General features: G+C 61.3%; 50 protein-coding genes and 2 pseudogenes (1 of these 52 cut by a window edge). 29 read left to right on the top strand and 23 right to left on the bottom strand.

Going from position 1 to position 57,442, the window contains the following annotated elements; translation table 11 throughout:
- The 3 genes from uca to NJC38_RS16135 form a co-directional block, all read right to left on the bottom strand.
- On the bottom strand, positions 1–1,672 hold the 5' portion of the coding sequence (gene uca, locus NJC38_RS16145; protein ID WP_253115728.1) for an urea carboxylase. It extends 1,958 nt beyond the left edge of the window; only the first 1,672 of its 3,630 coding nucleotides appear in the window; it begins with the start codon at positions 1,670–1,672; its stop codon lies off the left edge, out of view.
- 10 nt (positions 1,673–1,682) lie between these two features.
- Positions 1,683–3,494, bottom strand: a complete 1,812-nt coding sequence (atzF, locus tag NJC38_RS16140; RefSeq protein WP_253115726.1) for an allophanate hydrolase — start codon at positions 3,492–3,494, stop codon at positions 1,683–1,685.
- Between the two features lie 283 nt (positions 3,495–3,777).
- Entirely contained in the window at positions 3,778–4,698 is a 921-nt protein-coding gene (locus tag NJC38_RS16135; protein ID WP_253115724.1) for a LysR family transcriptional regulator, read from the bottom strand.
- A gap of 150 nt (positions 4,699–4,848) precedes the next feature.
- On the opposite strand from NJC38_RS16135, the gene NJC38_RS16130 reads away from it, so the two are divergent.
- The 3 genes and pseudogenes from NJC38_RS16130 (at position 4,849) to NJC38_RS16120 (ending at position 6,583) form a co-directional block, all read left to right on the top strand.
- Positions 4,849–5,598, top strand: coding sequence for a 3-oxoacyl-ACP reductase family protein (locus NJC38_RS16130; RefSeq protein WP_253115722.1), 750 nt, complete (start codon positions 4,849–4,851; stop codon positions 5,596–5,598).
- A 76-nt stretch (positions 5,599–5,674) separates the two neighbouring features.
- Positions 5,675–6,160: pseudogene (locus NJC38_RS16125) on the top strand (GrpB family protein); the annotation flags it as partial.
- Positions 6,152–6,583, top strand: a complete 432-nt coding sequence (locus tag NJC38_RS16120) for an NUDIX domain-containing protein (protein WP_253115879.1) — start codon at positions 6,152–6,154, stop codon at positions 6,581–6,583. The pseudogene NJC38_RS16125 and the gene NJC38_RS16120, both read left to right, overlap by 9 nt.
- A 16-nt stretch (positions 6,584–6,599) precedes the next feature.
- On the opposite strand, the gene dapA is transcribed toward NJC38_RS16120, so the two are convergent.
- Both dapA and NJC38_RS16110 read right to left on the bottom strand, forming a co-directional pair.
- Positions 6,600–7,478, bottom strand: coding sequence for a 4-hydroxy-tetrahydrodipicolinate synthase (dapA, locus tag NJC38_RS16115; RefSeq protein WP_253115719.1), 879 nt, complete (start codon positions 7,476–7,478; stop codon positions 6,600–6,602).
- Positions 7,479–7,780: 302 nt separating this feature from the next.
- Positions 7,781–8,698: a LysR family transcriptional regulator gene (locus NJC38_RS16110; RefSeq protein ID WP_253115718.1), complete on the bottom strand. Its 918-nt coding sequence runs from the start codon at positions 8,696–8,698 to the stop codon at positions 7,781–7,783.
- A 125-nt stretch (positions 8,699–8,823) separates the two neighbouring features.
- Here NJC38_RS16110 and NJC38_RS16105 point away from each other — a divergent pair, with 125 nt between their 5' ends.
- Entirely contained in the window at positions 8,824–9,234 is a 411-nt protein-coding gene (locus tag NJC38_RS16105) for a RidA family protein (protein WP_253115715.1), read from the top strand.
- A gap of 276 nt (positions 9,235–9,510) precedes the next feature.
- Positions 9,511–11,658 carry a TonB-dependent siderophore receptor gene (locus NJC38_RS16100; protein WP_253115713.1) on the top strand — a complete coding sequence of 716 codons (2,148 nt, stop codon included), beginning with the start codon at positions 9,511–9,513 and terminating at the stop codon, positions 11,656–11,658.
- Positions 11,659–11,936: 278 nt separating this feature from the next.
- Here NJC38_RS16100 and NJC38_RS16095 read toward each other — a convergent pair whose 3' ends face one another.
- Positions 11,937–13,370 (bottom strand): cytosine permease, encoded by a 1,434-nt coding sequence (locus NJC38_RS16095; RefSeq protein ID WP_253115711.1) that lies wholly within the window; start codon positions 13,368–13,370, stop codon positions 11,937–11,939.
- A 661-nt stretch (positions 13,371–14,031) separates the two neighbouring features.
- Here NJC38_RS16095 and NJC38_RS16090 point away from each other — a divergent pair.
- The 5 genes and pseudogenes from NJC38_RS16090 (at position 14,032) to NJC38_RS16070 (ending at position 17,515) form a co-directional block, all read left to right on the top strand.
- Complete coding sequence (locus NJC38_RS16090; protein ID WP_045491844.1) at positions 14,032–14,517, top strand: flavin reductase family protein; 486 nt, start codon at positions 14,032–14,034, stop codon at positions 14,515–14,517.
- Between the two features lie 90 nt (positions 14,518–14,607).
- Entirely contained in the window at positions 14,608–15,645 is a 1,038-nt protein-coding gene (locus NJC38_RS16085) for an LLM class flavin-dependent oxidoreductase (protein WP_253115709.1), read from the top strand.
- A gap of 252 nt (positions 15,646–15,897) precedes the next feature.
- On the top strand, positions 15,898–16,410 hold the full coding sequence (locus NJC38_RS16080; RefSeq protein WP_253115707.1) for a sigma-70 family RNA polymerase sigma factor: 513 nt from the start codon (positions 15,898–15,900) through the stop codon (positions 16,408–16,410).
- Positions 16,407–16,973, top strand: a pseudogene (locus tag NJC38_RS29055) (FecR domain-containing protein); the annotation flags it as partial. The gene NJC38_RS16080 and the pseudogene NJC38_RS29055, both read left to right, overlap by 4 nt.
- A 104-nt stretch (positions 16,974–17,077) precedes the next feature.
- Positions 17,078–17,515, top strand: coding sequence for a TonB-dependent receptor (locus NJC38_RS16070; RefSeq protein WP_366856063.1), 438 nt, complete (start codon positions 17,078–17,080; stop codon positions 17,513–17,515).
- Positions 17,516–17,525: 10 nt separating this feature from the next.
- Here the strand turns inward: NJC38_RS16070 and NJC38_RS16065 are convergent, their stop codons facing one another.
- Positions 17,526–17,717, bottom strand: a complete 192-nt coding sequence (locus NJC38_RS16065; RefSeq protein WP_253115705.1) for a hypothetical protein — start codon at positions 17,715–17,717, stop codon at positions 17,526–17,528.
- A gap of 175 nt (positions 17,718–17,892) precedes the next feature.
- Between NJC38_RS16065 and NJC38_RS16060 the strand changes: the two genes are divergently transcribed.
- From NJC38_RS16060 to NJC38_RS16045, 4 genes are all read left to right on the top strand, one after another.
- A complete protein-coding gene (locus NJC38_RS16060) occupies positions 17,893–18,147 on the top strand; it encodes a type II toxin-antitoxin system RelE/ParE family toxin (RefSeq protein WP_253115703.1) in 255 nt (84 codons plus the stop codon).
- Positions 18,131–18,457 (top strand): helix-turn-helix transcriptional regulator, encoded by a 327-nt coding sequence (locus tag NJC38_RS16055; protein WP_253115701.1) that lies wholly within the window; start codon positions 18,131–18,133, stop codon positions 18,455–18,457. Before NJC38_RS16060 ends, NJC38_RS16055 begins: the two co-directional genes overlap by 17 nt.
- A 308-nt stretch (positions 18,458–18,765) precedes the next feature.
- Positions 18,766–18,966, top strand: a complete 201-nt coding sequence (locus NJC38_RS16050) for a type II toxin-antitoxin system VapB family antitoxin (RefSeq protein WP_045494840.1) — start codon at positions 18,766–18,768, stop codon at positions 18,964–18,966.
- Entirely contained in the window at positions 18,963–19,334 is a 372-nt protein-coding gene (locus NJC38_RS16045; protein ID WP_257106712.1) for a PIN domain-containing protein, read from the top strand. Before NJC38_RS16050 ends, NJC38_RS16045 begins: the two co-directional genes overlap by 4 nt.
- A gap of 156 nt (positions 19,335–19,490) precedes the next feature.
- Here NJC38_RS16045 and NJC38_RS16040 read toward each other — a convergent pair whose 3' ends face one another.
- The 5 genes from NJC38_RS16040 to glnT all read right to left on the bottom strand — a co-directional run bounded on the left by NJC38_RS16040 (position 19,491) and on the right by glnT (position 25,378).
- Positions 19,491–20,816 (bottom strand): ammonium transporter, encoded by a 1,326-nt coding sequence (locus NJC38_RS16040; RefSeq protein WP_253115699.1) that lies wholly within the window; start codon positions 20,814–20,816, stop codon positions 19,491–19,493.
- Between the two features lie 141 nt (positions 20,817–20,957).
- On the bottom strand, positions 20,958–22,295 hold the full coding sequence (locus tag NJC38_RS16035; RefSeq protein ID WP_045491848.1) for an FMN-binding glutamate synthase family protein: 1,338 nt from the start codon (positions 22,293–22,295) through the stop codon (positions 20,958–20,960).
- Between the two features lie 15 nt (positions 22,296–22,310).
- Entirely contained in the window at positions 22,311–22,994 is a 684-nt protein-coding gene (locus NJC38_RS16030; RefSeq protein WP_253115697.1) for a protein glxC, read from the bottom strand.
- Between the two features lie 12 nt (positions 22,995–23,006).
- A complete protein-coding gene (locus NJC38_RS16025; protein WP_253115695.1) occupies positions 23,007–23,912 on the bottom strand; it encodes a glutamine amidotransferase family protein in 906 nt (301 codons plus the stop codon).
- Positions 23,913–24,043: 131 nt separating this feature from the next.
- Entirely contained in the window at positions 24,044–25,378 is a 1,335-nt protein-coding gene (glnT, locus tag NJC38_RS16020) for a type III glutamate--ammonia ligase (RefSeq protein ID WP_253115693.1), read from the bottom strand.
- A 282-nt stretch (positions 25,379–25,660) separates the two neighbouring features.
- Between glnT and NJC38_RS16015 the strand changes: the two genes are divergently transcribed.
- The 11 genes from NJC38_RS16015 to NJC38_RS15965 all read left to right on the top strand — a co-directional run bounded on the left by NJC38_RS16015 (position 25,661) and on the right by NJC38_RS15965 (position 41,561).
- Positions 25,661–26,260, top strand: a complete 600-nt coding sequence (locus NJC38_RS16015; protein ID WP_045491856.1) for an XRE family transcriptional regulator — start codon at positions 25,661–25,663, stop codon at positions 26,258–26,260.
- 579 nt (positions 26,261–26,839) lie between these two features.
- Entirely contained in the window at positions 26,840–27,706 is an 867-nt protein-coding gene (gene purU, locus NJC38_RS16010; RefSeq protein WP_045491858.1) for a formyltetrahydrofolate deformylase, read from the top strand.
- Positions 27,703–28,599, top strand: a complete 897-nt coding sequence (gene folD, locus NJC38_RS16005) for a bifunctional methylenetetrahydrofolate dehydrogenase/methenyltetrahydrofolate cyclohydrolase FolD (RefSeq protein WP_253115691.1) — start codon at positions 27,703–27,705, stop codon at positions 28,597–28,599. Before purU ends, folD begins: the two co-directional genes overlap by 4 nt.
- Positions 28,590–29,831, top strand: a complete 1,242-nt coding sequence (locus NJC38_RS16000; RefSeq protein WP_253115689.1) for an FAD-dependent oxidoreductase — start codon at positions 28,590–28,592, stop codon at positions 29,829–29,831. The genes folD and NJC38_RS16000 overlap by 10 nt, the downstream gene beginning before the upstream one ends.
- Positions 29,832–29,845: 14 nt before the next feature.
- On the top strand, positions 29,846–30,148 hold the full coding sequence (locus NJC38_RS15995) for a sarcosine oxidase subunit delta (RefSeq protein ID WP_253115687.1): 303 nt from the start codon (positions 29,846–29,848) through the stop codon (positions 30,146–30,148).
- Positions 30,145–33,051, top strand: coding sequence for a 2Fe-2S iron-sulfur cluster-binding protein (locus NJC38_RS15990; RefSeq protein ID WP_253115685.1), 2,907 nt, complete (start codon positions 30,145–30,147; stop codon positions 33,049–33,051). The genes NJC38_RS15995 and NJC38_RS15990 overlap by 4 nt, the downstream gene beginning before the upstream one ends.
- Positions 33,052–33,053: 2 nt before the next feature.
- Positions 33,054–33,629, top strand: coding sequence for a sarcosine oxidase (locus NJC38_RS15985; protein ID WP_253115683.1), 576 nt, complete (start codon positions 33,054–33,056; stop codon positions 33,627–33,629).
- Positions 33,630–33,735: 106 nt separating this feature from the next.
- On the top strand, positions 33,736–34,524 hold the full coding sequence (locus NJC38_RS15980) for an IclR family transcriptional regulator (protein WP_253115681.1): 789 nt from the start codon (positions 33,736–33,738) through the stop codon (positions 34,522–34,524).
- 151 nt (positions 34,525–34,675) lie between these two features.
- Positions 34,676–36,622 carry a methyl-accepting chemotaxis protein gene (locus NJC38_RS15975; RefSeq protein ID WP_253115679.1) on the top strand — a complete coding sequence of 649 codons (1,947 nt, stop codon included), beginning with the start codon at positions 34,676–34,678 and terminating at the stop codon, positions 36,620–36,622.
- A 276-nt stretch (positions 36,623–36,898) separates the two neighbouring features.
- Entirely contained in the window at positions 36,899–38,845 is a 1,947-nt protein-coding gene (locus NJC38_RS15970) for a methyl-accepting chemotaxis protein (RefSeq protein ID WP_253115677.1), read from the top strand.
- A 247-nt stretch (positions 38,846–39,092) separates the two neighbouring features.
- Positions 39,093–41,561, top strand: a complete 2,469-nt coding sequence (locus NJC38_RS15965; protein WP_253115675.1) for an EAL domain-containing protein — start codon at positions 39,093–39,095, stop codon at positions 41,559–41,561.
- 437 nt (positions 41,562–41,998) lie between these two features.
- On the opposite strand, the gene NJC38_RS15960 is transcribed toward NJC38_RS15965, so the two are convergent.
- The 9 genes from NJC38_RS15960 to NJC38_RS15920 all read right to left on the bottom strand — a co-directional run bounded on the left by NJC38_RS15960 (position 41,999) and on the right by NJC38_RS15920 (position 51,440).
- Complete coding sequence (locus NJC38_RS15960) at positions 41,999–42,220, bottom strand: hypothetical protein (protein ID WP_253115673.1); 222 nt, start codon at positions 42,218–42,220, stop codon at positions 41,999–42,001.
- Positions 42,221–42,256: 36 nt separating this feature from the next.
- On the bottom strand, positions 42,257–43,534 hold the full coding sequence (locus tag NJC38_RS15955; RefSeq protein WP_253115670.1) for an OprD family porin: 1,278 nt from the start codon (positions 43,532–43,534) through the stop codon (positions 42,257–42,259).
- Between the two features lie 79 nt (positions 43,535–43,613).
- A complete protein-coding gene (locus tag NJC38_RS15950) occupies positions 43,614–44,816 on the bottom strand; it encodes a benzoate/H(+) symporter BenE family transporter (RefSeq protein ID WP_253115668.1) in 1,203 nt (400 codons plus the stop codon).
- Between the two features lie 82 nt (positions 44,817–44,898).
- Positions 44,899–46,239 (bottom strand): MFS transporter, encoded by a 1,341-nt coding sequence (locus tag NJC38_RS15945; RefSeq protein WP_253115666.1) that lies wholly within the window; start codon positions 46,237–46,239, stop codon positions 44,899–44,901.
- 120 nt (positions 46,240–46,359) lie between these two features.
- Positions 46,360–47,130 carry a 1,6-dihydroxycyclohexa-2,4-diene-1-carboxylate dehydrogenase gene (locus NJC38_RS15940; protein ID WP_253115664.1) on the bottom strand — a complete coding sequence of 257 codons (771 nt, stop codon included), beginning with the start codon at positions 47,128–47,130 and terminating at the stop codon, positions 46,360–46,362.
- Positions 47,131–47,145: 15 nt separating this feature from the next.
- Positions 47,146–48,156 (bottom strand): benzoate 1,2-dioxygenase electron transfer component BenC, encoded by a 1,011-nt coding sequence (benC, locus tag NJC38_RS15935; protein WP_045491886.1) that lies wholly within the window; start codon positions 48,154–48,156, stop codon positions 47,146–47,148.
- Positions 48,157–48,202: 46 nt separating this feature from the next.
- Positions 48,203–48,691: a benzoate 1,2-dioxygenase small subunit gene (benB, locus tag NJC38_RS15930; RefSeq protein ID WP_045491888.1), complete on the bottom strand. Its 489-nt coding sequence runs from the start codon at positions 48,689–48,691 to the stop codon at positions 48,203–48,205.
- Positions 48,691–50,046 (bottom strand): benzoate 1,2-dioxygenase large subunit, encoded by a 1,356-nt coding sequence (gene benA / locus NJC38_RS15925; RefSeq protein ID WP_045494852.1) that lies wholly within the window; start codon positions 50,044–50,046, stop codon positions 48,691–48,693. Before benA ends, benB begins: the two co-directional genes overlap by 1 nt.
- 434 nt (positions 50,047–50,480) lie before the next feature.
- Complete coding sequence (locus tag NJC38_RS15920) at positions 50,481–51,440, bottom strand: AraC family transcriptional regulator (protein WP_045491891.1); 960 nt, start codon at positions 51,438–51,440, stop codon at positions 50,481–50,483.
- A 278-nt stretch (positions 51,441–51,718) separates the two neighbouring features.
- Between NJC38_RS15920 and NJC38_RS15915 the strand changes: the two genes are divergently transcribed.
- Positions 51,719–52,114, top strand: coding sequence for a hypothetical protein (locus tag NJC38_RS15915; RefSeq protein ID WP_253115662.1), 396 nt, complete (start codon positions 51,719–51,721; stop codon positions 52,112–52,114).
- Positions 52,115–52,132: 18 nt separating this feature from the next.
- On the opposite strand, the gene NJC38_RS15910 is transcribed toward NJC38_RS15915, so the two are convergent.
- Entirely contained in the window at positions 52,133–52,459 is a 327-nt protein-coding gene (locus NJC38_RS15910; RefSeq protein ID WP_045491896.1) for a hypothetical protein, read from the bottom strand.
- 148 nt (positions 52,460–52,607) lie between these two features.
- On the opposite strand from NJC38_RS15910, the gene NJC38_RS15905 reads away from it, so the two are divergent.
- From NJC38_RS15905 to NJC38_RS15895, 3 genes are all read left to right on the top strand, one after another.
- On the top strand, positions 52,608–53,123 hold the full coding sequence (locus tag NJC38_RS15905; protein ID WP_253115872.1) for a sigma-70 family RNA polymerase sigma factor: 516 nt from the start codon (positions 52,608–52,610) through the stop codon (positions 53,121–53,123).
- Positions 53,123–54,073, top strand: a complete 951-nt coding sequence (locus tag NJC38_RS15900) for a FecR domain-containing protein (RefSeq protein WP_253115661.1) — start codon at positions 53,123–53,125, stop codon at positions 54,071–54,073. Before NJC38_RS15905 ends, NJC38_RS15900 begins: the two co-directional genes overlap by 1 nt.
- 90 nt (positions 54,074–54,163) lie before the next feature.
- Positions 54,164–56,575 (top strand): TonB-dependent receptor, encoded by a 2,412-nt coding sequence (locus NJC38_RS15895; protein ID WP_253115659.1) that lies wholly within the window; start codon positions 54,164–54,166, stop codon positions 56,573–56,575.
- Positions 56,576–56,838: 263 nt separating this feature from the next.
- On the opposite strand, the gene NJC38_RS15890 is transcribed toward NJC38_RS15895, so the two are convergent.
- Positions 56,839–57,442 (bottom strand): transposase (locus NJC38_RS15890; protein ID WP_253115657.1); only part of this gene is annotated, 604 nt, incomplete at its 5' end.

Genomic DNA, 57,442 nt, shown 5'->3' with positions numbered 1-57,442 from the left:
GGCAACCCGATTGCGCACGCCCAAGCTTGAGCACCTGGCCGGCCTGTACGGAAACCGGCTGCCAGTAGGCGACCAGCTCGCCGTCCAGCGTCGCCGGGCAATCGGCACCGGTCAGGGCGATCAGGGCTGCGCTGTGAAAGCGCAAGGTCGGCCCTTGCAGAGTGAACTCCAGCGCCGCGGCACTGACATGGTTGCCGACAATCCGGTTGGCCAGGCGAAACGCCTGATCGTCCATGGGCCCTGACGGCGGCACGCCAATGTCCCAGTAGCCCAGCCGCCCTGGATAGTCCTGAACACTGGAATAGGTGCCCGGCTCCAGCACTTCAATGACACTGGCCTTGAAAGTGAAATCGTCGAGCAGCCGGGTCCAGACATCACCACGGGCAAACCGCGGGTCGGCCACCACCTGGCGCAGATAGTCGAGGTTGCTGGCAATGCCGTGCAGCCGGGTCGCGGCCAGTGCAGCTTGCATCCGCGCCATGGCATCGGCGCGGTCCTCGCCCCTGACGATCAGCTTGGCAATCATCGGGTCATAGAACGCCGACACTTCACTGCCGGTGCTGACCCAGCCATCGACCCGCACATCGTCCGGAAAGTACACGTCGGTCAATACACCGGGGCTCGGCTGAAAGTTCTTCAGCGGGTCTTCGGCGTACAGCCGCACTTCAATGGCTGCGCCTTGCGGGGCGCGTCGCAGCGCTGCCCAATCCAGCGGGCTGCCGGCGGCGACTTGCAGCATGCATTCGATCAGGTCAAGGCCGGTGACCATCTCGGTGATCGGGTGCTCGACCTGCAGGCGGGTGTTGACCTCCAGAAAGTAGAAATCGTCCCGCGCAGGGTCATAAATGAACTCTACGGTGCCGGCACTGCGATAAGCCACTGACTGCCCCAGTTGCACGGCGGCGGCATGCAGGCGCTCGCGGGTGGCCTGGGGCAAGTTGGGCGCGGGGGTCTCTTCCACCACTTTCTGGTTGCGCCGTTGCAGCGAGCAATCGCGCTCGCCGAGGGCCACCACCTGCCCCTGACCATCACCAAAAATCTGCACTTCGACATGCCGGGCCTTATCGACGAAGCGCTCAAGGAACACCCCAGCATCACTGAAAAACTGCTCGCCCATGCGTTTGACGCTGTCATAGGCGCTGCGCAGCGCTGGCTCATCAGCACAGCGAGTCAGGCCAATACCACCGCCGCCGGCAGTGGTCTTGAGCATTACCGGGTAACCGATCTGCTCCGCCGCCTGCACCGCCTGCTGCAGGCTGTCGAGCAGACCGGTGCCGGGGGCCATCGGCACCTGGGCTTGGCCGGCCAGCTCACGGGCACGGTGCTTGAGGCCAAACTCACGGATCTGGCCGGCGGTCGGGCCGACAAAGGCAATCCCGGCCTGCTCGCAGGCGTCAGCAAACTCGGCACTCTCAGACAGAAAACCGTAACCCGGATAGATCGCCTGGGCACCGGTTTGCTTGGCGGCGGCGAGAATCTTGTCGATACGCAGGTAGCTGTCGGCAGGTTTGTCGCCGCCCAAGGCAATCGCCACATCGGCGTCGCGCACATGCGCCGCATTGCGGTCGGCATCGGCGTACACCGCCACGCTCTTGATGCCCAGACGCTTGAGGGTGCGGATGGCACGTACAGCGATTTCGCCACGGTTGGCGATCAATACGGTATTGAACATGACAGGCGCCTCAGACGTTGGGGGTGGGTGTGCTGTTGCGGCTGGCAATGAATGCCCGCCATCCGCCGAGTTCGGTAATGTCGGTAGCGCTGTGCAGCGCCAGCGGTTCGCAGATGAAGCCCTTGACCCAACGGCCATCAGCCAGTTGCAGGTTGCCAATGCCCAGCGGCGGCGGAATTTCGGCGACGAACTCGCCAAAGCGCGCCAGCGGGATGTCCCACAGCTCAACGATGATCGACGCCCCCTGCTCGGCCCGCGCCAGCCCAGGCTTGGGCGGCACGGTGCCGGGCAACGCATACAGCCGGTAATCGCTGGCGGTCAGGGTCTGCTCGACCAGCACCGCGTTGCGCTGGGTGAGCTGGAAGTTCAGCGGCATGCCGGTCAGGTGCGCACCGACCACTGCCAGACGCACACAGCCCGGCGCTTGCAGGGCTGGTGCAGGCGCAGGCTTCGCAGCGCCAGTGGCGCCCAAGGTAAGGTCTTGGGCCTGCTGCCAGCGCTTGCCCAGGCTGACCAGCGCCAGGTCGTGCCAGGCCGGCGCCAGCAAGGTGATACCGGCCGGCAAGCCGTCATCGCGCAGCCCGGCAGGCAGGGCCAGCGCCGAGAGGTCGGCCAGGTTGGTGAAGTTGGTGTAGGTGCCGAACTGGCTGTTGAACAGCACCGGCTCTTCGGCCATCTCGGCGATCCGGCGGATGGTCGGCGCGGTCGGAACCACCAGCGCATCGAAGCCGGCCAGGCTGTCATTGATCTGCCGCGACAGCTCGGCGCGCAGGTACTCAGCCTTGTAGGCGTCGCAGGCACTGTAGCGTTTGCCGCCCTCGACAATACCGCGTACCACCGGGTCGATTGCCGCAGGATCCACGCCTTCAACCGCGACGGTTCGCTCAGCCACCCAAGGGCCCAGATACAACTGCTCGGCCAACCGGCTAAATGGGCTGAAGTCGATTTCGCTGATTTCGGCGCCCAGCTGGCGCAGGCCGTCCAGCGCTTGCTGAAACTGCATCCTGCTCTGCTCGTCGCTAAAGAACTCCAGGGTTGCCGGGACTGCCAGCTTGGGCCTGGCGCCGATTGCGACGGGCGCGCTGTTGGGGTTGTGCCGGCTGTAAGGGTCGGCGGCGTCATAACCGCTGGCCAGTTTGAGCACGGTTTCGGCGTCATCGACGGTCAGGGCAAAGATCGAAATGCAGTCGACAGTGCGGCAAGCCGGCACCAAACCGGTGTTGGGCAGCAGGCCCTTGGTCGGTTTGAGACCGACAATGTTATTGAAGCCCGCCGGCACCCGACCAGAACCTGCGGTGTCGGTCCCCAGCGAAAACGCCACCAGGCCACGGGCAACCACGCTGGCAGAGCCCGAGCTCGAACCACCGCTGACGTAGTCCGGATCAAAACTGTTGGGCACCGCGCCATAGGGCGAACGGGTGCCGACCAGACCGGTGGCAAACTGATCCAGATTGGTCTTGCCCATCAACACCGCACCGGCAGCGCGCAACCGCGCCACAACCGTGGCATCGGTTTGCGCAGCATAGGCAAACTCTGGGCACGCGGCGGTGGTCGGCCAACCGGCCGCATCGATGTTGTCCTTGATGGCGAACGGCACGCCGTACAACGGCAGCGCACTACGATCCCCACCCGCGGCCTCCAGCCGGGCCTGCAACTGATCGAGTTGCGCATCGAGCTGTTCGGCACTGACCCGGCTGATCCACGCCGTGTCGTCTTCACTCAAGCGGTTGCGCAGCTCATGCAGCAAGGCGCCGGGTTGCAGAGCGTCGCGATAGGCCTGTTGCCAATCAGCCAAGGTGTAAAGCGCAGAAGCCTGGGACATATGCTGAGATTCCATCTTGTATCCAAGTTGGGATCTGTATTGCAACGCTAATGCCAGTTCTTATAAACGCTTTAATTTCATGAACTTATCTTTATAGAAAGGGGATTTTTGGAGTTTCTGCACGGACCAGTCGCACGCTTATTGCGCAGCCTGCCTGCTCGTGGTGCAGCGGCCTTGTAGTTAACCTGCGGGAGCTAGCTGAGCTGCCGCTCAAGCGCTTGCTCTGTGGCACTCCTTCCCCACCCTGAACGGCGGGGCTTGTCGCGCCCCGATGGTCACGGCCTCAAACGGCGCTGAACCGCTGCGCCAGCCCCTGCGCCTTGAACCGCTCCAGCAGAAAATCGACGAACGCGCGGGTCTTGCCCGGCAACAGTTTGTGCTCGGCGTAGTACAGGGAAATATTGCCATCGTCGACATACCAGTCTGGCAGTACCCGTACCAGACGCTGACGTTCCAGGTACGGCAAGGCAAACGGCAGGCTCACCAGCGCGATGCCAAGGCCCTGCTCGGCGGCGGCGCAGGCGGCTTCGGAATCGCTCAGGGTCATGCGCGGCTTCAGGCGTAGCGGGCATTGCTCCTGATCGCGGTGAGTCAGCGGCCAACTGCGTACCCGGCCAGTCTGTGGCGAGCGAATCAGGATGCCGGCGGCGTTTTCAAGATCATCCGGGTGTTCGACCGGGTTCTGGCGCAGATACTCCGGGGCGGCGACCAGGATGCGATGCGCCGGCCCCAGCTTGCGCGCCACCACACCAGGCGGCAGTTCGAAGCCACCACCGATGGCGGCATCGAAGCCCTGGCCGATCAGGTCGACCTGACGGTTATCGAAATGCCAATCCGCGACGATCGCCGGGTACTGCTGCAAAAACTCACCCAGCAGCGGCAGCACATAAAGCCGCCCAAACATCAGGCCCATGCTCACTTTGAGCGTACCGGCGGGCTGGCCTTCGGCGCTGGCCAGGTTGGCCACGGCATTCTGGATCACACCAAAACTGCCACCGACCTCATCAAGAAAGCGTCGCCCTGCTTCGGTCAGGGTCAGTCGGCGGGTGCTGCGCAGAAACAGCCGCACGCCCAGCCGCGCTTCCAGCCCAGCGACATTTTTGCCCACCGCGGCGGAAGTGAGCCCCAGCCGCCGCGCGGCCTCGGCGAAACTGCCGGCTTCGGCACTCCGGATAAAGCTCTCGATGCTGCCAAAGGTTTCCATGGCCGATCCTTGCAGAAGACAAACACGGCCTGATCATAAACTTCTGGTTTACTCAGAGCATGCGATTAATGGTCTACCGGGCTGGTAATTCACCCGCAATACTTGACTCACTGCGGGGCGCATCGCCCTGACCCTTTCAGGAGAACAACCATGACTCATTGCCCTTCAATCGCCGGCAAAGTCGCTCTGGTTCAAGGCGGCTCACGCGGCATCGGCGCAGCCATCGTCAAACGCCTCGCCGCCGAGGGCGCCAGCGTCGCCTTCACCTACGTCAGCTCGGCCAGCAAAGCCCAGGCGCTGGAGGACGAAATCATTGCCGCTGGCGGCAAAGCGCTAGCCATCCAGGCTGACAGCGCCGACGCCGAAGCGGTGATTGAGGCGGTCGCACAAACAGCAGAAGCCTTTGGCCGGATCGACATTCTGGTCAACAACGCAGGTGTACTGGCTTTGGGTTCGGTCGAAGAGCTGCCGCTGGCCGACTTCGACCGCACCCTGGCGATCAACGTACGCAGCGTGTTTGTCGCCAGCCAGGCGGCGCTGCAACATATGGGCACTGGCGGGCGAATCATCAATATTGGCAGCACCAATGCCGAGCGCGTGCCCTTCGCAGGGGGGGCCACCTACGCCATGAGCAAGTCGGCGCTTATCGGTCTGGTCAAAGGCATGGCCCGTGATCTGGGGTCACGGGGCATCACCGTCAATAACGTACAACCCGGCCCGGTGGACACCGACATGAACCCCGCCAACGGTGAAATGGCGCCAGGCCTGCTGGGCCTGATGGCACTGGACCGCTACGGCAGCGCCGAAGAGATCGCCGGGTTTGTCGCCTACCTGGCCGGGCCGGAAGCGGGCTATATCACCGGTGCCAACCTGACCATTGATGGTGGCTTTGCGGCCTGAAACAGAGGTGCGCCATGCGCGCTGAGCCGTTACTATCGCGCCCGCTTCTTATGGGCCGCCGATACAAGGACGCAGCATGGCACTCACCAGCACCATTACTCCCTACGACGATCGCTGGCCAGCGCTGTTTAAGGCAACCCTTGAACAGATTGCGGCAGCCTTCGGTACTGAGCATGTTGCCACCCACCATGTGGGCAGCACCGCCGTCGAAGGGCTGGCTGCCAAGCCGGAAATCGACGTACTGATCGAAGTCCGTGAACACTGTAACGAAGCTCAGCGTGATGCCGTGTTGGCCGGGCTCGGCTATGTACGCGGCAGCGACCTTACACCGGGGCATCATTTTTATCGGCGCAATGTCGACGGTGTGCGCACTCACAAATTACACATCTGCGTAACCGGTCATCCGCAGATTGAACGGGTGCTGCGGTTTCGCGACCTGTTGCGTGCGGACGCGGTACTGCGCCAGCGTTATCAAGCGCTCAAGCTCGAACTCGAAGCGAGTAACACGGCCGGTATGGGCGAATACCTGGCCGGCAAGGCGCCGTTCATTGAGATGCTATTGGACAAGCCGGGCAAGGCTTGCCCGGTGCTGTTGCGGCGCAACGGCGAACAAGTGCAGATCCTTGCTTTCCGGCACCCGCTGGCCGGCTACCAACTGGTGAAAGGCAGTATTGAACCTGATGAGTCAGCAGCCCAGGCGGCCGTGCGCGAACTCGCGGAAGAATCGGGGCTTACCGGCGCCCGGATCAAATGCGATCTGGGCGTCTGGTCTTGCGGCTTTGGTGGGCAACTGTGGTCTTTGCAGTGCTGCGAAGCTGCCGGGCCAGTGCCGGAGCACTGGCGCTTTTCCACCGCAGACGATGGCGGCCGGGTTTTTGAGTTTTTCTGGCAACCGCTGGCGCAGGATCTGCCTGAGCCCTGCCACCCGGTGTACCAGCGAGCCCTGCAACAGATCAGGAGCAGGACCGCTGCCCTGCCCGACTGAAGCTGTTTGACCGGTTTTATATCCGCGGCTTGAGATCCAGTTGCGCCAGCACATCAGCCAGACGCTCCCGCGTCGCCACTGAACAGCCTTGCATCGGCTCGCGCAAGTCAGGCACCAGCAAACCTTGCAATGCCAGTGCAGCTTTTACCGGCGCCGGGTTCGGTTCACAGAACGCCGCCTGCATCCACTCGCGCAGACGGTAGAAGGTCGCGCGGGCGGCGGCCAGTTCGCCGTTGTCGACCTGACGCTGCATCTGCACATACAGATCGGCACGAATATGCGCTGACACCGAGATCGCACCGGCACCGCCCAGGCACAGGTTGTTGAAGATCTGCAGGTCTTCGCCGGTGAGAATCTCGGCGTTGCCATCGGCGATCAGCACAGTGGTGGTGTCCAGGTCGCCGCCACAATCCTTGACCGCTGCAATACGCGGATGGCGCACGATCCGCCGGATCGTCTCGCGCTCGATGCGCACGCCGGTGCGATAAGGAATGTCGTAAAGCACCACCGGCACCGTGGCAGCATCGGCCACGGTCTTGAAGAACGACTCCAGCCCGCTTTGGGACGGACGAATGTAATACGGCGCCGGGACCAGCAGGCCAGCCAGCGCCCGTTGCTGGATGTCCTGTTGAAAAGCCAGTAACTCGCGCTGGTTATTACCGGCCAGGCCCATGATGACCTGATCGGCCGGCACCCGCTCAAGCACCGCATCGAGCACCGCCAGTTGCTCGGCATGGCTGAGCGCTGCGGCCTCGCCGGAAGTGCCGCAAACCACCAGGCCGCGAACCCCATCGTCGAGCAGCTTGCCAGCCAGGTGCTGCAGGGCAGGAAAATCAATTTCATCGTTACGAAAGGGTGTGACCAGAGCGACCCAGATACCACGAAAAGCTGACATGCAAAATCTCCTTGAGTAGACCGGCGAGTCTCGTCAGGAGGGTGCGGGAGCGGGTGCTGGGAGGGTATCTGCCTGGCGCCTTGGTGTCCTGTCAGCCCATCTGACGGGACAGCGCGCCCCGGTCAAATGAGCGACTGTTTCTTGGATTTATTGGCAACGGACACGCACACGCACGCCGCGAGACAGAGGTCCCGGGAAAGCGGCGAGTGGTCAAGGCTGGTAGGCATTGGTAGTCCGTGGCGCAGTGATTGCCCGGCGATCATGCGCGGGCCGGGCAAACAAAGTCAACAGAGCGTCACAAATCATTTCAAAGCCGGCGGCGTCCACTCCCCCGCAATTTCAACCACCCACTCGATGAACATCCGCAGCTTGGCACTGACGTGCCGGTTCGGCGGCCAGGCGATGTACATCGGCATCGAGTCGAGCTGCCAGTCGCTGAACAGCTGCATCAGCTCACCGCTTTGCACATGCGCTGTCGCCATGTACTCCGGCAGCCAGAGAATACCCAGCCCGGCCAGGCCGGCGGCCAGATAGGCATTCCCGTCATCGACCGCCAGCGCGTGATGGCCTTGGACCTTGAGGCTTTCGTTGCCCCGCTGCATGGCATAGGGCAAGGGTTTACCGGTGCGGGCCCAGAGGTAACCGACGATCCGGTGGCGGCTATCTTCCAGCTCACGGGGGTGCGCCGGGGTACCGAAGCGCTGCAAATAAGCCGGCGCGGCGTAGACGCCCAGCCGCAAGTCAGCGAGTCGTCGCGCGATTAGCGACTGATCGGTCAATTCTCCGCCGCGCACCACGCAGTCAACGTTTTCGTCGATCAGGTCGACCTTGCGATCACTGACGCCCATGTCCAGTTGAATGTCCGGGTAACGGGCGTAGAAGCCTGGCAAGGCCGGGATCAACACCTTGGCCGCCAGCGGGCTGGGCACATCGATCCGCAGCCGTCCACGTGGCACTGCAGCGGCGCTCGACAGGCTGGTTTCGGCATCGTCCATATCGGCCAGCAGCCGCACCACGCGCTCGTAATAGGCCGCGCCATCGGCGGTGACATTGACCTTGCGCGTGGTGCGGTTGAGCAAGCGCACCCGCAAGCGCGCCTCAAGCTGCTGGATCAGTTGGGTCACGCTGGTCTTGCTCAGGTGCAGGGTGTCGGCAGCCTTGGTGAAGCTGCCGGTTTCCACTACGCGGGCAAAGGCCAGCATCGCGTCGAAACGGTCCATCAGCGCTCCTGATTGTTTGCGATTTACAAACAGTGATGGGTGAGTTTGCGAGTTTATCCGCACCGGGGCGCCACCTAAAGTGGCCTTCAGCACATCGCTTTCCGGCTCATCCCCAGGAGTTTCCCATGACCCAACGTGACGTTGTTTTCCCCGCTGGCCGCCAGGCCCTTTATGAGCGCAATCGCTACTCGCCGGCGGTTCGTTCCAACGGTTTTCTGTTCGTGTCCGGCCAGGTCGGCAGCCGTGAAGACGGCTCGCCGCAACCCGGTTTGCAGAATCAGGTGCGCCGCGCCTTTGACAACCTCAATGCGATTCTTGAGGCCGCAGGTGGCAGCTTCGAGGACGTGGTGGATGTCACCGTGTTCATGGTCGATCCGCAATCGACCTTCGAAACCATCTGGCAGGTGGTGCCCGAATACTGGGGCGAGGCGCCCTACCCGACCATCACCGCTGTTGGTGTGACCTGGTTGTACGGGTTCGACTTTGAAATCAAGGTCATTGCCAAGGCCCCGACAAGCGCCAACAACGGCGCATGATCGCCGACATTAGCTGATTACCCGCGACCCTTGGCGGGCAGGAACTGCCCGCCGAGGTTTCCCGGTCTGATTAATTGAGGCCAACAAGTAGGGGTGGTATTACGTTAAAGGAAAAACATTTTGTAAAAAATTCGTTAGGAGGCACTTGTAAAAGCAATTCAAATGTAAATAATTCGCATCCGAAAACAATTAGCACTCACATTCGGATCTCTCCATGCTCCCTCCCCGCTCCTTCCAGCGTACGTCCCTGCACCTGTCTGCCTGGCCCTGAGCAGCATGCTGCTGCACGGCCCGCTACAGGCCGAAACACTGCCAGTCGACACTCATGACAGCGCTTCGGGCGTGGAGCTGGCGGCCACCAACATCGAGGGCCAGGCCCTGGGTGAAAGCACCGAGAACACCGGCAGCTATGCGCCCGGCACCACCGCCATGGGCGGCAAAAGTGCGCAAAAGCTCAAGGACATCGCCCAGTCGGTGACAGTAATCACCAGCCAGCGCCTGGAAGACCAGCAGCTCAAGAGCATGGATCAGGTGATGAACCAGATGACCGGCATCTCGCGCCAGGAGGCCTGGGCGAAGAACACCTACCTGTCCCGTGGTTTCGCGATCAATGACGTGCGCTATCAGGGTGGCGCGACCTCTACCCTGCTCGACAGCGCCCGTTATGAAGACCTGGCGCAGTTCGACAGCGTCGGCGTGCTGCGCGGCGCCGATGGCCTGTACGGTGGCGGTGAGCCGGGCGGGGTGCTGAACCTGATGTACAAGCGGCCGCTGGCCTACAACCAGGTCAAGCTGCAGACCTCGGCGGGCAGTTGGGACAACTACCGTGGCGAGATTGACGTCACCGGCCCCTTGGGCCTGGACGGCCGCCTGCGTGGCCGCTATGTCGCGGCACTGGAAGACAAGCGCAACTTCGTCAACTACGACCACAAGAAGCGCAACCTCAACTACGCCTCGTTCGAATTCGATGCCACCGACGACACCCTGCTGCTGGCCGGTTTCAGCCATCAGCGCGATGACCTCAATGGCGTGCGCAACACCATCGGCCGCTACGCCGACGGCGGCGACCTGGGCCTGTCGCGGCGCACCAACATGACCACGCCCTGGAGCTGGAACGATATCGAGAACACCACGCTGTTCGTGCGCCTCGACCAGCAACTGAGCGACTACTGGAAGGCGGTGGCCAACCTGCGCCACAACATCAACCAGAACGACCAGAACGTGGTCGAGCTGGAAAACCCCATCGATCGCGCCACCGGCACCGGCGGCGACTGGTGGAACAACCAGCACAGCTACCGCAATACCCAGACCACCTTCGATCTCAACCTGCAGGGCTCTTTCGAGCTGCTGGGCCATAGCCACGACCTGACCGTCGGTATCGATGCAACCAAGATCAAAAGCCGCGGCGGCAGCTACTGGAACTACCTGTACTCAGACACGATTTTTGCGCCGACCCTGCCGGCCTACTTCCCGACCGCCGAGAGCTTCCCGGACACCTCGACCGACATCCGCAAGGTGGGTTCGTACACCTCGCTGCGGATTCGCCCGACCGACGAGTTATCGCTGATCGTCGGCGGCCGCTACACCCTCAAGGAAGACACCGAGTACGTCGGCGCCACCGGCCAGAAACTGTCGTCGCTGGACGTCGACAGCCAGTTCGTTCCTTATTACGGCATCGTCTACGAACTGACCCCGAGCGTCAGCCTGTACGCCAGCCATGCCGAAATCTACAAGACCCAGTCCACCCTGCTGCAAGGCCCGCCGCCGGGCAGCAAGGCGCTGGAGCCCATGACCGGCACCAACTACGAGATCGGCATCAAGAGCGAAATGGCCGACGGCAAACTGCTTGGCAGCTTCGCCCTGTACCGCATCGAGAAGAAAGGCGAAGGCCAGCAAGACACCAGCTACCCACGCCAGTGGGGCAGCGTGACCTCGTGCTGCTACATCGGTAATGGCTACCAGTTGAGCCAGGGCTTTGAAGTGGAACTCAACGGCGAAGTGCTGCCGGGCTTGCAGGTCGCCATGGGCTACACCTACAACGCCAACGAGAACAAGCGCGAAGGCGACGCGCGTTTCAGCAGCCACACCCCACGGCACCTGTTCAAGCTGTGGAGCGACTACCGCTTGCAGAGCCTGCCGAAACTCAGCATCGGCGCCGGGGTCCTGGCCCAGAGCGCGCAAAGCGAGGCCGGCAGCGTCGTGCCGCTGGGTGGCACACAGTCGCTGGACTACTCCTACGTCGAAGGCGGCTATACGATCTACTCAGCGCGCGCGGCCTACAAGCTCGACGAGCACTGGACGCTGGCCCTGAACGGCAACAACCTGTTCGACAAGACCTATTACAGCACCGTCTCGTCCAGTGGCTACGGCAACCTGTATGGTGAGCCGCGCAACTTCGTGCTGAGTCTCAAAGGCCAGTTCTGATCCCGACGGTTTGCAGGAGCGGATTTATCCGCGAAGGGCCCTGAAAACTTCAGGGCTTAAAGCTTCGGGGCTAAAGCCAATACTGTTCAATTAAGCGCCGCAAACCTCTGTGGGAACGAGCTTGCTCGTGAAGAGGCCGTTAAAGTCACAGCATTTGTAGCGAATGTGCCGCCGTCTTCGCGAGCAAGGTCGCTCCCACCGGGGGCATACAGTGGCTGCACGACCCATTCCCGAGTCCCGGCAACACGGCCGGGGCGCCCTTGGGCGGGATGATCCACTCAGTCGTTGTAGCGCAACCGTGCAGCCCGACTGGCTTCTTTTTTACTGCGCGTGGCCAGGCAGTAATACAGCGGCGCAGTGACCAGCAGACCGACCAGCCACGACAGGTCGGCGCCTTCGATGTAGTTGGCATACGGGCCGACGTACAGCGAGGTGTTGGCGAATGGCAGTTGCACCAGGATGCCGATGGCGTAAGCGATGATCGCGTGGGGGTTGAAGCGCCCATAGATGCCGCCGTCGTTGCGAAAGATCGACTCGATCTCGTACACGCCGCGCTTGATCAGGTAGAAGTCGATGATGTTGATCGCCGCCCACGGCACCAGCACGATCAGCAGTGCCAGGATCAGGCCGATGAACTTGCTGATAAAGTCGCCCGAGGCGCTGACCGCCACCAGGCAGCAACCCACCAGAATGATCGTCGACAACACCACGCGCAGCTTGATGCTCGGCGTCCACTGCGCAGCGAAGGTCTGGATCGAGGTGACGATGGACAGCACCGCGCCATACAGATTCAAGGCGTTGTGGCTGATGATGTTGAGCAGAAACAGCACCATCAGGATCGGCCCCAGCCAGCCGGTGGATTGCTTGACCGCCGCCATGGCTTCGGTGCCTTGCGGGGTGGCCAGCGCCGCGACCATGCCGAAGCTGAACGAGGCGATAGTGCCCAGGCTGGCACCGAAGTAGGTGGCCCAGAACGGTTTGCCGATGCCGATTTCCTTGGGCAGGTAGCGCGAGTAATCCGAGGTGTATGGCGAGAAGCTGATTTGCCAGATGATGCCCAGCGACAACGTGGCGATCCAGCCGGCGGCATCGAAGCCACCACGAATGAAGAAGTCGTCCGGTAGCTCTTGCAGGAAGATCATGCTGAAGCCGGCCAACAGCGCCGCGCCCATCACCCAGGTGCCGATCCGGTTGAGGGTGTGGATGAACCGATAGCCGATCACGCCGATGGCGGTAGCGCTCAGCGCGCCGATCAGGATGCCGGTGGGCATTGACACCGACGGTGCCAGGCCCTGGATCGACTTACCGGACAGGACGATATTGGAAATAAAGAAGCCGACGTAGATCAGCGCGGTGATGAACACGATCAGCAACGCGCCGTAACGACCGAACTGGCCCCGGCTCTGGACCATCTGCGGGATGCCCAGCTGCGGGCCCTGCGCCGAAGCCAGACCGATGACCACGCCGCCGATCAGGTTACCCAGCACAATCGCCAGCAGCCCCCAGAAAAAGTCGAGGTTAAACACCTGCACGGCCATCGCGCCGGTGACGATCGGCAGCGGCGCAATATTGGTACTGAACCACAGGGTGAACAGGTCGCGAGCCTTGCCGTGCCGCTCTGCCGGGGGAACGTAATCAACGGTGTGGTTTTCGATCAGCGGCGCGCTGCCGCTGTCATGGGGGTTTTGCTGGGGCGTGTTGTGCTTGGACATAGTCGCTATCTCGAAACCGATGGCCGACGCCGTGGCGGGCGCCAGATGACAAACCCATCAGGCCCTGCGGCTTTTTCCGGACGAGCCGGGCCACGACCTGCGTGTGGCAGGCCGGCCAGGCTCAATCATCCGGGCTTAGAAAAGCGGCAGGCCCGACGCCTTACGCACTGAGGGTGCGCAGACTCTTGGCAGTTGAGAAATCCGTTACGAATCGAATAACGCTGGGCAGCGTGGTGACCGGCACCACTGGGTAAAAGTGAAGAAACATCGTCTCGCCTGAATTTGTTGTTGTGCAGAGCCAAACCATGCAGCGCCCTGCTTGAACAGGGCCGGAATGAGTGTGAGGCAGTGAAGGTGTCATTCGTGCCATTCATTGCGCTGATAACACCATATTATGGTATGCCACATACACACAACCCCCTACCGGCCATCTTTCGGCCCCTCAACAGACGCCTGTCAAGCGTCAGAAGCGGCCGCAAACAACGGTGCAGGTCAGAAATATCAAGGCCTACAGCGCAGTTGCAGCGTCAGGCTCAGACAAGCGATGCAACAAAAACACTTGCGAATTAAGTATTACGGTATACCATCAGACAGAAAACAATCTGCTTCGGCCCCGTCCACACCAGCGTGCCCCCTAGCGGTCTCCAACGAGAGGTATCCAATGATCGACCCGAATGTCTACAAGAACGTCATGGGCTCCTTCCCGTCCGGCGTTACCGTCATCACCACCCTGGATGATGATGGCCAAGTGGTCGGGCTGACTGCCAGCGCCTTCAGCGCGCTGTCCCTGGAACCGGCCCTGGTGTTGTTCTGCCCCAATTACAGCTCCGACTCCTATCCTGTACTGATCAAGAACAAACGCTTTGCCATTCACCTGCTCGGCAGCGAGCAGAAAACCGAAGCTTATGCCTTCGCGCGCAAGGGCAAAGACAAGGCTGAAGGCATCGAGTGGAGCTTGAGCGAGCTGGGCAATCCATTGCTGGCCGGTGCTACGGCGATCATTGAATGCGAGCTGTGGCGCGAATACGAAGGTGGCGATCACGCGATCATGGTTGGCGCGGTGAAGAACCTGATCCTGCCTGAGCAGCCCGTCGCACCGATGGTGTATTGCCTGGGCAAAATGGGTGCCCTGCCCACGGCGGCTTGATCTGCGTCAGCATTCGATATTACGGTATACCAAAAAATACAGATCCGCCCTTCCCCACTCACTGTCGGGCGCCAAGACCGAGGTAACGTCATGAAATTTTCGTTGTTCGTGCATATGGAACGCTGGGACGAGCAAGTCAGCCACCGGCAGTTGTTCGATGACCTGACCGAGCTGACCCTGCTGGCCGAAAAAGGCGGTTTCAGCACCGTCTGGGTAGGCGAACACCACGCCATGGAATACACCATCTCGCCAAGCCCGATGCCGATCCTCGCGTATCTGGCGGCCCGCACCACGACCATCCACCTGGGCGCCGGCACCATCATCGCGCCGTTCTGGCACCCGATCCGGGTGGCCGGTGAATGCGCCCTGCTCGACGTGATCAGCAACGGTCGTATGGAAGTGGGTCTGGCCCGTGGCGCCTATCAGGTCGAGTTCGACCGCCTGGCCAACGGCATGCCCGCCACCGAAGGCGGCAAGGCCCTGCGTGAGATGGTTCCGGTGGTCAAGGCCCTGTGGCAAGGCGACTACGCCCACGACGGCGAGATCTGGAAATTCCCGACCTCCACCAGCATCCCCAAGCCGGTCAACACCCCACCGGTGTGGATCGCCGCCCGCGACCCGGACTCGCACAACTTCGCGGTTGCCAATGGCTGCAACGTGATGGTCACGCCGCTGATGAAAGGCGACGAAGAAGTCCTGGACCTGAAAAACAAATTCCAGGCCGCGCTGGACAACAACCCGGACGTGCCACGCCCGCAACTGATGGTGCTGCGCCACACCCACGTGCACAGCGCAGATGACCCGGACGGCTGGAAAGTCGGCGCCGCCGCGATCAACAAGTTCTACCGCACCTTTGACGCCTGGTTCGGTAACAAGACCGTACCGGTCAACGGTTTTCTGGCACCCAGCCCGGAATCGAAATTCGCCGAGCGCCCGGAGTTCGAACTGGAGAACATCCGCAAAAACACCATGATCGGCACCCCGCAAGAAATCATCAAACGTATTCGTTACTACCAGGAACTGGGTGTCGACGAGTTCAGCTTCTGGTGCGACAACAGCCTGCCGCATGCCGAGAAGAAGAAGTCGCTGGAGCTGTTCATCCAGCACGTGGTGCCGGCGTTTCGTTGAGATGCGCTAAGTGACGCAAAAGCCGGGCGCGATGCCCGGCTTTTTTGTGGGACGCTCTTTAGGAATTGCACCCGCATTGCTGGATATCTGAAAGATCAGCCCGGCCTGATAAGCCACCGCGAGCCGGGATGGCTGCCATCACCCCGCATCGCGCTGCAGCAGAACCAATGCAAAATAATCTCATTTACATCCGTGATGGCACTCCCCTACACTCTGTCGCTTTCATCTTGATCCCTTTTTCGGCACGTACGGATGCAATGGAACGGAATCAATCTGCGCTGGGCCTATACCGACCTGCTGCTGAGTCTGGGTCGCAAGACCCAGTGCATGCAGCGCGCCCATGATGTGCTGCACGATGCCTTCATCCGTTTCATTCTTGCCAGCCAGCGCGTCGATATCGCGCAGCCCAACGCCTATCTGCGACGCGTCGCCCACTCGGTATTAATCGATCACTACCGGGATGCCTCGCGCCTGCTGCCGCTACCCGAAGGTGATATGGAACCCTGGATGGACACCCGGGAGAACGGCGAATTTGCGCCCTCGGCCGAGCATCTGGCAGACCTGCAACAGCGTCTGGAAGCCATCCAGCGGATTCTTGCCTGCCTGCCACCGCGCTGCCGTGAAGTGTTCTGGCTGGCACGAATCGAGGGGCACCGTCAGGTCGAGGTCGCGCGCATGCTCGGTATCAGTTCAACAATGGTCGAGCGGCATCTGGCCCGCGCCCTGCTCGACTTGCGCGAAGCTTATGAGCTGTTTGCCTCGTGAGTTCTGCCCGCGAACAAGCCGCACACTGGTTCACCCGCCTGCTGGACCTGCCCGCCGAGCATCCTGACCATGAAGCCTTCGCTGGCTGGCTGGCGGCCGATCCGCAGCATGCACAGGAATACGAAGCCTTCGCCAAACTCTGGGGCAACTTCGCCAACACCGGTCAAACCCAGAGCATGGCCAACGCCATGGAAAGCCTCAGCCGTCGGCGCTTCGTACGCAATGGCGCGCTGGGCGGCCTGCTGCTGGCCGTTGGCATCGGCACAGTAGTGACCCTGCGTCTGGGCCAACAGGAACAGATGCTGATGACCGCCATTGGCGAGCGACGCCGGGTCACTCTGGATGACGGTAGCGAGCTGACGCTGGATGCCGATACTCGCCTGCATGTGCTGTTCGAAGGCCAGCAGCGCAAAGTCTTTCTGCTGCGTGGCCGGGCAATCTTTGACGTCAGCCATGCATCTGAACGGCGATTCATCGTCGAGGCGGGTGTCGCGCAGGTTCAAGTGCTTGGCACCCGCTTCGTTGTCGAACGCCTGGAGCCGCAAGTGCGGGTCAGCGTCGAGCGTGGCCGGGTGGCATTTTCCTGCGCTGAGCAGCAGTTGCTGCTGGAGGCCGGCCAGGTGGCCGAGCTGGACACGCAGCGCCATCTGCAGCGTTTACACGGGGTATCGAGTTTGAAGCCTCCGGTGAAATCCAGCCGGGCTGGAACGTTCAGGCGGGCTATACAGGGTCCCTTTCCGAGTACCTGGCGGGCGAAAGCAAGGGCCAGCTATACGGGACCAACAGCAGCCCCAAACATCTGGCCAAGCTGGGCACCACGTTCCAGTTGCCAGGCATTTGGCAAGACTTGACCATCGGTTCATCACTGCGCAGCCAAAGCAAGACCTACCATAAGGGCGCGGATTACCGCATCGAGCAGGCGGCGGTCACCGTAGTGGATGCGATGGCGCGCTACACCATCAATGACCAGGCGTCGCTGCAACTGAACGTCAAAAACCTGTTTGATCGTGATTATTACCAGACCATTTCCACCACCTACCACAGTGGCAACTTCATGGGTGCCGGACGCAACGCCATGCTGACTCTGGACTATCGCTTGCGCTGAGGCGCAGCAGTCAAAAGCTGCTGGAGCGGTCAGCAGCGACTCGTGACCGCTCCAATCCTCTGGCCTTGATCACTCTGAGGATCGCCCCGCTGACCACAAGGCAATACAGCACGGTCAGCGCCACGCCGACAATCCCGCCAACGCCATGCAGGCCGAATACGCCCTGGCTTTCTTTGCTTTGTCGCTCGTCACGGCCTGACATTTCCGGATGTCTTTGCGACGGTTCTGCCGAGCACTGACGAAACCGCTGACAAGACACACCCCGCCTGGCCCCTCACACTGCCTGCGCTCCATAGGTATTTCCAGCCGCCCGGATCAATCACGCGCTTCAAATACTTATAAAAACACTTATAATCATCAAGCGTGGTGAGACCGGCATGAGCAAAATCAACTGGACGCGCAGAGCACTCAAGCAGCTTGGAAAGATCAACAAGTCTGACCAATCCAGGATTTTCGAGGCGGCACAAGCGCTGGCCTATATGCCCAATGTGCAGAACATCAAACGCCTGATGAACCATCAATATGGCTATCGTCTTCGCATAGGCCGCTATCGGGTCATGTTCGATTGGGAAGCATCAGTGAAGATCGTGAACATTGAAGAGGTGAAAAAACGGGATGAGCACACCTATTAACGTGCAGATCATCAACGGCCCGGATGGTACCCCCGCTTTCGTGGTCATTCCTTACGCCGACTACGTTAGAAACCACCCGCAAGACGATCTGGTCCCCAATGAGGTCGTCGGCTACATGATCAAGGAAGACATGACCCCCATCGGCGCCTGGCGCAAGCATCTGGGGCTTTCGCAAAGCGAAGTGGCTGAGCGGATCGGCATCAGCCAGCCCGCTTATGCCCAGCAAGAACAGGCGGCCAGGCCGCGCAAGGCGACCCGGGAGAAGATCGCAAATGCTTTGGGCATTGCGCCCGCGTTGTTGGATATCTGAAAAACCAGCCGCCTTGCATAGGGTGCAAGGCGGCTACCCCTGAACTCAGGCGCTGGGTTTGCCGACTTTGAGCCACTCGGCTGCTTCTTGAGCGGATGGCACAGGCAGGATAGCCAGGAATACGATCGTCGGACTGGCGATCCAGCCTGTTTTCGACGTAGCAATGATTCGTGTAGCGCCGTACGCCCTCAGCCAGCAGGTCGTTTTTCAACAGCCTGTCGAGCGTCTAACGTTGACAGAGAGGCCCCCGAGCTCATCAAGGCTGATGTAGAATTGCATCATTATTGATGACAGATGCGAGCCTGATCATGAGAACGACCGTTACGATTGATGACGCCTTGTATGAACGTGCCCTTGAAGTCGCAGACCCTAATATGGACAAGGCCGAGCTTTTTCGTGAGGCCGTGCAGATGTTTGTCCGTATTCAGGCAGCAAAGCGTTTGGCAGCCCTTGGCTCTGCAATGCCCTCAATGGAGGATATCCCCCGTCGAAGTGATGCATCCGAATGATGGATGTGCTTGTCGATACCTCTATCTGGGTGGCTCACTTTCGCAGCTACAACCCGGGCCTTTCGAACTTGCTTCAACAGGACCGGGTGCTGATCCACCCCATGGTTATGGGTGAACTGGCGTGCGGTACACCACCTGAGCGGACTCGAACGCTGGCAGATCTGTCCAGTTTGAAGCACTGCCAGCAACCCACATGGACCGAAGTGATGACTTTCGTGGAGCAGCACAAGCTCTACGGTTTGGGGTGCGGGCTGGTGGACATGACACTGCTGGCATCAGCCTTGATCACTCGGGCGCATTTGTGGACGCTGGACAAACGACTGGCCAGCCTGGCCACACGCTTGCAGATCAACCACCAGCCCGACTGAGTACTGACTCCTGGTCTGTTGCCGTTTCATCACAACCGCGCCGAGGCCCTGCGGGTTGCGCCCCAAAATCGCGCCAGCGCGGGCGGCGTTCCGCTGAAGGACTTGAAAGGAGAGCCTGACCGTCTTGCATGGTGTACAAGGCGGCTACCCCGCCACTCAGTGGTTATACGCCCGCTCGTTATGCTCGGCCAAATCCAGCCCCAGCTCTTCGGTCGAGTCATCGGCGCGCAAACCGACCAGTGCCTTGACCACCTTGAGGATCGCCCAGCTGACCACGAAGCAATACACCATGGTCAGCGCCACGCCTTTGATCTGTGCGATCACCTGATCGAGCATATTGGCGTCCGGCACCAAACCGCCCAGTGCCGGCACGCAGAACACCCCGGTCAGCACCGCACCGACAATCCCGCCAATGCCATGCAGACCGAAGACGTCGAGGCTGTCGTCATAGCCGAGGCGTTTCTTCAGTACGGTGACTCCCAGGTAGCAGCACACGCCGCACAGCAGGCCAATCACCAGCGCACCGCCCACACCGACGTAAGCGCAGGCCGGGGTGATGCCGACCAGGCCGGCCAGCGCACCGCAGGCCAGCCCTTGCGCGCTGGGTTTGCCGGCTTTGAGCCACTCGCTGAACATCCAGCCAATGATCCCGGCGCACGCACCGACCTGAGTGTTGATCATCACCATCCCGGACAACCCGGAAAGGCCACCGCCGGAGCCGATATTAAAGCCGAACCAGCCGACCCAGAGCATCGCCGCGCCGGCCATGGTCAGGCTCAGGTTGTGTGCCGGCATGGGTTCATTCTTGTAGCCTTTGCGTTTGCCCAGTGCCAGGCAGGCCGCCAGTGCCGCGACTCCGGCGTTGATGTGCACAGCGGTGCCACCGGCGTAATCGAGCACGCCCCAGTTGTGCATCACCGCGCCCGCCCCGCCCCAGACCATGTGCGCCACCGGGGCGTAAACCAGGGTGAACCACAGCGCCATGAACAGCAGCGCGGCGGAGAACTTCATGCGCTCGGCAAAAGCCCCGGCAATCAGCGCCGGGGTGATGATGGCGAAGGTCATCTGGAAGGTGATGAATACACCTTCAGGGATTTCGCCGACCAGGCTGTCGGGGCTCAGGCCGGCCAGAAAAGCACGGTTAAGGCTGCCGACGAAGCTATTAAAGGTCACCTCCCCGGCGACCATATTGGTGGTGTCCAGCACCAGGCTGTAGCCGTAAAGCACCCACAACACACCGACCAGCCCGGCGATGCCAAAGCACTGGGTGAACAGCGAGAGCATGTTCTTGGCACGTACCAGCCCGCCGTAGAACAGGGCAAGGCCGGGCAGGCACATGAACAGCACCAGCACCGCGGCGGTGATCATCCACGCGGTGCTGCCGGTATTGAGGGTCGGGGTTTCGGCCGCCTGGGCCAAAGGAATACAGGCGCCCAGCGCCAGTGCTGCAAGAAGGGATTTGCCAGGTAGACGATTAACCATCTTCAACGCTCCTGCGGGGTAATGGAAAGTGTCTGGCAGCGGGGAATGTTGTTTGGAAAACGGGCCTTTGCGGCCTCTCGGGATGTGATGCCGATCATCGGTAGGAGCGAGCTTGCTCGCTCCCACAGAGGGATCACCGAATCAGTACTGCGAACCCGGAATCCAGCTGGTGCCAGCCAGCGGTACGCGGGCCATGGCGGCCGATTCGACGGTCAGGGCCACCAGGTCCTCGGGGTCGAGGTTGTGCAGGTGGCTCTTGCCGCAGGCGCGGGCCATGGTCTGGGCTTCGAGCACCAATACACGCAAATAGTTTGCCAGGCGGCGCCCGCCTTCGACCGGGTCCAGACGTTTGGCCAGTTCCGGGTCCTGGGTGGTGATGCCCGCAGGGTCGCGGCCGTTCTGCCAGTCGTCGTAGAAACCGGCGGCCGAGCCGATCTTTTTCAGCTCTTCGTCCAGCCGCGGGTGGTTGTCACCCAGCGCCACCAGCGCAGCCGTGCCGATGGCCACCGCATCAGCGCCCAGGGCCATGGCCTTGGCGACGTCCGCACCATTACGAATCCCGCCGGAGACGATCAACTGCACTTTGCGGTGCATGCCCATTTCCTGCAGGGCCTGAACCGCTTGCGGGATGGCTGGCAGGATCGGGATACCGACGTGTTCGATAAACACTTCCTGAGTCGCAGCGGTGCCGCCCTGCATGCCGTCGAGCACGATCACGTCGGCACCGGCTTTGACTGCCAGCTTCACATCGTAGTAAGGACGGCTGGCGCCGATTTTCACGTAGATGGGTTTTTCCCAGTCGGTGATTTCACGGATCTCGGCGATTTTGATCGCCAGATCGTCCGGGCCGGTCCAGTCCGGGTGACGACAGGCCGAGCGCTGGTCGACGCCGATTGGCAGGGTGCGCATGCCCGCGACCCGCTCGGTGACTTTCATGCCCAACAGCATGCCGCCGCCGCCCGGCTTGGCGCCCTGCCCCAGCACGATCTCGATGGCATCAGCCTTGCGCAGGTCATCCGGGTTCATGCCGTAGCGCGACGGCAGGTACTGGTAAACCAGGTGCTGCGACTGGCCGCGTTCTTCCGGGGTCATGCCGCCGTCGCCGGTGGTGGTGCTGGTGCCGGCAATGCTGGCACCACGGCCCAGCGCTTCCTTGGCATTGGCCGACAGCGCGCCGAAGCTCATGCCGGCGATGGTCACCGGAATCTTCAGGTGCAACGGCTTCTTGGCGAAACGGTTACCGAGGATCACGTCGGTGCCGCATTTCTCGCGGTAGCCTTCCAGCGGATAGCGCGACACGCTGGCGCCGAGCAGCAGCAGGTCATCGAAGTGCGGCAGCTTGCGCTTGGTGCCGCCGCCACGAATGTCATAGATGCCGGTTTCGGCGGCGCGCTGGATTTCCTGGATGGTCAGACGATCGAAAGTGGCCGACTCGCGCAGGACCGGAGCCTGGGCTTTGGAATTGGAAAACTCGGTCATGGTTAGTGCTCCTGATCAGTACGCGCTGGCGTTATCGACTTTGAAGTTGTACAGCTGGCGCGCCGAGCCGTAGCGTTTAAAATCGGCGGCGTTTTCCTTGAAACCGGCGCGGTTGAGCAGCGCCTGCAACTCTTCGATATGCTCGGCGCGCATCTCTTTCTCGATGCAGTCAGAGCCCAGTGACTCGACGCTGCCTTTGACGAAGATTTTGGTTTCATACAACGAGTCGCCCAGCGCATCCCCGGCATCGCCGCATACCACCAGGCGCCCGGCCTGGCCCATGAAGCAGCTCATGTGGCCGATGCTGCCACCGACCACGATGTCGATGCCTTTCATGGAAATCCCGCAACGCGCACCGGCATCGCCTTCGATGACCAGCAGGCCGCCGTGGGCGGTAGCGCCGGCCGCCTGGGAGGCGCTGCCTTTGACCCGCACGTAGCCGCTCATCATGTTCTCGGCGCAGCCCACGCCGACATTGCCGTGCACGGTGACCGAGGCTTTCTGGTTCATCCCGGCGCAGTAATAGCCGGCGTGGCCCTGGATATCGATAGAGATGGCTTCGTTGACGCCCACGGCCAGGTTGTGCGCACCGTTGGGGTGGGTCACCAACCACTCGCGCTCTTCGACGGTTTTGGCCTGGTCGTGCAGAGCCTGGTTCAGATCACGCACGCTGGCGTTGGACAGATCGATGGTTTTCATAATGCGTGCTCCTTAAGCCGACTCGCGTTCCCAGATGTACATGGTGGCGGGAACAGGTTCCCAGACCTTGGCGTTTTCGATACCTGGCAAGCTGGACAGCGCCTGATACTCCGAAGCCATGGCCACGTAGTCCTCGGTTTCGGCAAGGATCGCGGGCTTGCAGGCAATCGGATCACGGATCACGGCAAAGCCGTTGCGGGTGCCGATGGCGAAGGTGAAGAAACCGTCCAGCGCTTCGAGTGAGTTATCCAGCGCCTGCTTGAGCGAGTCGCCCTGTTGCAGGCGCCAGGCCAGGTAACCGGCGGCCACTTCGGTGTCGTTCTCGGTCTCGAAGTTGATGCCTTCACGGCGCAGCTCCTGGCGCAGACGGAAGTGGTTGGACAACGAACCGTTGTGCACCAGACACAGGTCAGCACCAGTGGAGAACGGGTGGCTGCCCTCCATGGTCACCGCACTTTCAGTGGCCATGCGAGTGTGGCCGATGATGTGGCTACCCTTCATGCCGGCCAGGCCGAAGCGCTCGGAAATTTCCCGTGGCAAGCCCATGCCCTTGAGGATCTCGATGCTCTGCCCGGCGCTCATGATGCGCACGCTCGGCGCCAGCTCGGCCAGTACGGTACGTACTACGGCTTCTTCAGCCTTGATTTTCAGCACGATGGCGCTGGCGTTCTGAAACCAGTCCAGTTCGGCATCCAATTTGCTCTTCACACCATCGACCAACGCGGCGAAGTCATAGCCTTCGGTGGTGGCTTGCAAGGTTAGCTTGACCCAGCCATCAGCCACTTCATCGCCATAAATGGCAAAACCTGCACTGTCCGGGCCGCGATCGGTCATGGCTTCGAGCATCGGCTCGAAGAGCTTGCCGAGCTGCGATTCCAGCGCCGGGTTCTTCAAATACAAACCAACAATTCCACACATAAGGCAGGCCTCACTTTGTTCGGCAGTGGCTAGCTTTAAGCTGCAAGCTTCAAGCTGACCGTGTTGATAGAAAATCGTGTACTCACCGCAACTCTGCTTTTGCTTGCAGCTTGCGGCTTGAAACGTGTGGCTTAAAAAAACTCGGTGTAGCGCTTCACTTCCCAGTCGCTGACGTGGCGGCTGTATTCCACCCACTCCATGCGCTTGAGCTTGATGAACTCACCGACAATTTCCGGGCCCAGCACCTCGGCAAACAGCGGGTCGGCCTCCAGCGCGTCGCAGGCTTCCTTGAGCGATTGCGGCAAGGTCTTGATGCCGCGCGCGGCGATCTCTTCAAGGCCGAGCTTGTAAAGGTTTTCGTTGCACACCATCGGGACTTCCAACTGCCGATCGATACCGTCAAGGCCGGCGGCAATGATCGCGGCGCTGACCAGATACGGGTTGCAGCCAGCATCCGGCAGGCGGAACTCCAGGCGCCCATAGGGCACGCGAACCATCGCCGAGCGGTTGTTGGAGCCAAAGGCAATGAACGCCGGCGCCCAGGTCGCACCCGACAACGAGTTGCCAACCACAAGCCGCTTGTAGGAGTTGACTGTAGGGGCCGCAAACGCGCACAGCGCGGGACCGTGGGCCAGCAGGCCAGCGGCGAAGTGGTAGGCCATTTTCGACAGGCCCATGCCACTTGGGTCACTGGCGTCGTGGAACAGGTTCTTGTTGGTTGCGCTGCTGATCGACAGGTGAAAGTGCATGCCGTTACCGGCGCGCTTGGGGTCCGGCTTGGGCATGAACGAGCAGATCATGCCCATGTCGTTGGCGATCTCGCCGGCGGCCATGCGGAAGAAGGTGAAGCGATCGGCCGACTCCATGGCGTCGCTGTAGGTGTAGTTGATCTCGAACTGGCCGTTGGCGTCTTCGTGGTCGATCTGGTAGATGTCAAAGCCCACCGGTTGCAGGGCTTCGGTCAGACGTTCGAGAAATTCGCGTGAACGCGACAGACCTTTGTAGTCATAGCAAGGCTTGTCGAGGTTATCGCTGGCATCGACCAGTTGCAGTTGGCCGGCAGCATCGCGCTTGAACAGGCTGAATTCAGGCTCCAGCCCGGTGTTGAGGGTCCAGCCACGCTGGCTCAGACGCTCAACCTGCTGTTGCAGCACGTAGCGGCTGTCGTAAGGCCAGGGTTTACCTTCAACATGACCGATGCACACCACGCGACCATAACCGGGCTGCCATGGCACCGGCACCAGTGACGACAGGTCGCCACGGGCCATGAAGTCGGGACCGTGAGGCTCCATGCCCATACCAGTGATGGCGAACCCGGCGAACCCGGCGCCACTCTCGGCGACCATTTCCAGGCCGCTGACCGGCACCGATTTGGTCTTGGACGAACCGTGAATATCGACGAACTGAGCCAGCACGTACTTGATGCCGTGCTCCTGGATCAGACGCTGTGTTTCTGTTGGCAACATAGAGCGTGACTCCTGTGACGAAAGCGGCTTGAAAGAACAACCCCTGTTTCGCTGCCGGAAGCACTTATTCCGATCAGGAAACTTACTTTCATTACAGGAATGCAATGCCCTTGCCAGTTTTTCAGTCAGGGCTAAAAATCCTTTTATCGGGCCTTTTGTTCTGTATATATGGGAAACTTGTTTTCCCACCGCGAATATTTCACCGGCAAAACAGCCATACGAAACTCGCTGCACATTCTCAGTGCGAAATAAAAATTATTGAACGGAAACCGTGCACAGCCTATGACTCAATCGGACACCCCCAAGCTCAAGCTGGAGCAGTACATCGGCATTCAGATCAAACGCCAGCGCCAGGCTCAGGAACTCAAGCTGGCGGATGTGGCGCGTATCGCCGGAATCAGCCAAGGGATGTTGAGCAAGATCGAGAATGCCCAGGTGTCGACCAGCCTGGATAACCTGGGCCGTTTATGCGATGTGCTGGGCATGCCGATGTCGAAACTGTTCAGCCAGTACGATCAGCAGGGCAGCACGGCGTTGCTGGTCAAAAAGGATGAAGGGCTGGAGGTGGTGCGCCGCGGTACGGAGAAGGGCCATACCTATCATTTGCTTAACCACACCCGTGGGCCAAAGAAGAGTTTCGAGGCGTATATGGTGAGCATGGATGACGCCAGCGAAGAGTTTCCGACCTTCTCGCATCCGGGCACCGAGTTTTTGCATTTGCTGGAGGGCGAGCTGATTTACCGGCATGGCAATCAGTTGTACCGGATGGAAGCCGGCGACAGCCTGACCTTCGACGGTGAGGTGCCGCATGGGCCGGAGCAACTGGTGCAAGTGCCGATCCGGTTGTTGTCGATCATGAACTATGGGGCGCAGGGCGAGTAAGCCGCTCGCCTCTGTGTAGGAGATCGCCCGCCGCCTCGGCGCCGCGCTGTCGCGCAGCAGACACGGACCCAGTGGGAAGAGCCGGCCGGCGCCCCGGTCTGCTCGCGAAGGGGCCAGTAAAGTCACAGCATCTGCTGCGAATGCGCCGCCGTCTTCGCTGTGGTCCGGCACCCCGGCAAGCCAGCTCCCACCGGGGGCATACAGTGCTTAAGTGAATGTATTGGCGTTAGCCGGGAAGCCTTCGCGGCTAAAGCGAATCGCCGCCCGGCCCGCGCCCAAGTCGCGATTGGCGTCGCGTGGACCATCTCGGTTCGAAGAGCAAAAGCAAATGGAGCCTGGCTTAGGCTTTTTTCTTGCCGCTTGAAGCTTACCGCTTGCCGCCCGCGCCCACGGCGCAACTTTCCCCACAAGAAATATTCTTTCCAGATTTCTCTGGACGGCCCGTCCGCTTTCACCTATAAATTCGCCAAGACGAATATTTAATTCCTTAGGGGAATTTTTATTCACCCTTAAAACCAGAATTTACTGCTGAATTTTTTCGCTCTGCGTTGAGCTGCCGCCATTTTCCGAGGACGTGCCATGCAACACGAAAAGAACCATTTCATCCTGAAGATCAGCTGTCCGGCGACGTCCGGGATTGTCGCGGCGGTGACGTCGTATCTGGCGGGTAACGCTTGCTACATCGGTGAAATGGCGCAGTTTGATGATGAGTTCAGCGGGCGTTTTTTCATGCGCGCGGTGTTTCGCTTCAATGAGGGTCACGCCGGTGACATCGAGCAGCTCAAGGCGGGGTTCAGCGATGTAGCGGCCAGCTTTGACATGGACTGGGAGCTGCATGACAGCAGCCGGCCGATGCGGGTGCTGCTGATGGTCAGCAAGTTCGATCATTGCCTGACCGACCTCTTGTATCGCTATCACAAGGGCGAGATGCACATGACCATCACCGCCATTGTCTCCAATCACCTCGATCTGCGGCCGATGGCCGAGCGTGAGGGCATCCGGTTTATCTACCTGCCGGTGACCAAAGACACCAAAGCCGCTCAGGAAGCGGCGCTGATGCAGGTGGTCAACGAGACCGGTACTGAATTGGTGGTGCTGGCGCGCTACATGCAGATCCTCTCCGATGATCTGTGCAAGCAACTTTCAGGCCGCGCCATCAATATCCACCACTCGTTCCTGCCGGGTTTCAAAGGTGCCAAGCCGTATCACCAGGCTTATGAGCGTGGCGTGAAGCTGATCGGCGCCACCGCGCATTACGTGACCAGCGACCTGGACGAGGGGCCAATCATCGAGCAGGAAGTACAGCGGGTCGACCACGCCTATCTGCCTGATGACCTGGTCGCCATCGGCCGCGACACAGAAACCGTGGCGCTGTCCAAGGCGGTCCGTTATCACCTTGAACACCGGGTCTTTCTCAACACTGACAGAACGGTGATCTTCCGGTGAACAGCTCAAAACTGATCGACGGCAAAGCCGCCGCTGCCCGGGTGCTGCAGCAGGTCAAACAGGACGTGCTGATGCTCAAGGCCGATCACATCCAGCCAGCGCTGGCGGTGATTCTGGTCGGTGAAGACCCGGCCAGCCAGGTGTATGTGCGCAACAAGATTCTGCGCGCCGAGGAATGCGGGATCCGCTCCATCGAGTACCGGCTGGCAGCCGATTGCCCGCAGGCCCGGCTGCTGGACTTGATCGCCGAGTTGAATAACGACGCTTCGGTCAACGGCATTCTGCTGCAACTGCCGTTACCCGGACACATTGCAGAAACCCGCGCCTTGCAGGCCATTGATCCGGGCAAGGATGTCGACGGTTTTCACAGCGAGAACGTTGGCGGCCTGAGCCAGGGCCGTGACGTACTCACGCCCTGCACCCCCACCGGCTGCATGTACCTGCTGGAGCAAACCCTCGGCGACCTGAGCGGCAAGCACGCGGTGGTGATTGGCCGCTCGAACATTGTCGGCAAGCCGATGGCAGCCTTGCTGCTCAAGGCCCACTGCTCGGTGACGGTGGTGCATTCGCGCAGCCAGGATGCCAAGGCGCTGTGCCAACTGGCCGACATCGTGGTCGCGGCAGTCGGCCGGCCGCGGATGATCGACGCCAGTTGGCTGAAGCCCGGCGCGGTGGTGATTGACGTGGGCATTAACCGTATTCAGGACCACGACCGTAGCCGGCTGGTCGGTGATGTCGACTTTGACGCCGCCCTGCCCCAGGTCTCGGCCATCACCCCGGTGCCCGGCGGGGTCGGGCCGATGACCATCGCCTTTCTGATGAAAAACACCCTGATCGCCGCGCAACAGCAGGCGCATGCCCACAGCAGCCAGCCGGAGGCCGTATGCCTTTAAGTCTCTTGAAATATGGACTGAGCTCCGAGTACCCGGTGGAGGTCGATCTGCCGCCGCCCAAAGAACTCAAGCCAGCCTATGACGTGGTGATCATCGGCGGTGGCGGCCACGGCCTGGCCACTGCGTACTACCTGTCGAAGTACCACGGCATCAGCAATATCGCGGTGCTGGAAAAAGGCTACCTGGGCGGCGGCAACACCGCGCGTAATACGGCGGTGATCCGCTCCAACTACCTGACCAGCGAGGGGGTGAAGTTCTACGCTGAATCGGTACGGATGTTCGAAGGGCTGTCCAATGAATTCGACTTCAACATCATGTATTCGCACCGGGGTCAGTTGACCCTGGCGCATACCGACGCCACGGTGCGTTCATTCCGCCAGCGCGCCGAGGTCAACAAACACTTTGGCGGGCGCACCGAGATGATCGACCGTCAGCAGATCCGCGAGTTGGTGCCCACCCTTAACCTTGATCCGGGGCATATTCCGGTGCTCGCCGGGCTCTGGCACATCGACGGGGCGACAGCGCGGCACGACGCGGTGGCCTGGGGCTACGCCAAGCAGGCCGCCAAGCGCGGGGTCGAGATTCATCAACTGACCGACGTTCAGGAACTGGTGATCGAAAACGGCGCCATCACGGCGGTCAAGACCAACCGGGGCACGGTGCGTTGTGGCTGCGCGGTGCAGGCGGTGGCCGGCATGAGTTCGCAGATGATGAAAAAGGCCGGCATCCGCTCGCCGATCCAGACCTTCCCGCTGCAAGCGATGGTCACCCAGCCGTTCAAGCCGTTTCTCGACCCGCTGGTGAGTTCTTCGGCGCTGCACTGTTACGTGCAGCAGACCAGCCGTGGCGAGGTGGTGTTCGGCGGTGGCTCGGACCCCTACCCGCTGTTCAACACTCGCTCAACGCTCGACTTGAAAGAAAGCCTGCTCTCGCACGCCATCGAGATGTTCCCGTTTCTGGCCAACGCCAAGCTGATGCGCCAGTGGGCCGGGATCACCGACATGACCCCCGATTACAGCCCCATCATGGGCCTGTCGCCGGTCAAGAACTACTACCTGGACGCCGGCTGGGGCACCTGGGGTTTCAAGGCCACGCCGATCTGCGGCAAGACCATGGCCGAGCTGGTCGCCAGTGGCGGCAAGGTCCCGGAGCTGATCAAGCCATTTGGCCTGGAGCGTTTCTCGACCTTCCAGCAAGTCAACGAAATGGGCGCCACGGCGGCCAGCCACTAAGCGGAGAGCGACACATGAAAGTCATGACATGCCCGCTCAACGGGCCGCGCAACATCAGCGAATTCACCTACGGCGGCGAATTCAAACCCATGCCCGACCCGCAGACCTGCAGCGATGCCGAGTGGGCCGACTACGTATTCAACAGCGAAGACACGCTGGGGGTGATTCGCGAGTGGTGGATGCACACGCCATCGAGTTACTGGTTTCTGGCCGAGCGCCACACCGGCAGTGACGAGATTGTGCGCACCTTCGATGCCCGCGAGCTGTTCAACAGCCGGGTCGAATTCACCCAACAGACTCAGGAGATCGCAGGATGAGTACCGCCAACCGCCTGCCCGCCCCGATGGGCCTGCTGATCGACCGCAGCAAGCCGCTGACCTTCAGCTTCGATGGCAAGGCCTATGAAGGCCTGCAAGGCGACAGCATTGCCAGCGCCCTGCTCGCCAGCGGCCGTCATCTGCTGTCGCGCTCGTTCAAGTACCACCGCCCGCGCGGCCCGCTGAGCATGGCCGGGCAAGACGCCAATACCCTGGTGCAACTGCCCCGCGAGCCCAATGTGCTGGCCGATACGTTTGCCCTGGAGAACGGCCTGCGGGTCAGCGGCCAGAACTACAACGGCTCACTGGACAACGACAAGGACGCCCTGCTCGGCAAGTTCTCCAAATTCATGCCGGTGGGGTTCTACTACCGCTCCTTTTATAAGCCCAAGGGCATGTGGAAAGTCTGGGAGCCGGTGATCCGCAAAAAAGCCGGCATGGGTGTGCTGGACCTCGGCTTCAAGCCCGAGTACTACGACAAGGCGTATCTGTTTACCGACCTGGCAGTGATCGGCGCCGGTCCCGCCGGCCTGCAAGCGGCGCTGACCGCCGCCAATGCCGGCGCCAAGGTGCTGCTGATCGAGCAGCAGCCGATTCTGGGCGGCTCGCTGACGTATGCGCGCTTTGACCTTGAAGGTCAGCGGGCCGGGCAACTGCGCGCCGAACTGGTGGCGGCCGTAGAAGGCCACGCCAATATCCGGATTCTGCACAGCGCCACCTGCAACGCCTGGTTCACCGACAACTACCTGCCGGTGATTCAAGGCAAACGCCTGTACAAAGTGCGCGCGACGCAGTGCCTGATCACCAGCGGCTCGTTCGATCAGCCGGTGATTTTCCGCAACAACGACCTGCCCGGCATCATGCTGACCAGTGCCGCGCAACGGCTGATGAAGCTGTATGCGGTCAAGCCCGGCCAACGCGCCGTGGTACTCACCGGTAATGATGACGGCTATCTGGCCGCGCTGGATCTGCATGATCAGGGCGTGCAGGTGGCGGCACTGGCCGACCTGCGCAATCAGCCAGCCGACCGCAACCTGTTGATCGAGCTGGAAAAACGCGGCATCACTTGCCATGCCGGCACCACCGTTTACGAAGCGTTGCACGAAAAAGCCATGCGCCATATCAGCGCTGTAGACCTGCGCAAAATCACCGGCCAAGGCCAGGTGGCCAGTGCCGGCATGACCCTGGACTGCGACCTGCTGTGTATGTCAGGCGGCTATATGCCGGTTTATCAATTGCTGTGCCAGGCCGGTGGCAAGCTCGCCTATGACGAGCAAAGCGCCGAGTTCAGCCTCAGCGGCCTGCCGGCCAATCTGAACATTGCCGGTTCCGTAAACGGCCAGCACAGCCTGGACAACGTCTTGGCAGACGCCACCCGCGCCGCCCTCGACATCATTGCCAGCCTTGGCCTGCATACCACCCAGCAGGCCGCGCCGCTCAAAGGCGAGGCACAGGTGAATTTCCCCTGGCCGATTTTCCCGCACCCCAAAGGCAAGGATTTCGTCGACTTTGACGAAGACCTGCAGGTGCGCGATATCGTCAATGCCACGCGCATCGGTTACCGCGATGTGCAACTGGTCAAGCGTTATTCGACGGTGGGCATGGGTCCCTCCCAGGGCCGCCACTCGGCGCTGCCGACCGCACGCCTGGTCGCCGCTGCGACCCAGCGCAGCATCAGTGAAACCGGGGTCACCACCGCGCGGCCGCCGTTCGAAGCGGAAAAGCTCGCGCACGTCGCCGGGCGCGGCTTCGACCCGTACCGCCAGACCCCGATGCACAGCCGGCATGTAAAGGCAGGCGCGAAAATGATGCCCGCCGGTATCTGGCAGCGTCCGGCGTTCTATGGCCAGCCCGCACAACGCGATGCCTGCATGCAGGCCGAAGCCAGGCATGTGCGCAGCAAGGTCGGGATCATCGACGTCTCGACCCTGGGCGGGCTGGACATCCGCGGACCGGACGCCGCCGAGCTGCTGAACCGGATGTACACCTTTGCCTTTATCAAGCAGCCGGTGGGCCGTTCGCGCTATGCGTTGATGACCAACGAACAGGGCGCAGTGATCGACGACGGGGTGTGCGCGCGCTTTGCCGAGCAGCACTTCTACGTCACCGCCACCACCAGCGGCGTGGACCGTATCTATCAGCAAATGCTCAAGTGGAATGCGCAGTGGCGGCTGGATGTCGATATCGCCAACGTTACTGCCGCGATCAGCGCGGTCAACGTGGCCGGTCCCGACTCACGCAAAGTGCTGGAACAGCTGTGTCATGACATCGACCTGTCTGCCGCCGGTTTTCCTTATCTGGGCGTGCGCCAGGGCACGGTCGCCGGGATCAAGGCGCGGCTGCTGAGGGTCGGCTTTGTCGGTGAGCTGGGCTATGAGATCCATGTGCCGGCCCGCCATGCCGTGCAGCTGTGGGATGCGCTGATCGAGGCCGGCAAGCCATACGATATCAAGCCATTCGGGGTCGAGACCCAGCGCCTGCTGCGCCTGGAAAAAGGCCACGTGATTATCAGCCAGGACACCGACGGGATGACCCATCCCGGCGAAATCGATATGAACTGGGCGGTCAGCCGCAACAAGCCGTTTTTTGTCGGCCGCCGCTCGATAGACATCCTCCAGGCCCAGCCGCAAAAGCGCAAACTGGTCGGTTTCACCCTGCCAGCGGGCAGCCCGCAGCCGCTCGAAGGCCATCTGGTGCTCAGCGGCCCGGACATCAGTGGCAACGTGACGTCCTGCGAGTACTCGCAAACCCTCGGCAAGATCATCGGCCTGGCCTATGCAGGTTTTGATCAGAGCCAGCCCGGCCAGCAGATCCCGATTCGCGTCGAGGGTGGCGTGATGGTCCAGGCCACCGTGGTGCAACTGCCTTTCTTCGACCCTGAAAACCAGCGTCAGGAGCTTTGAACATGTCCAGCCTTCTTGTTGAAAATGTCACCACCCGGCGCCCGATAAACGCCGATAGCCTGGCGTTGTGCAGCCTGAGCGACCTGACCGACCTGCCGCGGGTCGGCTTTCGCGGCACACAGAGCGCTGAGTACCTGGCGGCGCGCGGTTTTGCCCTGCCAGACGCACCCAACCGCGCCGTGACCCAGGACGATGGCAGCCATGTGGTGCGGCTGTCGCAAACTGAATACCTGCTACTGGGCAGCCCCGCCGATCAGGGCGAACGGATTGCCGATGAAGAGGCCCGCTGGGAGCTGGATCACAACGCCAACTACCTGCTGCCGCGCCAGGACAGCCACGCCTGGCTGCAACTGTCGGGCAGCGCGGTCAGTGAGGTGATGGCCAAGCTGTGCGGCGTCGACCTGCGGGCCCAGGCTTTCGGCCCCGGCGCCGTGGCTCAGACCTCGGCAGCGCGGATCAGCGTGATCGTGATCAATGCAGGGTCGGCGCTGACGCCGTGCCTGCAGATCCTCTTTGATCGCTGCTCGCTGGAGTATTTCAAGGCGGCGTTGCTCGATGCGATGGGCGAATTTGCCTGAGCAGGGCCGATCGCGCAGCAAACACAGGACTTGGGAGCAGCTTTAGCTGCGAAGCCTTCGCTGCTCAAGCAGCTCCTACGGTCCAATGCATCACCCTGGAGATTGCATGATCGAACCTCTGGACAAAGACGTCGACTATCTGGTCCCGGCCCTGGCCCGGGGGTTGAGCGTGCTGGGCCTGTTCAACGCCCAGGTGCGTGCGTTGAGCATTCAGGAGATCGCCGAGCGGCTGCAGGTTAGCACCTCGGCGATCTACCGGATTCTGGTCACGCTGACGCACATGGGGTATCTGAACAAGCTCAACAGCCACTATGAACTCGGTGCGCGGGTGGTCAGCGACGGCTTCAGCTATCTGGCGAGCCGGGACATCGTCGATGTCGCCATGCCGGCGCTCAACGCCCTGCGCGACCGCACTTCACTGTCGTGTCATCTGAGCATCCGTGAACACACCGACAGCCTGTACCTGTATCGGGCGTTTGCCGCCCAGCGCCTGTCGGTAAACATTCCGGTGGGTACGCGTATTGCCTGCCATTGCACTGCCATGGGGCGCATGTTGCTCACCGCCCTGGATGATGCCCGGCTCGGGGCACTGTACCAGCACATTCGCCTGGACGATTACCCGCCACCCGCACCGCGGACATTACCCGAACTACAAAGCATGATCCGCCAGGACCGCGAGCGCGGCTGGGTCGTGCATCGCTCCGATTACTCCACCGCGATTGCCACGGTAATCCGCGATCACACCGGGCAGGTGACGGCGGCAATCAACCTGTCCGGGCCCGATGCCGTGATGGACCCTGAAGGCGCCACGGAGCGTTTTCAGACCCTGCTGCTGGAAACCAGCGCCTGTATCAGTCGTGAACTGGGTTACCGGGACACACCTGCGCTGGCTTAAACATTTAAGCGCAAGCAGCCACTCAAGAATCCCGCCGCAACGCCGACGTTACTAACGTGTACTTCTGCTTTTACCGGTTTTGCTGGGACCGGCACGCAGCGTGCATCAGCGGTTGCTCAATTGCGATGTATAAAAATAATCCGGAGCCAAAATGAATATCAAACAGAAGCTGACAGGGGCGTTCGCGGTTATCGCGTGTTTGCCGATTGTCGTTGTCGCCAGCATCGTTATCGTCAACCTGCGCACAGAGGCCACGGATGATTTTGTCGACAACAGCGGACGGGAAATCCGCCAGGTCGAGAATGCCATGCAGTTGTTCTTCGACGGTATCAGCCAGAATGTCGAGTATCTGGCCTCTTATCCGCTGCTGGCCAATGCAGGTAACGACGTCAAGAATTTTACCGGTCCGGACCCGCTGAGCACCCCACCGTCGGAGACCGACAAACAATTGTTTGACCTGTTTACCCGTCTGGCAAAAAGTCATCCGGCGTACTCGTATGTCTCTTATGGTCTGGCCAACGGCAGCTATGCGATGTGGCCCGAAGACAAGACCTTGAAAAACTACGACCCGCGCGTCCGGCCCTGGTACAAGACCGCCCTGGCCAACCCAGGCAAGACCGTGCGAAGCGAGGCTTACTACTGGGCGAACGATGACGCGGTATTGGTCAGCACCATTCGAGCTATCCCCAACGTACTCGGCAACCCTGGGGGTGTCGTCAACATTGATGTTTCACTCAAGCAGCTGACGGGCATCGTCAAACAGATCAAGCTGGGTGAAAGCGGTTACCTGATGCTGCTGGAAAACAACGGCAACGTGCTGGTCGACCCGAACAAACCGGAAAACAACTTCAAAAAGCTCGGCGAACTGGGCGGCGGCTACAGTGAGCTGGCCAAGGCCGGCAAGGGCCTGGTCAAGGTCGAGCTGAACGGCGAGCGCTACATGGCCAACGTCTATCCGGCTGACAAACTGGGCTGGAGCTTCATCGGCCTGATCAAGCAGGACGAAGTCATGGCCTCGGCCAATAGCCTGACCTGGCTGATCGGCATTATTGCTGCCGTGCTGGCCGTGGTGTTCGCCCTGGTGGGGGCCAGCTTCGCTAGCCTTATCGTGCGGCCGATCAACGGCGTATCCAGCGGCCTGGAAGGCATTGCCCAGGGTGAAGGTGACCTGACCGTGACCCTACCGGTGCGCGGCAATGACGAAACCGCCAAACTGGCCGGCTGGTTCAACCAGTTCCTGGGCGCCATCCGCAGCCTGATCCAGCACATCACCAATGCTGCGCACAGCATTCTCGATGCCTCCCAGAGCGCAACCCGGGTCTCGGGCAACATGGCCGACGCCGCCAATCGCCAGCGCGAAGCAGTGGACATGGTCTCTACCGCCTTCCACGAAATGGTCGCCACCGCCAACGAAGTCGCCCGCTCGTGCAGCCAGGCCGCCGAGTCGGCCGACACCAGCCAGCAACAGGCCCGCGACGGTCAACGGCAGATCGACGACGCGGTGCACAGTGTCGACCAGCTCAGCGAGGAAATCGCTCGCTCGGCCAAGGACATGAGCCAGCTGGAAAAAGACAGCAACGACATTCAGTCGATTCTCGACACCATCCGTTCGATTGCCGAGCAAACCAACCTGCTGGCGCTCAACGCCGCCATCGAAGCGGCGCGGGCCGGTGAACAGGGCCGTGGTTTTGCCGTGGTGGCCGACGAAGTCCGGGCGCTGGCCAAACGCACCGCCGACTCCACCGCAGAAATCGACACCCTGCTCGGCAATCTGGCCCGCCGTACGGCCTCGGTCGCCCAGCAGATGCATTCAAGCCTGGAAGTGTCGCAGCAGTCAGTCAGCAAGATCGGCCAGGCACGCACCAGTTTCGGCCAGATCCGCGAATCGGTGGATGTGATCCGCGACATGAACACCCAGATCGCGACCGCCGCCGAAGAGCAGCATCAGGTCGCCGAGGACATCAACCGGCACATCAGCCAGATCCATGGCGATGCACAGCTGGTGGTGGAACTGGCTCAATCGGCACGGGTGGATTCGCAAAGCCTGGCGTCGCTGTCCAATGAACTCGATACCCTGGTGCGCAAGTTCCGCACCTGATTGCTACCCTGCTCAAGCAAAAGGCGGCTTCGGCCGCCTTGTTGCTTTCTGGCCTCCCCGCTCGCTCAGTTTTCGCCTAAACCCCTCTAGTTCAAGCATTGCCAATGATCCCCGATAGAAAAAATTGGCATACCATCAGACAAAAAGCTAAAGAATCGCACTTATTGGCCGAGACCCTGACGGTTACCTGCCAAGCCCCGGTTTTCTCGCGGCTAGACCCACCCTGCGTGCACAGCGGCGGTCGCATCCTGGTCCTAATAACAATCCGGAGCCTGAATGAACATCAAACAAAAGCTGACCGGCGCCTTCGCGGTCATCGCGTGCCTGCCCATCGTGGTGGTGGCCAGCATCGTCATTCTCAATTTGCGTAGTGAAGCGACCGACACCTTCACCGACAGCAGTGGCCGGGAAATCCGCCAGGTCGAGAACGCCATGCAGTTGTTTTTCGAAGGCATCAGCCAGAACGTTGATAACCTGGCCAGCCACCCGCTGCTGCTCAATGCCGGCAACGATGTGAAGAGCTACGTCAGCGCCGATGCTCAGAGCGTGGCGGCCTCGGACACCGACCGGCAACTGACCGACCTGTTCAGCCGCCTGATCAAGAGCCACCCGGCCTATGCCTATGTGCAGTTTGGCCTGAGCAATGGCAGCTATGCGATTGGTCCGGGCGAGCCCGACCTGAAAAGCTATGACCCGCGTACTCGCCCCTGGTACAGCCTGGCGATGGCCAGCCCGAACAAGACGCTGCGCACCGAAGCGCACTACTGGGCAGCCGACGACGCGGTACTGGTCAGCACCGTACGGGCGATCCCCACCGCCTTGGGCAATCCGGGCGGGGTGATCAACATTGATGTGTCACTCAAACAACTGACCACCATCGTCAAGCAGATCAAGCTGGGCAACAGCGGCTACCTGATGCTGGTGGAAAACAACGGCAATGTGCTGGTCGACCCGAGCAAGCCGGAACACAACTTCAAAAAGCTCGCGGAGCTGGGCGACGGCTACCGCGAACTGGCCAAGGCCAGCCAGGGCCTGCGCGAAGTGCAGCTCAATGGCGAGCGCTACATGGCCAACGTTTACCCGTCGACGCAACTGGGCTGGAGCTTTATCGGCCTGATCAAGCGTGACGAAGTCATGGCCTCGGCCAACAACCTGACCTGGCTGATCGGGGTGATTGCCGCCGTGCTCGCCGTGGTGTTTGCGTTGATCGGTGCCAGCTTCGCCAGCCTGATCGTACGGCCGATCAATGGTGTATCCAGCGGCCTGGAAGGCATTGCCCAGGGCGAAGGCGATCTGACCGTGACCCTGGCGGTACGTGGCAATGACGAAACCGCCAGACTGGCCGGCTGGTTCAACCAGTTCCTGGGCGCGATCCGCAGCCTGATCCAGCACATCGCCGGCGCCGCCAGCAGTATTCTGGCGGCCTCACGCAGCGCCACCCAAGTGTCAGGTGACATGGCCGACGCCGCCAATCGTCAGCGTGAAGCAGTGGACATGGTCTCTACCGCCTTCCACGAAATGGTCGCCACCGCCAACGAAGTCGCCCGCTCCTGCAGCCAGGCCGCCGAATCGGCCGACACCAGCCAGCAACAGGCCCGCGACGGCCAGCGGCAGATCGACGACGCGGTGCACAGTGTCGACCGGCTCAGCGAAGAAATCTCTCGCTCGGCCAAGGACATGAGCCAGCTGGAAAAAGACAGCAACGACATTCAGTCGATTCTCGACACCATCCGCTCGATTGCCGAGCAAACCAACCTGCTGGCGCTCAACGCCGCCATCGAAGCGGCGCGCGCCGGTGAGCAAGGCCGTGGGTTTGCAGTGGTGGCCGACGAAGTCCGGGCGCTGGCCAAACGCACAGCCGACTCCACCGCCGAGATCGACACCTTGCTCGGCAACCTGGCCAGCCGTACCGCCTCGGTCGCGCAACAAATGCATTCGAGCCTGCAGGTGTCGCAGCAGTCGGTGAGCAAGATCGGCCAGGCACGCAGCAGCTTCAGCCTGATCCGCGAGTCGGTGGATGTAATCCGGGACATGAACACCCAGATCGCCACCGCTGCCGAAGAGCAGCATCAGGTCGCCGAAGACATCAACCGGCATATCAGCCAGATCCATGGCGATGCGCAGTTGGTGGTCGAGCTTGCGCAGTCGGCAAGGTCCGACTCGCAGAGCCTGGCGTCGTTGTCTGACGAACTCGACGCACTGGTACGGCGCTTTCGCACCTGATTGGCGCCGCGCCGCGCACATCAACAGTGCGCGGCGCTGACCGTCGGCCTATCAGGAACGCACTCCTGATTGCGCATCGTTAACACCCGCAGTTTTCTTCCCCCCTAATTGGCGTGAAATAACCTGAATACGGGTGTCGCTCAATTACCCCCACGTGAAATAATGGCAATGCGCTAGCTAGCGTGCTTGCGCACCATTAAAGTGCAGTACGCACACCCTGCCCTTACCCTGGACGACATGTGTAGCAATGACACTGGTAGCTGAAAACACGGATGTGATGTATCGCCTGCTGGTGCAGAGCGTTGTGGGTTATGCCATCTATATGCTGACCCCGGAGGGAGTAGTCGCCAACTGGAACAGCGGCGCCGAACGGGCCAAGCAGTACAAGGCCGAGGAAATCGTCGGTCAGCATTTTTCGTTGTTTTATAGCGAAGACGAACGTGCCCGTGACGTCCCCATGCACGGCCTGAACATTGCTCGTCAGACCGGCCGGTTCGAGGCTGAAGGCTGGCGCCTGCGCAAAGACGGCAGTACCTTCTGGGCGCACGTGATCATCGACGCGATTCGTGCTGATGACGGTACGCTGATCGGTTTCGCCAAAGTCACCCGTGACGGGACGGCGCAACGGCAGGCCTTGATGGCCCAGCGCGAACAGGAACGGCGCTTTCGTCTGCTGGTGCAGGGGGTTCCTGACTACGCGATCTACATGCTTGACCCGGACGGCCATGTCGTGAACTGGAACTCCGGAGCGCAGCGCACCAAGGGTTATCTGGCCGAAGAAATCGTCGGTCAGCACTTCTCGCTGTTCTACACCGCCGAGGACCGCGCCAAAGGCCTGCCGGATCGTGGCCTGGCCACCGCACTGCGTGACGGCCGGTTCGAGGCCGAGGGCGTGCGCCAGCGCAAGGATGGCAGCACCTTCTGGACTCACGTGCTGATCGTCCCCATGCATGACGAAGACGGTCTGTTGATCGGCTTCTCCAAGATTACCCGGGATATCACCGAGCGCCGCGAGGCCGAGCTGCAGGTGCTGGCCGCTAAAGAACTGGCCGAGCGCTACAGCGAAAAGATGGCAGCCCTGTCACGCTTTCTCGACTCGGTGATCGGCAGCATTCCGGCCGGGGTTATCGTGCAGGACGCCAGTAGCCGCGAGGTGTTGCTGGCCAACGAGCAAGCGCAGCGAATTTTTGGCAGCGCACAGTCAATGGTCGGCCGTCGCGTGCATGAGTGCCTGCCTGCCAACCTGGCCGACTATATTCGCGAACAGACTAATCAATGCCTGAACGGCGCCGGCATGCGGCTGGCCGAAGATCGTTTGCGGACCGCCATCGGCCCGCGGGTGCTACGCACCAAGAGCCTGCGCCGCATTGATGTCGATGCGCACTCGGACTATGTGCTGCTGATTACCGAAGACGTCACTGACGAGATCGCCGCCCGCGAGCAGATCCATCATATGGCGCACCACGACTCATTGACCGGTCTGGCCAACCGCACCTTGCTGCACGAAGAGCTACAAGCGGCGCTGCACAATTGCGCCATGAATCAACGCATGGTCGCCACCCTGTGCCTTGATCTGGACAAGTTCAAGAACGTCAACGACGCTTTCGGCCATGCCTTTGGCGACAAGCTGTTACGCGCGGTGGCCGAACGGCTGCACGGGGTACTGCGCGACGAAGACACCTTGGCGCGGCTGGGCGGCGATGAATTTGCCATTGTCCTGCCGCGCATCGATCGCCCTGAAGACGCTTTGCGTACTGCGCAGCGCATCATCGATTGCATCGCCCCGGCGTTTCTCATGGACGGCCATAACTTCCTGATCGGCGTGAGTATCGGTATCGCTTTTACTCGCAACCCGCATGAGCACGCCGAACTGCTACTCGGTCATGCCGACATGGCGCTGTACGAAGCCAAGCGCAATGGTCGCAACCGCTATGAGGTGTTCCACGAGGACATGGCCGAGGCTGCCCAGCGCCGTCGGCTGATGGAGATCGATCTGCGCAAGGCGCTGCACCTTGGCCAGTTGCACCTGTATTACCAGCCCATCATTGGCATGGACACAAGCTGCATCACCGGCTACGAAGCCCTGATGCGCTGGCAACACCCGTCAAAGGGGCTGGTGATGCCGCTGGAGTTCATTCCGGTTGCCGAGGAGACCGGCCTGATTCACGAGGTCGGCGCCCGGGCCTTGAACCTGGCCTGCCAAGAGGCGTGCACCTGGGGCACTGAGCAGAGTGTGGCGGTGAACCTGTCGCCGGCGCAGTTCAAGAACCGCGAGCTGGTCAGTATCGTCAAGCTGGCGCTGGATGACTCGGGCCTGGCGCCACATCGTCTGGAGCTGGAGATCACCGAGTCGGTGTTGCTGGAAAATAACGAAGAGAACCTTGAGACCTTGCGTGCACTCAAGGCCTTGGGGGTCGGTATTGCGCTGGATGACTTTGGTACCGGCTATTCGTCGCTGGGCTACTTGCGTTCGTTCCCGTTCGACCGGATCAAGATTGACAAGTCATTCGTGCATGAGATGGAAGAAAGCCGTGAGGCGATGTCGATCATTCGGGCGATTACCGGGATCAGCAGCAGCTTGTTGATCAAGACCACGGCTGAAGGGGTCGAAACCGAAGAGCAGTATGCGCGGCTGCGGGCCGAGGGCTGTTCGCACCTGCAGGGGTATCTGTTTGGCAGGCCGTCGCCGACGCATGAGCGCAAGAAGAAGATGTGATGTGGCGGTAGGAGCGGCTTTAGCCGCAATACTGTTCAATTAGGCGCCGCAAATCTCTGTGGGAACGAGCTTGCTCGTGAAGAGGCCGTTAAAGTCACAGCATTTGTAGTGAATGTGCCGCCGTCTTCGCGAGCAACCGGAGCGCCGGCCGGCTCTTACCACCGGGGGCATGCAGTTCCTAAGTGAACAGCGTTGGCTTTAGCCGCGAACGGTTTGGTTCGTTGCAAGGATCATTGCCGCGGTTGTCTGTGCGTTGGGTTCCGCTCTTTACGAGCGGGTTACTTTGGGGCGCCAAAGTAACCAAAGCGCTAGCTCCGGTCTTGGCCCCCTGCGGGGGTCCCCTCGCTCCGGTGCCGATTTGGCGGTCGGCGCGATGGGCGTCCTGCCCAGCGCACCTAAAGCCGGCTTCCCTGCCGGCTTTCCCACCAAATCGACACCTACGCTCGGCCAGCGCCAATCGTCGCGATTGGCGTCGTCTGTGCCATCTCGGCTCGAAGAGCAAGATCAACGGCAACGGCAATGGCAATGGCAATGGCAATGGCAATGGCAATGGCAATGGCAATGGCAATGGCAACAGAGCTTTCGAGCCGGGCGCGTTTTTTTGGAATGCGATCTTGCAGACGCCGACAATCGCGACCATTGGTGCTGGCACGGAGCACAAGGTCAATTCGCAACTGCAGCGAAGCGCTGAGCGCCTACAGCAGTTTCCACGTATAGCTAAGAATCAGCCGGTTTTCGTCGATATCACTGCGGTAGTTGGAACGTGCCGCAACGTTACGCACGCGAATGCCCAGGCCTTGCAAGGTGCCGCTCTGCACCACATAGCCGATGTCCAGATCGCGCTCGCGGTCTTTGCCTTCATAACCGGCCCCGGTGGTGACGTTATCACCGCTGATGTAGCGCACGGTGGTGGTCAGGCCCGGAACACCCAGGGCGCTGAAGTCATAGTCATAACGCAATTGCCAGGAGCGCTCGTCGGTGTAGGCAAACTCGTAGGTCGGCACTTCGTTGCCCAGCGGGGTGATGTTGGCAAATACCCTGGGGAACGGGCTGTCGCCGTACATGGCCTGGTAGCCAACATAAAAGGTGTGCCCACCACGCTTGGCCGACAGCAGCGAGAAGAACGCTTGGTTGTCGATAGTGCCAAGCAACTTGTCGCCATCTTCTTTGGCGCTGTAGTAACCCAGGTTGGCGCCCAGCACCCAGTTGCCCACTGGCTGGCTGTGTTTGAGGCCGACGAAGCCTTGCGCATAGATGTCTTCAAGCTGGCCGTACCACAGGCTCAATGAGCTGCGTTTGTCGTTGAAGCTGTAGTCGCCGCCCAGGTAGTTGAAGGCATCGGCAGCCGCCTGGCGTTGCGGCACATGGCCAAGCATGGCGTTGAGTTTGTCGTCGCCGGCTTCGTTGCGCAGGTGGGTGCTGTTGAGGTGGCCGGCCTGCAGGGTCAGGCCGCTGATTTCACTGGAACTGAGCGCCACGCCCTGATAGCTCGGCGGCAACAGGCGAATGTCACTGAAGCTCAGCACCGGCAGGTTGGGTTGCAGTTCGCCAACTTTGAGTTCGGTCTTCGAGAGCCGCGCCTTGAAGGTCGCCGCGACCCGGCTGTACTCATCGGCTGCCCGGCCATCGCCGTGGGTAGGCAGCAAGCCGGTGTTGACCCGATCCGGGCTGCTGTCGAGTTTGATACCCAGCAGCCCGGTAACGTCCAGGCCGAACCCGATCACACCTGGGGTGTAGCCGGACTTCACATTGAGGATGAAGCCCTGCGCCCACTCCTCCTGCTTTGACTGCCGGTTGGCGCCGACAATGTCAGAGAAATCACGGCTGAAGTAGTAATTGCGCGCTTGTAAGGTGGCACTGGCGCCGTCGATAAAGCCCTCTTTCTCCGCTGCGCCGGCGGTTAACGCGGTCAGCGGCAGGCTCAGGCTGACCAGGCTGATGAGGTGACGCTTGGCGATCTGCTGTTGGCTCATGGTTGTTCTCTTGTTGTTATGAATAAGTGAAGCCTCAGCGCGCCGAAACCGGCACAGCCTGCGCTGAGGGGCAACGCTTTCAGGTTTTTTCGCCAGGCAAGGCCGCCACCGACGACGGCCGTCGTGCCTGCATCGCGACGTGCACGATCAACCCCGCCAGCAAGCCCCAGAAGGCCGCCGACAAGCCGAGCAATGACACCCCCGAGGCGGTCACCAGAAAGGTGAACAGCCCGGCGTCGCGCTCAGCGGGTTGCGCACTGCTGCGGCTCAGTGCCTCGCTGATTGCACCGAACAGCGCAAGCCCGGCCAGTGCAGCGATCAGTTCTTTGGGAAAGGCAGCAAACAGCGACACCAGGGTGGCCCCGGCAATGCCCAGAATCAGGTACAGCAGGCTGCCGGCCAGCGCCGCGATGTAACGCCGCCTGGGGCTTTCATGGGCTTCGCGGCCGGTACACAGGCTGGCGGTGACCGCCGCCAGGTTCAGGCCATGGCAACCGAACGGCGCCAACAAGGCGCTGCCCAGGGCGCTGGCGCTGATCAGCGGGCTGGCCGGGGTCTGGTAACCGGCGTTGCGCAGTACCGCCATACCCGGCATGAATTGCCCGGTCAGCGCCACCAGTACCAGCGGCAAGGCCAGATTCAGGGTCGCTTCAACGCTGAACTCAGGTGTGATCAGGGTCGGTGTGGCCAGCCCCAGCACCAGCGCATCGCCCTTGAAATCACCGTTCAGCCAGGTCATCAGCGCACCGACCAGCAGCACCGCCATCACCGCGTAACGTGGCAACAGGCGCCGCATCGACACATAGGTGGCGAACATTGCCAGCACCAGCCAGGGCTTGGCCGGCAGTGACTCGAACAGCGCCGTGCCGAAGCTGAACAGAATCCCGGCTTGCAGCCCCGCAGCGATCGAACCCGGCAAGCGGGCAATGATTCGGTCGAAGGCGCCACTCAGACCAACCACCCCGATGATCAGGCTGGCGACCAAATAAGCGCCCACCGCCTGGTTGAGCCCCAACTGCGGCAATTGCGACACCAGCAACGCACTGCCCGGAATGGACCAGGCAATCACCACCGGCACCTTGTAGCGCAGGCTGAGCAAGCCGCCCAACAACGCGCTACCGATGGAAATGGCCCAGATCCACGACGACAGTTGGGCATTGGACAACTGCGCCGAGTCAGCCGCCTGGAAGATAATCACCAGCGGCCCGGCATAGGAAATCACCGTGGCAATGCAGCCGGCCAACACCGCAGACAGGGACGCATCCTTGAACAGGTCGTTCATGGGACCTCGCAAGACGTAGCATTTTTATAAGCGAGCGGAGCCTCTGCGCGAGCGCCAGGTCGCTCGCTCGCGCAGATGGATTTCAGGCCTGCCTGGCCAGCAGCGGCGCACTGGCAATCGCCTGGCGTTGCGCGCTGATGGCGAACACGGTCATGGCAATCGCCGCGATGGCACCGGGGATGGCGAAGGCCATGAAGTTCAGTTGCAGCGGCAGGTTGATGCCCATCAGCGCGCCGCCGAGCAGCGGGCCGACGATGGCGCCGTTGCGGCCGATGCCCGAGGCCCAGCCAAGACCTGTGGAGCGCATCGACAGGCCGTACAGCTGCGCCGCGCCGGCATACAGCAGAATCTGGGTACCGATGGTGGTGGCCCCGGCGATGAAGATCAGCAGGTACAGCATTGGCATCGGGCTGTTGAAGCCCAGCAGGCTGATCGACACGGCACCAAGAATGAAGAAGCCTACAGTGACTTTGGTCAGGTTCAGACGGTCACCCAGCCAGCCGCCGAAGATCGCCCCGAACATCCCGCCGAAGTTCAGCGCCAGCAAGAACGACAAGCTCGAGCCCAGGCTATAGCCGGCGTTGGCCATCAGTTTCGGCAGCCAGGAGCTGAGCGCATACACCATCAGCAGGCAGCAGAAGAACGCCACCCACAACGCCAGCGTGCGCACCGCACGGCCCTCGCGAAACAGCTCCAGAACCGCCACGCCTTTGCCTTTGGCATCGCTTACAACCAGTACGTCATCGGTCGTGAGGTTGTGGCTGGCATCGAGCCGATTGAGCAGTTTGCGCGCTTCATCACTGCGGCCCTGGCGCACCAGAAAACCGATTGACTCGGGCAGGTAGTAGAGGATCGCTGGCAGCAGCAACAGCGGCAGTGCGGCGACCAAGAACATCGACTCCCAACCGAAGCGCGGCAGCATGAAGATGCCCACCCCGGCCGCGAGCATGCCACCGAGTGAATAACCGCTGAACATCACCGCCACCAGGGTGCTGCGCATACGCTTGGGGGCGTATTCGTTCATCAGTGCCACGGCGTTGGGCATCAGGCCGCCACAGCCTAACCCTGCGATAAAGCGGCAGATACCAAACTCGGTGGGGCTGCTGGCGAAGCCGTTGACGATGGTTGCGCCGCTGAACAGCGCAAAGCAGATGGCAATGCCCTTTTTGCGCCCGATCCGGTCAGCCAGGCTGCCGAACGCCAAGGCACCGAACATCATCCCAAACAGCGCGTAGCTGCCCAGTGCACCGGCCTGCAGCGGGGTCAGCCCCCACTCTTTCATGATCGCAGGCAATACCACGCCATAAATGAACAGGTCATAGCCGTCGAAGATCAACAGCAAGGCACACCAGCTCATCACCATCCAGTGGAAGCGGCCGAACCGCGCGTTGTCGATAATTGCGTGTACGTCGATGTTTCGCATGGCATCAATCTCTTGTTTTTGTTGTGGAGAGCATTGCTGCGTATAAGCTTTTTCAGACAGTGCCACGCACTGCATTGGTCGGCACTCCGGTTGCCAGCCAATGCAGCGCAAAGCGCTGCCCTACCCCAGATCCCCGCCGCCTACCGGCAGCGTTACGCCGGTGATGTACGAAGCCTCGTCCGAGGCCAGGAACAGAATGGCGCCAACCTGCTCATCAAGGCTGCCGTAGCGTTTCATCAGGCTGCTGCCCAGGGTCTGGTCGACGATCTGCTGATACCAGACCTTCTCCTGCTCGCTCTGCGGCGCAGCGTTGCGCGCAATGCGCCGCGGTGGCGCTTGGGTGCCGCCCGGTGCAGTGGCATTGACGCGGATCCCGCGCCCGGCGGTTTCGAACGCCAGGCAAGCGGTCAACGCGTTGACCCCGCCCTTGGCCGCGCCGTAGGGCACGCGATTAACGCCACGGGTGGCAATCGACGACACGTTGACGATCGCGCCGCTGCCCTGCTCCAGCATGTACGGCAGTGCGGCATGACAGCACCACAGGGTCGGGAACAACGAGCGACGCACCTCCGCTTCAATTTCCTGTGCCTGATAGTGCTCGAAGGGCTTGGCCCAGATGGTCCCGCCCACGTTATTGATCAGCACGTCCAGCCGACCAAAGCGCTCAACGGCCGCCGCCATGACCCGCTGCGCGTCTTCGCAGCGCTCAAGGTCAGCGGTCAGCGCCAGGCATTGGTCGTCCAGGCTGTCGGCCAGCTCGAACACCAGCTCGCTACGGTCCACCGCCACCAGCCATGCGCCTTCGCTCAGCAACCGCTCGGCGAGCCGTCGGCCAATGCCTTGCGCGGCACCGGTGACCAGCACCACTTTGTCTGCAAATCGCTTGCTCATCACAGCCTCCCTGGTTCAGGCCGCACTGGCGGCGAATTTTTCGAAATAGAAGTTCGCCGGCGTGATGCCCTGCTCGCGGATAAACTGGCTGACCGCCTCGACCATCGGCGGGGGGCCGCACAGGTAGACATCAACGTCGCCGTCGTTGAGATGCTTGGGCTCGATGTGATGGGTGACAAAGCCCTTGTGCGGGTAACTGCTGTCCGGGCTGGACACACAGGCGCTGTAGCTGAAGTCGGGAATCCGCGTGGCGAAATCGGCCAGCACGTCCATCTCCACCAGGTCGCTGTCATGGGTCACCCCATAGATCAGATGCAGTGGGTGCTCGCTGCCCTGCTCCACTATTTTCTCCAGCATCGCGGTGAACGGCGCCAGCCCCGTACCACCAGCCAGCAGCAACAGCGGGCGCTTGATGTCACGCAGGTAGAAACTGCCCAACGGGCCGGCCAGGGTCATGCTGTCGCCGGCCTTGGCCATACCGGTGAGGAAGCTGCTCATCAACCCGCCCGGCACGTTGCGGATCAGAAAGCTGACCTCGCCGTTTTTCTGCAATGAGCTGAACGAGTAGGCGCGGCTTTGCTCGCTGCCCGGCACCTTGAGGTTGACGTACTGACCAGGCAGAAACGCCAGCTGGCTCAGCGACTCACCTTTGATTTTAAGGGCGATGGTGCTGTCAGAGAGCTTCTCGACCTGGCTGATCGCCGCCTCAAAACTGGCCTGGCGGGTCTTGCACACATCCGAGGACGCCGGGATGCGGATCACGCAGTCACTTTCAGCGCGCATCTGGCAGGTCAGTACATAGCCTTGTGCGGCTTCGTCTTCAGTCAATGCGTCTTCGATATAGTCCTCGCCCAGCTCGTAGCGGCCGGCTTCGGCGAAACACTTGCAGGTGCCGCAAGCGCCGTCACGGCAATCGAGCGGGATATTGATACCTTGCCGATAGGCCGCATCAGCAACCGTCTCGGTGGCAGCGGCGTCGATGAAACGGGTCACGCCGTCTTCGAAATTCAGGGCAATCTTGTGCATGACGCACCTCGCAGCAGCAGTCGGCCAGTCATTCAGCCACGCCGATTCAGATGTGATAAACGTCGATCAGCTGACGTACGTAGTCGTTCTTGAGCACCACTTTCTTGGCCCTGATCAAGGGCTGCCCACCGCGGATATCGAGGGTGTAGAAGCTGGTGCCGAAATAGCTGTCGACGGTCTTGTAGCGAAAGCTCAGGGTGTGCCAGTTGAAACGCACCTTGCACTGCCCGTCGTCCTGCTCCAGCACTTCGATGTTGCTGATGTTGTGCGAGGTGCGGGTGTCGGGAATGGTTGCGCTGGAGCGTTCGGTCTTGATCCGGAACACCCGGTCTTCCAGGCCGCCACGGTTGCCGTACCAGATCAGCGAGATTTCCTTTTGCGGGTCTTGGGTCAGCTCGTCGTTATCGTCCCAGGCCGGCATCCAGAAGGTCGCGTCGCTGCTGTACAGTTCCAGCCAGTTGTCCCAGTCGGCGTCATCCAGGTAGCGCGCCTCGCGGTACAGAAAATCCCGCACGGTTTCATACAGGGCGCTCATCACACAGCCTCCACAGGGATCAGTTGCGGTTCGTCAGCTACGGCCTTGAGCATGGTTTGCTGCCAATACTTGTGTTGCAGCACGAACAGGCCTTCGTCTTCAGTGCGCACCCCGGACAGCAACGGTTTGAGTTCGATCTCCTGGGCAGCGGCATCAGCGCCCTCGATCCAGTGCGCGGCACCGCGCGACATGTCGTTCCAGCCCCGTGAACCCTGGTAGCCCATCTGGCACGAGCGGAATTCTTCTAGGTCGTCCGGGGTGGCCATGCCGCTGACGTTGAAAAAGTCTTCGTACTGACGAATGCGCTTGGCCCGGGCCTCGCTGCTCTCACCCTTGGGGGCGATGCAGTAGATGGTGATCTCGGTCTTGTCCACCGCAATCGGCCGGGCGATGCGGATCTGCGAGCTGAACTGGTCCATCAGGTACACATTGGGGTACAGGCACAGGTTGCGCGAGTTCTGGATCATCCAGTCGGCACGGGCCTGGCCGAAGTCCTTGGCCAGTTCGTCGCGGCGCTCGAACAGCGGCCGGTCTTCCGGGTTGGCCCAACGGGTCCAGAGCAGCAGGTGGCCCTTGTCGAAGGAGTAGAACCCGCCACCGGTCTTGCCCCAACTGCCGGCGCTCATGGTCTTGATCTCTTCACCGGCTTCACGCAGCTTGCGCTGGTTCTGGGTGGCAGCGTAGTTCCAGTGCACGGCGCTGACGTGGTAGCCATCGGCGCCGTTTTCGGCGGTCAGCTTCCAGTTGCCTTCGTAGATATAACTGCTGGAACCACGCAGCACTTCCAGGCCCTCAGGCGACTGATCGACGATCATGTCGATGATCTTCGCCGACTCGCCCAGGTGCTCGACCAGCGGCAGCACATCGGCATTCAGGCTGCCGAACAGAAAGCCCCGGTAAGACTCGAACCGCGCCACGCGGGTCAGGTCATGGGAGCCTTCGCAGTTGAAGCTTGCCGGATAACCGGCGTCCTTGGGGTCCTTGACCTTGAGCAGTTTGCCGTTGGTATTGAACGTCCAGCCATGGAACGGGCAGGTATAGGAGGATTTGTTGCCGCGCTTGTGCCGGCACAGCATCGCGCCGCGATGGCTGCAGGCATTGAGAAAGGCGTTGAGTTCGCCGTCCTTGTTGCGGGCAATGAAGATCGGCTGGCGACCGATGCTGGTGGTCAGAAAATCATTGACCTCAGGGATCTGGCTCTCGTGGGCCAGGTAGATCCAGTTGCCTTCGAATATGTGCTTCATCTCCAGATCGAACAGGCGCGCATCGGTGAACATCTCGCGCTTGCAGCGGAAGATGCCCTGCTCCTTGTCTTCCTGGAGCAGTGAGTTCAGGTAGTCGAATCCCAGGGACATGGCCAGGGCCTCCATTGTTATTGTTCAGGCCGGGTCAGGTTAGGGTCAGGGCGGGATGGGCAATATCCGGTTCTTGCAGATCGCTATCCGTTTTCTGCAAAGCGGGGGTTGGCCGGGGGCATTTGTGGGAGCGGCTTTAGCCGCGAAGATCTTTCGGTTTATGCAAAGGTCATTGCCGCAGTTGCCTGTGCCTCGGGTTCAGCCCCGACGGGCGGGTCACTTTGGTTTCGCCCAAAGTAACCAAAGGCATTGCTCCTGGCTTGGCCCCGCCCTTTGCGGGCGGGGTTCGCTCACTCCGGTGCCGATTTGGCGGTCGGCCAGCGCCAAAGTCGCGTTCGGCGGCGTCTGTGATATTTCGGCTCGAAAAGCAGAAGCAGCGGGAGCATCGGCGCAGAGAATCTGCCGCCCGGTAGTGCCTACCGAGCCAGCAGGCGTTAAAGCTGTCGGCGCTTGAGGGTATCGGAGGGCAGTTCGCCGAAGCGCTGGCGGTAGCTTTCCGAGAAGCGCCCCAGATGCAAAAAGCCATGGTCCATGGCAATTTCGGTGAGGCTGCGCACGGTGCAGTTGGGGTCTTTGAGGCAGGCATGGATACGTTCAAGCCTGCGCTGGCGCACGTAGAGTTTTGGCGTGACGCCCAGATGCCGCTCGAACAGCCCGTACAGGCTGCGCAGGCTGACCCCGGCCTGGATGGCCAGGGCATCGAGGTCGATATCGTGTTTGAGGTTGCGCTCGATGTAATCGAGCAGCCGTTCGAACACTGCCGGCTGCCCGGCGAGGTTTTCGCGGCTGACGTTGGTCTTCATCAGGGTCAGCATCTTGCTGGCGACAATCTGCGCGTAGTGCTCCTCGACCTTGAGCATCCGCTCGTCAGCCTCAGCCTCCTGACAGACCATGGCCAGCAGATTGACGAAGCCATCGAGGCCCGGCAACTGATAGCGATTTTCGGTAAACCGCACCCCGTCACGCGGGTGCTGCCAACGCTGCTGTTCGCACACCGACTCGATCAGGCTCACTGGCATTTTGAGGATAAACTTCTCGCAATCATCCGAATAGGTCAGGTCCACAGGGTCATCAGGGTTGATCAGCAGCAGCTCACCGGGGGCGAAGTAATGCTCCTGACGATGCCCACGCCACAGGCAGTGGCCACTCAACAGGATCTGCAAATGGAAGATGGTTTCCAGCGACTGGGAAATGACCCTGACGCTGCCGCCATAGCTGATACGGCACAGGTCAAGGTTGGCGAACTGGCGATGATTGAGGCTGGCCAATGGACGGCCTGCTGCCGGCATACGAATATTGTGGGTACCGACATGCTGGTTCACATAGCCCGATACGAGATGCGGGTCGGCACGGTCGAACACCCGACTGCGCTCACTGAGCAGACGACTATCCATAAGGCAAGGCACTCTTGTAATTATTCTTGTCGGGCTGCCGTGGCGTGGTCGCACCAGGCAGAGGCTAATCGGCGGTGCTCTGACGGCCCACTCATCGGTCACTGGCCTTCAGAGTAAGGTCGCCGCGCGACAAGCGTCAATCAGCCTTCAGTGCTATCCGGGCGATAATCGAACGGGACCGTCAGGCCGTACTTGACAGGAGCGTCTGGAACGCGGCTTGTGGCTGATCCGTCGCGAACGGATATTCACATTTGGATACGAGTGAGTATGCTGCAACCATGAGCACGAGCCCGCTTCGCCATCCCTGCCCGCCCGGCGCCTGTGATTGTCGGCGTGAACAATTGCACGCACCCGGCACCGACCAGCGCATCCTGCTGCTGACCCGCGAGCAGGAAAAGCGCTTGCTCGAACGCCTGGAAAACGTCGAAAGCCTGGCGCAACTGGAACATCTGCAAAAGCGGATCTTCGAACAACTGGGGGTTCGGGTGCACATCGCCCCCGGTTTTAATGAAGTGCGCAGCATGCGTGGTATCGGCATTCAGCTGGACGACCTGCCCGGCTTATGCCGCAAGACTCGCCAGGCGATCCCGGCGGCGATCCGCCGGGGCCTGGAAAAGCGCCCGCACATCGCCTGGGACCTGCTTAACGCCAACGACCTGCTACGCGATACCTGAATGGCTGGCGCCGCAGGTTCAGCCCCGCGACAACATACGCTTGAGAATCAACCCGACCCCGACAGCGACCAGCGCAGCCTTGCCCGGATTGGCGCGGGCGAACGCCTTGGCCTGTTCCAGCTTCGACGGGCCGGCGCTGACCGGCTTGGGTCGTTTGGGCGCAAGCAGAGCGTCAGCGCGGTCGAGCAGTTGACCTAGCAGATGGCGCGACTGCGGTCCGCGATTAGCGCCAATGGCGTGACCGCGTTTGATCAAGGCATCGGCCTGATCAAGAAAGCTGTCGAGTTCCGAACGGGTCTTGTCGTGCAGGTCGCGAGCGAGCTTGTCGGAAATATCACGGGCCATGAACTGTACCTTTTTAGGTGGGGGATACAGCGTTGACTGCGTGGCGAGCGGCTTCGTTCCCGGCATCATGAGCGCTATCTGCCACTTGCATGACTGCCGTGCCCTCACTAGCATTGGGAACCTTTCTCAAATGCTAGCCATTCACGCCATGAGTGATGTCCCACCAGCGACTTCCGCGGCCCACCTGAGCATGATCGAAGCCTTGTACAGCAGTCATCACAGCTGGCTGTACAGCATGCTGCGCAACAAGCTGGGCAATGCCATGGATGCGGCAGATCTGGCTCAGGATACCTTCACCCGGATCCTGGCCTCACGCGTGACCCGCATCGAGCAGCCGCGTGCTTACCTGCACTGTGTGGCCAAGGGCATTCTGGTCAACTGGTATCAGCGCAAGGCGCTGGAGCGCGCCTACCTTGAGGCGCTTGCGCAGCTGCCTGAGCCTGAGGTGCCATCGCCCGAGGTGCGGCTGATGGTGCTGGAGACGCTGCATGACATCGACGCCATGCTCGATGCGCTGCCGCCGCTGGTGAAGCGCACCTTCCTGCTCTCGCAGATCGCCGGCCTCAAGTATCAGGACATCGCCACCGAATTGGACATCTCGCTGATCAGCGTCAAACGCTACATGAAGCAGGCCTTCGTCCAGTGCCTGTTGCTGGTCGAATGATGTCTGCAACCGGTGAGCATCAGGCCCTGGAAGAAGCCGCTGAATGGCTGATGCGCTTGAACGAGGGCGGGCTGAATGAGCATGAGCGGGTCGAGTGGCTGGCCTGGCAGGCCAGTAGCCCGGCGCGTGCGCACGCCTGGCAGCGCGCGCAACTGTTGCAAAGCAAGCTTGGCGGTTTGCCGCCGACACTGGCCATGGCGGCGCTGGATCGCCCGGCCAGCCGCGAGCGTCGGGCGCTGGTCGGCAAGCTGGCCGTGCTGCTGGCGGTGCTGCCGACCGGTTGGGCGGGCTGGAAGGTTTTCGACACCGGGCATTGGTCGGCGGACTACCGCAGCGCTGTGGGTGAGCGCCGCGAGCTGACCCTGGCTGATGGCTCACAGCTCACTCTCAATACCGACACGGCCATTGATGTGCGCTTTGATGACCAGCAGCGTCTGATCCGCATGCTGGCCGGTGAACTGCTGGTGCAGACCGCCAGCGACCGGCGGCCGTTGCGGGTAAGCACAGCGCAAGGCCGGATGCAGGCGCTCGGGACGCGGTTCATCGTCCGGGTGCTCAAGGCCAGTACCCGCTTGCAGGTGCTCGAAGGCGCGGTGCAGGTCCAGCTCAATGATGCGCAGGCAGGCGCTGCGAGGCGGGTCAATGCCGGGCAGAGTGTGCAATTCACCAGCCGCGAATATGCCGTGCCTCTGGCACTCGACCCGGCAGCCGGCGCCTGGACCCGCGGCATGTTGCTGGCCGATAACCAGCGCCTTGACGACTTCATCACCGAGCTGGGCCGCTATCGCCCCGGCGTGCTGCGCTGTGACCCGGCGATTGCCGGGCTGCGGGTGGCCGGTGCCTTCCCGCTGCAAGACACCCGACGCGCCTTGCAGATGCTGGCGCAAACCTACTCACTGACGGTCAGCGAGCATCTGGGCGGCTACTGGACCACGTTGTCCGCGACGTAGGCCGGATTATTTCCCGGCAGGCCTGATACTTTTTTCGTTCCTGGCTGGCAAGGACATACACCCTGCCATCTTCGCCAACAAGGTTCCTGCATGTCTGCCACTCCTTTCCCGCCTCGTGCACTCATCCTGGCTGTTCGCAATACCCTTCTCGGTCTTTCATTGAGCGCGGCCATCGGCACATTACCGGTCGTTGCCGCCAGCCTCGACGGCCCCAGCCATTCTTACCGGATTGCTCCGGGGCCGCTGGGCGCGACCCTGTCCAGCTTTGCCGTTGAGGCCGGAGTGGCCTTGTCGTTTCAGCCGGCGCTTACCGAAGGCTTGAACAGTCCGGGGCTAACCGGTGACTTCACCGCCCGGCAAGCCCTGACCCGGCTGCTGGCCGGTAGCGGGCTGGTGCTGGTCGAGCGCGGCGATGGCAGTTACAGCCTGGCTCCACAACCGCCCAGCAGCGGCCTGACCCTTGACAGCACCACAATCAGCGCCAGCTCAAGTCACCCTGGCAGCCTGCCCGAAGCCTACGCCGGCGGTCAGGTTGCCAGGGGCGGACGTGTGGGCCTGCTGGGTAACCGCGACATCATGGATACCCCGTTCAGCGTCAGCCAGTACACCGCAAAGATGATCAGCGACCAGCAGGCGGTGACGGTTGCCGATGCCCTTGAACGCGACTCATCGGTGCGCTCTACCGGGCAGACCGGCGGGATCGTCGACTCGTTCTTCATTCGCGGTTTTCCGGTAGGCGAAGGCAACCTCGGCGAGCTGGCCTTCGATGGCGTGTATGGCGTGGCCCCCAACTATCGGGTGTTTACCGAGTACGCCGAACGCATTGAAGTGCTTAAAGGCCCTGCCGCCCTGCTCTACGGCATGTCACCCAACAGCGGCGTCGGCGGGGTGATCAATATCGTGCCCAAGCGCGCTCTGGATGAAGACCTGAACCGCTTTACGGCCAGCTACGCCAGTGACTCGCAACTCGGCGGGCGCATGGACCTCAGCCGCCGCTTTGGCGAGTCGCGCCAGTTCGGCGTGCGGTTCAATGGCAGTACCCAGCAAGGTGATACGCGCATCGACAAACAGCAACGCGAGGTGAATATTGGCGCGCTGTCGCTCGATTATCAGGGCGAACGGCTGCGCACCTCACTGGACCTGATCAGCCAGACCGAACACTTCGACGCGGCATCGCGGCCGTTCCTGATTGCCGCAGGCCAGCCGATACCTTCAGCCAGCAACGGCCGCAAAAACGTCTCGCAAGCCTGGGGCTGGTCAGAAACCCGTGACAAAACCGCCCTGCTCAGTGGCGAGTACGATCTGAGCGACTCGCTGACCCTGTTCGCCCACGCCGGTGGCGGTCGTTCGCAAGTCAATCGCCTGTCGGATCAGACGCCCACCCTGCTCAACCGCGCAGGCGATACCAGCTCAGTGCCCGGTTATTACCGCTTCGAAGTTGAGCGTTATACCGTCGATGCCGGTGCGCGCTGGAGTTTCGACACTGGAGCGGTGAGCCATAGCGCCACATTACAGGCCACGCGCTACCGGGACGAGCTGTCGCGCGGCATCATTTCCGGCGCCGCATTGCGCTCAAACCTGTATCACCCGCAAGACAGTGCCAAGCCTTCGATCGCCCGCCCCGACCCGGCAAAAGTCTCACAAACCGAGCTGTCCGGTCTGGCCTTGGCCGATACCCTGTCAATGTTCGACGAGCAGCTGCAGGTCACCGCCGGTCTGCGCCAGCAGAGCATCGAATCGGATAACTTCAATGCCGCTGGCGCGGTGACCTCGCGTTATGACGAAAGCAAAACCACGCCGTTATTTGGCGTGGTCATCAAGCCCTGGGAACACGTCTCGCTGTACTACAACTACATCGAAGGCTTGAGCAAAGGCGATGTGGCACCGGCGACGGCAAGCAACGCCGGGGAAATCTTCGCACCCTATATCAGCCGTCAGCACGAAGTCGGCATCAAGGCCGATTACGGGACATTCTCATCGACCCTCAGCCTGTTTCAGATCAAAAAACCCAGCGGCGAGTTGAGCGATGGTGTGTACGCGGTGCAAGGCGAGCAACGCAACCGGGGGGTGGAGCTCAATGTGTTCGGCGAAGTCACGCGCGGCACGCGCCTGCTTGGCGGCCTGACCTTGCTGGACGCCGAACTGACCGAGACCGCCACAGCGGCCAATCGCGGCAACACTCCGGTCGGCGTGCCGAAGGTCCAGGCCAACCTGTGGGCCGAATGGGACACCCCCGCCATCGAGGGCCTGACCCTGACCAGCGGTGCGATCTATACCGGCAAACAATACGTCGACCAGGCCAACAACCAGGCGCTCGACCCGTGGACCCGTATCGATCTGGGCGCGCGCTATACGACCCGAATCGCTCAACGCCCGACCACGTTCAGGGCCAGCGTACAAAACGTGTTCGATAAACAGTATTGGTCGGGCGTCGCCTCCTACGGGGCGTTCTCCCTGGGCGCACCCCGCACGTTGCAGCTGTCGGCGACGGTCGACTTTTAAACCAAGCCCGATCCCGCCCGGTTCCAGCGCCGGGCGGGTTGTTCTGGGCAGTGACTTAACCGGCCTCTTCGTCGCAATGCCGCCCAGACCAAGGTCGCTCCCACCGGGGGCATACAGTACTTAAGTGAATGTATTGGTATTAAGGTTTGATGCCAAAACACCATTAGAAATGATAATATTTCTCACTGGCGGAGCAGACTGGGACTTGCGGGCAAGCGAATGCTGGACAAGTATGAAATCCATTACTTGACATCCTCCCCGCCCTAAAGGGCCGGGATTCCCACAATTGGACGCTCATGCCCGAGCGCGAGAATGTTCTTGGCGGCGTTGACGTCGCGGTCGTGGGTGACACCGCACCCACAACAAGTCCATTCCCTTATTCCAAGCCCTGCGATACCTCTCGGCCTCGAGTCCGGCAATTGCTTGCAGCTCGAACAGGTTTGGGTGGTGTTTCTCTCGCTGACAACCTTGAAAACCGTGCCTGCGTGATCGCATTTGTATTCCAGCATGGTTTTCAATTGGCCCCAGCCGGCGTCCAGCACCGACTTGGCCATCCTGGTTTTCGCGAGTTTCAGTGAGTTCACATCGCCCACCACAATGACGCCACAACGCGCGACCAGCGCGTTGCTGAACTTATGCAGGGCATCCTTGCGGCGGTTCGCAACCTTGGCGTGAATCGCCCGCACACGAGCCTTCTTGCCGGCACGCTGGGCCGTGCCCAGGGCTCTCTCCAGATCCCTGTAGAACCTGCCGCTTTCAAGGCGATCACCGTCGCTGCAGGTGGCCGTGGTTTTCAGTCCGAGGTCGATACCCACTGCGTCCTGGCCTGGCGATAACTGGCGGTCGAACTCGACCACGACGTTGAAA

The organism is Pseudomonas sp. 21LCFQ010 (genome assembly GCF_024129905.1).
In the GTDB taxonomy this organism is placed as follows: Bacteria; Pseudomonadota; Gammaproteobacteria; order Pseudomonadales; family Pseudomonadaceae; genus Aquipseudomonas.
This window is presented reverse-complemented; position numbering and strand designations above follow the sequence as displayed.

Coding starts and splice junctions, on each gene's coding strand:
- atzF (WP_253115726.1), bottom strand. CDS start 3,494: ATGTCCCAGGCTTCTGCGCTTTACACCTTGGCTGATTGGCAACAGGCC.
- NJC38_RS16135 (WP_253115724.1), bottom strand. CDS start 4,698: ATGGAAACCTTTGGCAGCATCGAGAGCTTTATCCGGAGTGCCGAAGCC.
- NJC38_RS16130 (WP_253115722.1), top strand. CDS start 4,849: ATGACTCATTGCCCTTCAATCGCCGGCAAAGTCGCTCTGGTTCAAGGC.
- NJC38_RS16120 (WP_253115879.1), top strand. CDS start 6,152: ATGCTATTGGACAAGCCGGGCAAGGCTTGCCCGGTGCTGTTGCGGCGC.
- dapA (WP_253115719.1), bottom strand. CDS start 7,478: ATGTCAGCTTTTCGTGGTATCTGGGTCGCTCTGGTCACACCCTTTCGT.
- NJC38_RS16110 (WP_253115718.1), bottom strand. CDS start 8,698: ATGGACCGTTTCGACGCGATGCTGGCCTTTGCCCGCGTAGTGGAAACC.
- NJC38_RS16105 (WP_253115715.1), top strand. CDS start 8,824: ATGACCCAACGTGACGTTGTTTTCCCCGCTGGCCGCCAGGCCCTTTAT.
- NJC38_RS16100 (WP_253115713.1), top strand. CDS start 9,511: ATGCTGCTGCACGGCCCGCTACAGGCCGAAACACTGCCAGTCGACACT.
- NJC38_RS16095 (WP_253115711.1), bottom strand. CDS start 13,370: ATGTCCAAGCACAACACGCCCCAGCAAAACCCCCATGACAGCGGCAGC.
- NJC38_RS16090 (WP_045491844.1), top strand. CDS start 14,032: ATGATCGACCCGAATGTCTACAAGAACGTCATGGGCTCCTTCCCGTCC.
- NJC38_RS16085 (WP_253115709.1), top strand. CDS start 14,608: ATGAAATTTTCGTTGTTCGTGCATATGGAACGCTGGGACGAGCAAGTC.
- NJC38_RS16080 (WP_253115707.1), top strand. CDS start 15,898: ATGCAATGGAACGGAATCAATCTGCGCTGGGCCTATACCGACCTGCTG.
- NJC38_RS16065 (WP_253115705.1), bottom strand. CDS start 17,717: ATGTCAGGCCGTGACGAGCGACAAAGCAAAGAAAGCCAGGGCGTATTC.
- NJC38_RS16060 (WP_253115703.1), top strand. CDS start 17,893: ATGAGCAAAATCAACTGGACGCGCAGAGCACTCAAGCAGCTTGGAAAG.
- NJC38_RS16055 (WP_253115701.1), top strand. CDS start 18,131: ATGAGCACACCTATTAACGTGCAGATCATCAACGGCCCGGATGGTACC.
- NJC38_RS16050 (WP_045494840.1), top strand. CDS start 18,766: ATGAGAACGACCGTTACGATTGATGACGCCTTGTATGAACGTGCCCTT.
- NJC38_RS16045 (WP_257106712.1), top strand. CDS start 18,963: ATGATGGATGTGCTTGTCGATACCTCTATCTGGGTGGCTCACTTTCGC.
- NJC38_RS16040 (WP_253115699.1), bottom strand. CDS start 20,816: ATGGTTAATCGTCTACCTGGCAAATCCCTTCTTGCAGCACTGGCGCTG.
- NJC38_RS16035 (WP_045491848.1), bottom strand. CDS start 22,295: ATGACCGAGTTTTCCAATTCCAAAGCCCAGGCTCCGGTCCTGCGCGAG.
- NJC38_RS16030 (WP_253115697.1), bottom strand. CDS start 22,994: ATGAAAACCATCGATCTGTCCAACGCCAGCGTGCGTGATCTGAACCAG.
- NJC38_RS16025 (WP_253115695.1), bottom strand. CDS start 23,912: ATGTGTGGAATTGTTGGTTTGTATTTGAAGAACCCGGCGCTGGAATCG.
- glnT (WP_253115693.1), bottom strand. CDS start 25,378: ATGTTGCCAACAGAAACACAGCGTCTGATCCAGGAGCACGGCATCAAG.
- NJC38_RS16015 (WP_045491856.1), top strand. CDS start 25,661: ATGACTCAATCGGACACCCCCAAGCTCAAGCTGGAGCAGTACATCGGC.
- purU (WP_045491858.1), top strand. CDS start 26,840: ATGCAACACGAAAAGAACCATTTCATCCTGAAGATCAGCTGTCCGGCG.
- NJC38_RS16000 (WP_253115689.1), top strand. CDS start 28,590: ATGCCTTTAAGTCTCTTGAAATATGGACTGAGCTCCGAGTACCCGGTG.
- NJC38_RS15995 (WP_253115687.1), top strand. CDS start 29,846: ATGAAAGTCATGACATGCCCGCTCAACGGGCCGCGCAACATCAGCGAA.
- NJC38_RS15990 (WP_253115685.1), top strand. CDS start 30,145: ATGAGTACCGCCAACCGCCTGCCCGCCCCGATGGGCCTGCTGATCGAC.
- NJC38_RS15985 (WP_253115683.1), top strand. CDS start 33,054: ATGTCCAGCCTTCTTGTTGAAAATGTCACCACCCGGCGCCCGATAAAC.
- NJC38_RS15980 (WP_253115681.1), top strand. CDS start 33,736: ATGATCGAACCTCTGGACAAAGACGTCGACTATCTGGTCCCGGCCCTG.
- NJC38_RS15975 (WP_253115679.1), top strand. CDS start 34,676: ATGAATATCAAACAGAAGCTGACAGGGGCGTTCGCGGTTATCGCGTGT.
- NJC38_RS15970 (WP_253115677.1), top strand. CDS start 36,899: ATGAACATCAAACAAAAGCTGACCGGCGCCTTCGCGGTCATCGCGTGC.
- NJC38_RS15965 (WP_253115675.1), top strand. CDS start 39,093: ATGACACTGGTAGCTGAAAACACGGATGTGATGTATCGCCTGCTGGTG.
- NJC38_RS15955 (WP_253115670.1), bottom strand. CDS start 43,534: ATGAGCCAACAGCAGATCGCCAAGCGTCACCTCATCAGCCTGGTCAGC.
- NJC38_RS15950 (WP_253115668.1), bottom strand. CDS start 44,816: ATGAACGACCTGTTCAAGGATGCGTCCCTGTCTGCGGTGTTGGCCGGC.
- NJC38_RS15945 (WP_253115666.1), bottom strand. CDS start 46,239: ATGCGAAACATCGACGTACACGCAATTATCGACAACGCGCGGTTCGGC.
- NJC38_RS15940 (WP_253115664.1), bottom strand. CDS start 47,130: ATGAGCAAGCGATTTGCAGACAAAGTGGTGCTGGTCACCGGTGCCGCG.
- benC (WP_045491886.1), bottom strand. CDS start 48,156: ATGCACAAGATTGCCCTGAATTTCGAAGACGGCGTGACCCGTTTCATC.
- benB (WP_045491888.1), bottom strand. CDS start 48,691: ATGAGCGCCCTGTATGAAACCGTGCGGGATTTTCTGTACCGCGAGGCG.
- benA (WP_045494852.1), bottom strand. CDS start 50,046: ATGTCCCTGGGATTCGACTACCTGAACTCACTGCTCCAGGAAGACAAG.
- NJC38_RS15920 (WP_045491891.1), bottom strand. CDS start 51,440: ATGGATAGTCGTCTGCTCAGTGAGCGCAGTCGGGTGTTCGACCGTGCC.
- NJC38_RS15915 (WP_253115662.1), top strand. CDS start 51,719: ATGAGCACGAGCCCGCTTCGCCATCCCTGCCCGCCCGGCGCCTGTGAT.
- NJC38_RS15910 (WP_045491896.1), bottom strand. CDS start 52,459: ATGGCCCGTGATATTTCCGACAAGCTCGCTCGCGACCTGCACGACAAG.
- NJC38_RS15905 (WP_253115872.1), top strand. CDS start 52,608: ATGAGTGATGTCCCACCAGCGACTTCCGCGGCCCACCTGAGCATGATC.
- NJC38_RS15900 (WP_253115661.1), top strand. CDS start 53,123: ATGTCTGCAACCGGTGAGCATCAGGCCCTGGAAGAAGCCGCTGAATGG.
- NJC38_RS15895 (WP_253115659.1), top strand. CDS start 54,164: ATGTCTGCCACTCCTTTCCCGCCTCGTGCACTCATCCTGGCTGTTCGC.